The following is a 55,940-nucleotide window of genomic DNA, read 5'->3' as shown; positions in this document are numbered from 1 at the left end:
CGACGCCGTCCGCGTCGTGGTCGAACTCGACGAACGGGCCGTCGGCGACGAGGCCGGTGGCCCGCTGGGCACCGCGACACCACAGCAGACGAACACACCGTAATGAACTGGGAGAAGTGGTGACACACGTGTTGAGCAGGGAGCATCGCTGTGCCCTGCTGGCCGAGGCCGAGAGGGCCGAACTGATCGAACTGGCCGACGCCTGCATCGCCGACGGCGCGCGGGTGCGGGTCCTGGTGGCGCCCGAGGTCGGCTGCGTGACCGCGCAGGTCCGTGAGCCGGTCCTGGCGCAGCGGTTCCTGCTGGGTGACGTCCTGGCCTGCCGGGCGGAGGTGGAACTGGCCGGTCACCGCGGCTGGGCCATGCGCCTCGGGGACGACCGCGTGGCCGTGCTGGCCGCCGCGGTGCTCGACGCCGAGGTGCAGTCCGGCCGGCCCCGGGCCGCCGACGTCGACCTGCTGTGCGAGCAGGTCGCGCGCCGCCGGGACCTGCGGGAGAGCCAGGAGTGGGCGGAACTCGCCCCGACCGTCGTCGAGTTCGAGGAGCTGACGTGACCGCCGTCGAGACCATGCCGACACCCGCCCCGGGCGCCTTCGGGACCGCGGAGCTGGTGACCGCGGCCAAGCTGCCTCCCGCCCAGGCACAGGGCGTCTTCCGGGCCGTGCTCGACGCCCTGGCGCGGCCGGGCACGGTGATCCGGTTCCCGGTGGACGTACCGGACGAGGTGCCGCCCGCGCTGCTGCCGGTCCTCGCGCTCGCCGACCTCGGGACCGGCATCTGTGTGCTGGAGGAGGACGGTGCCCCGTGCTGGTCGGACGTGGTGAGCGTGGCCACCGACGCCCCGGCGGTGCCGCTGGAGAAGGCCCGGCTCGCCGGGGCCGTACGGCCCGTCGTGCCGCAGGAGATCCTCCGGCTGGCGCGGGGCACGGCCGACGCGCCGGAGGACGGCGCCGTGCTGTGTCTGCCGGTGACCGCGCTGGAGGGCGGGCCGGTCAAGTGGCGGCTGTCCGGGCCCGGTGTGCCGGGCGAACGCGACGTCGCCCCGCAGGGCGTGCCGGACGGGTTCGTCGAGGCACGCGCCGCGGCCGTCGGCGGCTTCCCCACGGGAGCCGATCTGCTGCTGGCCGCGCCCGACGGCCGGGTCATGGGCCTGCCGCGCAGCACCACCGTCACCGTCCTGGCCGAAGCCGGAGCCGGAGCCGGAGCCGCCACCGAAGCCGAGGCCGCTGCCGACGCCATGACCACTGCCGTGTCCGAGGAGGAGAACTGATGGGGTACTCGGGAGCACGCGGAGGACTCGAGGCGATTCTCGCCGCCGAGGACCTGGTCCGCCGCAAGCGCGACCACGCGCCGGCGCCGTGGGCGTCGACCGAGCAGATCACCACCCGTTTCCGGCTGGCCGTCGACCGGGTGATGGGCGAGGCCGGCCTCTACGACGAGCCGACCGCGGCCGCCGCCTTCCGGCAGGCCGAGGGCGACACCCTGGAGGCCTCGCACCTGCTGCGCGCCCAGCGCTCCACCCTGCAGCGGCTGGCGGTCAGCGAACCCGTCGACCCGGGCGAGATGACCGTGCTGCGCCGCATCGTCCCGGCGTTCCGCGAGCCCGACGGACCGCAACTCCTCGGCCGCACCTCGGACTACACCGGCCGCCTGCTGGAGCGGCCCGCGGGTCCGCCGGAGCCGGTGCCCACGGCACCGGACACCGCGGGCGGCACCGAGCGCGCGGAGCGCACCGAGGAGCAGCGCAGCCCCCGGCGGTTCCTCGACCTGCTCCGGAAGATGGAACTGGTCGCCGAGGGGCGGACGGGCGACGACCCGGAGCCGCACGACATCACCCGCAAGCCGGCCCGGCCGCCCGCCGACCGGTCCGCGGTCCTGGCCGCCATGGCCCGCGCCGAGTCCGGTGCGCTGGTGGCCCTGTGGTACCGCTCGGTCCTCGGGCCGGACGGCGACGTGCACGAGATCACCCTCGGCGAGCTGCGCCACGGCAGGCTGCCGCTGCGCGTCCGCCACCCGCACACCGGAAACCCGGTCGCCGTGGGCGAGTTCCGGGTCACCGAGGCCGAGGCCATCGAGGACCTGGACGGCGCGGACGAGGACCGTGCGCGCTTCGACGTCGGCTACGGCCTGTGCTTCGGGCACAACGAGCGCAAGGCCATCGCCATGGCCAACCTGGACATCGCCAACCGCCGGTTCGGCCGCAGCGGTCCGCTGGAGCAGCTGCTGCTGCTCACCGTCGACGGCCTCGACTCGGGCGGCTTCCTGGAGCACCTGAAGCTCCCTCACTACGTCACCTTCCGCTCGATGGTCGAGCGCAAGCAAGCCATGCGGGCCGCCGCCGAGGCGGGAGAGGACCTGCCGGCCCGGGCCGCCGAGCCCGCAGGAAAGGACTGCCGATGAGCACGACGTACGACACCCCGCAGACCCCGCAGACCCCGCAGACCCCGCAGACCCCGCAGACCCCGCGGACGTCGGACACCTCGCGCGTCGGCGCGCTCGTCGCCGCGGCGGACGCGGGCAGCCCGCCCGCCGGGATCCTCGACGAGGACGCGAAGCGGGAGGTCCGCCGGGCCGCGCTCGCCGCGGTCTGTGTGCCCGGCTACCAAGTCCCCTTCGGCTCCCGGGAGATGCCGGTGGCGCGCGGCTGGGGCTCGGGCGGACTGCAGGTCACCCTCGGGGTGATCGGCGCCGACGACACGGTGAAGGTGATCGACCAGGGCGACGACGCCGGCGTCAACGCCACCAATCTGCGCCGGATGATCGCGCGGACCACCGGGTGCGGCGAGTCCGCCGACACCCGGGAGGCCACGGTCGTACAGACCCGCCACCGCATCCCCGAGGAGGACCTGGGCGCCCAGCACGTGCTGGTCTACCAGGTGCCCGTGCCCGAACCGCTGCGCGGTGTGCAGAAGTCGGTGGCCGAGTGCGCGCGGATGCACGCCGAGGGCGACTACTCCGCGATGTGGGTCAGCCTCTACGAGGACATCGTCCGCAACGGCATGATCACCGCGAGCACCGGCTACCCGGTGCTGGTCGGCGGCCGCTACGTGATGGCGACCAGCCCCATCCCGCGCTGGGACGTGCCCAGGCTCCACCAGGCCGAGCACCTCAACCTCTTCGGCGCCGGCCGCGAGAAGCGGATCTACGCGGTGCCCCCGCACACCGAGGTACGGCCCCTCACCTTCGACGACGTGCCCTTCGAGGTCGAGCATGAACCGGGCGGGCGCTGCAAGTTCTGCGGCAGCGACGACGTCTACCTCGTCAACGCCGGAACCGAGGGCGCCTTCGCCTGCAGCGACACCGAATGGTGCGCGCGGGTCCGGGCCGGGGACGCCGACACCGCCGCCCACCGGGAACGCGCGCCGCTGGCCCTGCTGCCCGATCCGGCATCCCGCGCGGGGCGCCGCAGGGCGCCCGTGGCCCGTACCGACGCGGCGGACGACGTACCCGCGCCCGCCCGCAGGATCCCGGCCGGAACCCCCGACTGGGCCCTGCGCGTCGACGGCATCGGCAAGGTGCACGGCGCGGGCGGCGCATCGGCCGTACCCGGCACGGGTCCCGAGCACGGCACCGCGGTCAGCCCGTCCACCGGCGCCGTGGTGGCCGCCTGGGACGTCTCCTTCGACGTGGCGCCGGGCGAGGCCCTGGGACTCATCGGCGAGTCGGGCTCCGGCAAGTCCACCGTGCTGCGCTGTGTCATCGGCGACGAGCCGGCCACGGCCGGACGGGTCCACCTCGCCACGGTGGACGGCGGCGCGTCCGAAGTGCTCGCGCTGCCCGCGGCCGTACGGCGCCGGCTGCGCATCGACTCGATGGCCGTGGTCTACCAGGACCCGGCCGCCGGACTCGACCTGCGCGTCTCCGCCGGCGGCAACATCGCCGAACGGCTGACCGCGGCGGGCTGGCGCGGCTACCACGCCATCCGGCGCCGCGCGGCGGAGCTGCTGGACCGGGTCGAGGTGCCCCTGTCCCGCATGGACGACCCCGTACACACCTTCTCCGGCGGCATGAAGCAGCGGGTGCAGATCGCCAAGGCTCTGGCCACCGAGCCGCCCGTGCTGCTGCTCGACGAGCCCACCACCGGTCTCGACGCCTCCGTCGCGGCCGGCGTGCTCGACCTGCTGCGCAGCCTGCTCGCCGAGCGGGACGTCGCCGCCGTGGTCGTCAGCCACGACTTCTCCGTGATCGAGGCACTGACCGACCGCACGCTGGTCATGCAGACGGGCCGGGTCGTCGAACAGGGCCTGACCGACCAGCTCTTCCACGATCCCCACCACCCCTACACCCAGCGGCTCGTCGCCGCCGCCCGGAGGTGAGCCCGGTGAACACCACACACACCGATTCCGCAGAGGACCCCGTACTCACGGTCCGTGCCCTGTACAAGTCCTTCACCCTGCACAGCATCGACGGCCGGACCGTGCCCTCGCTGCACGGCGTCGACCTCGACGTGAAGACCGGCGAGCACGTCGCCCTCGCGGGCCCCAGTGGCGCCGGCAAGTCCTCGCTGCTGCGCTGCGTGTACCGCACCTACCTGCCGGACTCCGGTTCCGTACGGCTGCGCACGGCGGCCGGCCCGGTCGAACTGACCACGCTGCCCGACCGGCAGATGGCCCGGCTGCGCGGCCGGGAGTTCGGCTACGTCTCGCAGTTCCTGGCCGCCCCGCCGCGCACCGGCCCGCTGGAGGTGGTCGCCGCGACCGCCCGGCGGCGCGGGCTCGACCGGGCCCAGGCACGGGAGGCCGCGGCGGCCGCGCTGCACCGGCTGAACCTCGACGAGACCCTCTGGGACGTCGACTGCGGCGTCCTCTCCGGCGGTGAGCGCCAGCGGGTGAATCTCGCCGCGGGGACCGTGCAGCCGCCCCGGCTGCTGCTCCTCGACGAGCCGGTCTCCGCGCTGGACCCGGCCAACCGGGAGGCCGCGCTGGAGCTGATCGACTCATTGGCGGGGCAGGGCGTCGCCGTCCTCGCCGTCTTCCACGACATGGACGCCATACGGCAGTTGGCGTCCCGGGTGGTGTTCGTCAGTGACGGCCGGATCGCCCGGCAGGGCGCACCGGCGGAGATGCTGGAGGCGGCGGCATGAGCACGGGACTGGTGAGCAGGGGACCGGCCGGGGCGCCGGCCCAGGGCTGGACGCTGGGCGGGCCGCCCGCGGACTACGTGCTCGGGCACGTCCGGGCGGTGCTCCCGGACCGCGTACTGGACGACGCGCTGGTCGCGGTCCGGGACGGCAGGATCGCGGCGGTCGAACCGCACCCGGCCGGTGTGGAGGCCGATGTCGACGGTCAGGGCATGCTGTGCCTGCCCGGCCTCGTGGACGTGCACAGCGACGGCCTGGAGAAGGAGCAGCTGCCCCGCCCCGGGGCCGAACTGCCTCTGGAGTTCGCCCTGTTGTCCTTCGAGGGCAAGCTGCGCGCGGCCGGGGTCACGACGGCGTTCCACGGCGCGGCCTTCGAGGAGAGCGGCGGGCGCGGGATGCGCCGGACCCTGGAGAACGCACGGCGGATCTGCGCGGCCGTGGAGAGCCGGGGCGACGACGGTCTGGTGGACCACCGGATCCTGCACCGGCTGGACGTCCGCTGCCCGGAGGGCCTGGCCGGCCTGCGGCAGCGGCTGGAGGAGACCGGGGATGCCGCCCGGGGGCCGGTCCTCGTCTCTCACGAGGACCACACCCCGGGCCAGGGCCAGTACACGGACCGCGCCTACTACGAGCGGTATCTCGTCGGCACCCGCGGGGTCACCGAGGACGAGGCCCGCGCCTACGTCGACCGGCTGATCGTGGACCGGGACGGCCGGCTCGACGTCCGCGAGGAGGCCCTGGGCTGGCTCGGCGAGCAGGCACGCGCGGGCCGGATCCGGCTGCTCGGCCACGACCCCAGCTCGCCGCGCGAGATCGAGGAGCTGTGCGAACGCGGTGGCGCGGTCGCGGAGTTCCCCACGACGGTGGCGGCCGCGAAGTCCGCGCGCGAGCACGGCATGCCGGTGGTGATGGGCGCGCCGAACGTCCTGCGCGGCCACTCGCACAACGGCAACGCCTCCGGCCGCGAGCTGGTCGCCCGCGGTCTGGTCACCGCGCTGGCCTCCGACTATCTGCCGTCGGGGCTGCTCGGGGCGGCGCTGCTGCTCGCCGAGGAGGGGTCGGCGTCGCTGCCCGAGGCGGTCGGCCTGGTCACCGGCGGCGCCGCGGACGTCGCGGGACTGAAGGACCGCGGCCGTCTCGATGCGGGCCTGCGGGCCGACCTGGTGCTGGCCGAGCCCGGCCGCCCCTGGCCCGTCGTCGCGGCTGTGCTGCGCTCGGCCCCGGGGGGTGCGGCGGCATGAGCGGCCAGACACCCATGAGCGGCCGGATCCCGTGGCCGGTGCCCGAACCGCAGCTGCCGTCCGGCGTCCATCCGGCGCTGGCCGCCGCGACGCGGGCCGCCGTCGACGCCTTCCGGGCCGCGCGCGAGACGTACGACCGGGCCCAGCTGGCCGAGAAGGTCCGGACGGGTGCGGACGGTACGCCGACGATGCGGCTGGACATCCTCGTGGACACCGCGATCGCCGAGGTCGTGAACGCCCACCGGATCAATCTGCTCAGCGAGGAGCTGGGCCACATCGACAACGGCTCCGCCGTCACCCTCGTCACCGACCCGGTGGACGGCACCGCGAACGCCGCCTCCGGTGTCCCGCTGTCCGCCTTCGCGGGCGTCATCGCGGTGGACGGCGTGCCGACGGAGGCGCTGACCTGCTGGCTGGAGACCGGGCGCTGCTGGCACACGGTGGCGGGACAGCCGTCGCCGTACCGCACGAGCGGCCGTACGGAGCTGGACGGCGCGGCGGTCAGTCTGCTTCGGCCGCAGCAGCACATCGCCGACGCGTGGTGGCGGGTGGCGACGCGGGCCTCCAGGATCCGCATCCTGTCGACGAGCTGCCTGGAGGCGGTGCTGGTGGCCGAGGGGTCGACGGACGCGTTCGCCGACGCCGGTTCCGACACGCACCGGATCGTGGACCTGGCGGCCGCGATGGTCACCGTGCCCGCGGCGGGCGGCGCGGTGATCGATGTGCACGGCCGCCCGCTGGAGATCGACCCCGACCTCACCCGCCGCTGGTCGGGCGTGGTCGCGGCGACCCCGCGGCTCGCGGAGGAGCTGGCGGAGACCATCCGCGGAACGGAGGACCGATGACCATCCGTGTTCCTCGTGATCCGCTCACCCCGCTCACGAGCCGGGAACTGACCGCGCTCGTCGACGGCCTCGCGGGCCTGCCGTACGGAGGGGAGGCCGTCGACCAGCGCACCCACGCGCTGCAGACGGCGTGGCTGGCGATGGACGCGGGCGCGGACGACGAGCTGGTGGTCGCCGCGGCGCTGCACGACATCGGCCGTGCCCGGCCGGTCCGTGCCGAGCACCCGGGCCTGCCGCACGAGCTGGCGGGCGCCGCGTTCGCCCGGCGCCGGCTCGGTGAACGGGCGGCGTGGGTCATCGCCCGGCACGTACCGGCCAAGCGCTATCTGGTCGCCACCGACCCGGGGTACCACGCCCTGCTCAGCCCGGTGTCGGTCGCGTCGCTGAAGGTCCAGGGCGGCCCGATGGACGAGCGGGAGGCGGCGGAGTTCGCGGCGCATCCGCTGGCGCGGGACGCGGTGGCGCTGCGCCGCTGGGACGACGCGGCGAAGGACCCCGACGGTCCGGTGCTGCCGATGCCGGCCCTGCTGGCGGCGCACGCCCGCCATATCGCGGCCTGAAGTCCGTTTGTGTCCGGACGGGGCCCGGGGCTGTTTACTTTCCTGAAATCCGGGCGTAGCCTCCGACTGAAACCACACGTTCGGGCATCAGTCGGAGGCGAACGGACATGTACGCACCGGAGCGGCAGCAGGAGATCCTCCGGATCGCCCGGGACGGCGGCCGGGTCGACGTGCTGTCGCTGGCCGAGGAGTTCCAGGTCACCGCGGAGACGATCCGCCGCGACCTGAAGGCCCTCGACCGCGCCGGCCTCGTCCGCCGGGTGCACGGCGGCGCCATTCCCGCCGGCCGCCTCGACTTCGAGCCGGACCTCGCCGAACGGGAGTCCACCGCCGCCGACGAGAAGGACCGCATCGCCAAGGCGGCCCTCGCCGAACTGCCCACCGAGGGCACACTGATCCTCGACGCCGGTACGACGGTGGCGCGGCTGGCCGCGGCCGTCCCGCTGGAGGCCTCCCTCACCGTCGTCACGCACAGCCTGCCGATCGCGGCCCGTCTCGCCGACCACCCGGGTATCCAGCTCCACCTGGTCGGGGGGCGCGTACGGCACCGCACGCGCGCCGCCGTCGACGCCTGGGCGCTGCGCGCGTACGGCGAGATCCGCGCCGACGTCCTGTTCGTCGCCGCCAACGGCTTCTCCGCCGAGCACGGTCTGACCACCCCCGATCTCGCCGAGGCCGCGGTCAAGCGTGCGGCCGTCGCCGCCGCCCGCCGGGTCGTCCTCCTCGCCGACTCCGCCAAGCACGGCCAGGAGCACTTCGCCCGCTTCGGCGGTCTGGGCGACGTGGACCTGCTGATCACCGACAGCGGGCTGAGCCCGGAAGACACCGCCGTCATCGAGCGCGGCGGCACGGAAGTAGTGCGCGCATGATCCTCACCGTCACCCCCAACCCGTCCCTCGACCGCACCTACGAGGTCCACGCCCTGAAGCGCGGCGAGGTCATCCGCGCCGACACCGAACGCATGGACCCCGGTGGCAAGGGTGTGAACGTCTCGCGCGCCGTGGCGGCCGCCGGACGGCGCACGGTCGCCGTCCTGCCCCTGGGTGGTGCGCCGGGGGCGCTCGTCGCCGAGCTGCTCGACGCGCAGGGCATCGAGGTCGCCCCGGTCCCGGTCGCCGGCCCCACCCGCTCGAACATTGCGCTCGCGGAAGCGGACGGGGTGCTCACGAAGATCAACGCCCCGGGTCCGGAGCTGTCCCCGGCCGAACAGGAACTGCTCCTGGACACCGTCCGCGAACAGTCCCGGGACGCCGACTGGATCGCGTGCTGCGGGAGTCTGCCCCGGGGGCTCGCGCCCTCGTGGTACGCCGACGTCGTCACCCGGGCGCACGCCGGCGGCGCGCGCATCGCTCTGGACACCTCGGGGCGTGCGCTCCTGGAAGCGCTGCGTGCGCGGCCCGACGTGGTGAAGCCGAACGCCGAGGAACTCGCGGAAGCCGTCGGGCGCCCGCTGGCGACCGTGGGGGACGCGGTGAAGGCGGCCGAGGAACTGCGCGAGATGGGCGCCCGCACCGTGCTCGCGAGCCTGGGCGCCGACGGGCAACTGCTCGTGGACGACGCCGGCGCCTGGTTCGGCAGTGCGCCCGCGGACGCCGTACGCAGCAACGTGGGCGCCGGCGACTCCTCCCTCGCCGGCTTCCTGATCGCCGGCGGCAGCGGCCCGGAAGCCCTGGCCTCCGCCGTCGCCCACGGCGCCGCCGCCGTCCAGCTCCCCGGCAGCGTGATGCCGGCCCCCGCCGACCTGGACCCGGCCGCCGTGACGGTCACGGCCGACATCCCGGTCGACCGCGAACTGAGGGAGCCGGTGTCATGAACGTCCGCAGCACCCCCGTCCCCACCCCCGCCCGTCCCGTTTCCCGGGCGATACGCGTGCAGAGGAGCCCGCGATGAGCGACATGATCACCGCGGACCTGGTCGACCTCGACCTGTCCGCCGACACCAAGGAGGCGGCGGCGCGCGCCCTCGCCGAGCGCATGGTGGCCCAGGGCCGGGTGATCGACCTGGAGGGCTTTCTCGCCGACGTGGCCGCCCGTGAGGCGCAGATGCCGACCGGCCTCGACGGCGGCATCGGTATCCCGCACTGCCGCAGCGCCCACGTCACCGAGCCGACGCTCGCCTTCGGCCGCAGCGCCGCCGGCATCGACTTCGGCGCCGCGGACGGCCCCGCCGACCTGATCTTCCTGATCGCGGCACCGGCCGGAGCCGACGACGCCCATCTGACGATCCTCTCCGCCCTGGCCCGGCAGCTGATGAACACCGAGTTCACGGATGCGCTGCGGTCGGTGGGCGACGCGGGGACGGCGGCGGCGCTGATCCGCGGGGACGAGGCGCCGGCGGGCGCCGAGGGCGCGGCCGAGAGCGCCGGAGCGCAGGGCGCCGCGAGCGCCCCCGAGAACACCGCTGCGGCGCCGGGGGCGGCCTCCGCCGGCGCCGCGGCGGGCAGCACGGCGCAGGGCGCCACGTCCGGTGCGGGCGGGCGCCCGTTCCGTGTCGTCGCCGTCACCTCCTGCCCGACCGGCATCGCCCACACCTACATGGCGGCCGAGTCGCTGGAGAGCGCGGGCCGCGAGGCGGGCGTCGAGGTCGTCGTCGAGACCCAGGGCTCGGCCGGCTTCACCCGCCTCGACCCGGCGGTGATCGCGGCGGCGGACGGTGTGATCTTCGCGCACGACGTCCCCGTGCGCGACAAGGACCGCTTCGCCGGCAAGCCGACCGTCGACGTCGGTGTGAAGGCGGGCATCAACCGCCCCGCCGAACTGATCGCCGAGGTGTGCGGCAGGGCCGAGCGCGGCGAGGCCACCGCGTCCGCCGCTCCGGGGACGCCGGTCGAGCGGGCAGGCGACTCCACCGAGGGCTACGGCACCAAGCTCCGCAAGTGGCTGATGTCCGGCGTGAGCTACATGGTCCCGTTCGTCGCGGCAGGCGGTCTGCTGATCGCCCTCGGCTTCGCGATCGGCGGCTACAAGATCAACAAGGCGCCGTCGGTGATGGATCACTTCGTGTGGACCCAGACCGACAGCTGGGGCGCGCTCTTCTTCCAGATCGGCGTCGTGTCCTTCGGCTTCCTGGTCCCGGTCCTGGCCGGCTACATCGCCTACGGCATGGCGGACCGCCCCGGTCTCGTCCCCGGCTTCGTCGGCGGCTCCATAGCCCTCACCATCAACGCCGGCTTCCTCGGCGGCCTGGCGGCCGGTCTGATCGCCGGCGGCGTGGTGATGGCGATCCAGAAGGTCGACATCCCGGGGGCGTTGCGCGGCATCATGCCGGTGGTCGTGATCCCGCTGATCTCCTCGGCGATCGTCGGATTCCTGATGTTCGTCGTGATCGGCAAGCCCATCGCCTCCGCCCAGCGGGGCATGACCGACTGGCTGAACGGCCTCACCGGCACCAACGCCGTCCTGCTCGGCGCCCTGCTCGGCCTGATGATGTGCTTCGACCTGGGCGGCCCGGTCAACAAGGTGGCCTACACCTTCGCCACGGCCGGCATCGCGGTCGCCGACCCGAGCGACTCCGCGATGAAGATCATGGCAGCGGTGATGGCGGCCGGCATGGTCCCGCCGCTGGCCATGGCCCTGGCCACGACGGTCCGCGGCAGGCTCTTCACCCGGACCGAGCGCGAGAACGGCAAGGCCGCCTGGGTGCTGGGCGCCTCCTTCATCTCCGAGGGCGCGATCCCGTTCGCCGCGGCGGACCCGCTGCGCGTCATCCCGTCCGCCATGGTGGGCGGCGCGATCACCGGCGCCCTCTCGATGGGCTTCGGCGCCACCCTGCGCGCCCCGCACGGCGGCATCTTCGTGGTCCCGCTGATCGGCAACCCGTTCCTCTACCTGATCGCCGTCGCGGCCGGCGTGTGCGCCACCGCGGCCCTGGTCATCGTCCTCAAGGGCATGCGCAAGCAGACCCCGGAGACCACGGCCACCGACCCCGCGAGCGCGGCCACCGGGGCGAAGGAGACCAAGCACCCGGTCGCCGCCTGAGGGCGCCGCCGGCTCTTGTCCCTTTGGTGTGCTGTGAGTTGTTCACGCCACCTGCGAGATACGTCACGGTCCGGGGCCAAAGTCCCGGACCGTGCTGTCTACTGGAGCGTATGCCTGAGCACGTCTCGACCCTTCAGCTGATCGGCTTGGCCGTCCTCACCGTGGCAGGCGTCGCTTGGGCCGTCGTCGTGATGCGCCTCCTGCGCCGCGCCCGTGTCGAGGCCGTCGCCGAATATCGCTCCGCCGCCGCCCTGCCGGCCCTCCCGCACCAGCCCCAGGTCGGCCCCCGCCAGGAGTCCGTCGAACTGACCCCGGCGGAACAGGACGCGTTCGCGGGCCTGGTACGACGACTCGAAGACCACTGACGGGCGAAGACGCCGAGGCCGCGGCCGTAGCGAGTGACGACGAAGCGGCTGGGGTGCCCCCACGCCCTTGAGGCTGTGGGGAAGGGCGTGCCGGATCCCGCGTTCCGGCATGGCCCGCCGGACGCCCCCCTAGGCCTGCCGTGCCGCGCGCCGCTCCATGGCGTCCCGGGCCGCGTCCTGCGTCGCGTAGACCTCGCACATGTGCCGGCCGTCGGGCGTCGCCGTGTGCTCGACCTCCCAGAGTGAGACCTCCTGGCCGTCCGGCAGCAGGAACGCGTGCTCGTACAGCGCGAAGCTCAGCCCCGCCCGGCCGGCCCGCCCGGGCCGTCCGAACGCCTGGGTGATCTGATGCGCGGACGCCGTCGCCAGCAGCGCCGCCGTCTCCGCGCCCGGACGGTCGGGATTCTCCGCACGGCGCAGCAGCCGGCGCGCGTGGTCCGCCGAGGCGTCGGGGGCGTACACGTGCGGGGGCTCGGGGATCGCCGACAGCTGCGTCAGTACCGGAAGCTCGAAGTCCGGCGCGTCCGGCGGCAGCGCGAGCCGGGCCGTGGCCGTGTGCAGCTCCTCCTCGTCGACGTACACCTCGTGCTGTGCGTCACCACCCGGCGCGGTGTTGTGGACGAGCTCCCACAGGGTCACCGCCGAGCCGTCGGCGAGCAGCCAGGTGTGCCGGTACGTCTCGCGGTGCAGCCCCGCGCTGTGGTGGGCGGAGTGCAGGGAGCTGTCGTGCGCCAGCGCGCAGTCGAGCCGCCGGATCACCTCGTCCGGCAGCTCGAAGGAGTTCAGGGCACGGCCGAGGAGTCGCGCGAGATGCTCCTCCGGAGACTCGGGCGACTCGGCTGGTTCGTACGCTGCCGTCTCGTACGGAACGCTCAAGGCTTCTCCTGGCGTTGCTGCATGTCACCTTGTGGGTGCATACCGTAGCCCCTCGGTCGGACATCATGTCCAGGAACCGAGAAAACCTGTGCCGGGAAAACGCAAAGGCCGCGCGAAACGTTCCCGCACGGCCTTACGTCCCGTCAAAACCAGCCGGTCAGGCGGCACTTCCCGAGGTCCAGGCGCTCCACGACATGTTCCAGCCGTTGAGTCCGTTGTCCGGGGCCACCGTGGTGTCCGGGGAGTTCTTCACGATCACGACGTCCCCGACGAGCGAATTGTCGTAGAACCACTTGGCCGTCGTGTCGCCCTGCGCGCCCTGCACGTCCGCCAGGCCGACGCAGCCGTGGCTGGTGCCCTGCCGCCCGAAGGGCGGGTTGCCCTTGTTGTACCAGTAGTTGCCGTGGAGGAACGTGCCCGACGACGTCAGCCGCATCGCGTGCGGCACGTCCGGGATGTCGTACTCCCCGCCGAAGCCGACCGTCGAGCCGTTCATGCGGGTCTGCACGAACTTCTCGGAGATCACCATCTGTCCGTTGTACGTGGTGTGCTCCGCGCTGCCCGCCGAGATCGGCACCGACTTGAGCGTCCTGCCGTCCCGCACCACCGTCATGGTCTGCGTGCCGGCGTCGACGGTGGAGACCTGCGAGCGTCCGACGGTGAAGGTCACCGTCTTCTTCTGTACGCCGTAGGCGCCGCTCGCGCCCTTCACTCCGTCCAGGTCGATCTTCATCGTGACCTTGGAGCCGGCCTTCCAGTACTCCTGCGGCCGGAAGTCCAGCCGCCGGTCCCCGAACCAGTGCCCGACCACCTGCTGCCCGCTGCTGGAGTCGACCGTGATGTGCGACTGCACGGCCTTCTTGTCGGAGATGGACTTGTCGAAGGTGAACGACACCGGCATGCCCACACCGACCGTCGAACCGTTGTCCGGCGTATAGGTGCCGATGAAGCTGTTCGCCGACGAGACGGTGGTGAAGATGGAGTTGGCCGCCGCCGTACGCCCGCTCGCGTCCTTCGCGGTCGCGCCTATCTCGTACTTCGTCCCGCGCTCCAGCTGCTGCTTCGGCTTCCAGCTGCTGCCGTCCGCCGACACCGCCCCCGGCACCGCCTGCCCCGACCCCGCCACGGACATCTTCACGTCCGTCAGCTTGCCGCCGCTGACCTTCACACCGGTCGCGTTGATGGACGCGTCGGTCGAACCGTTCTTGGCCGAGATCACGATGTTCGCCGTCGACGTCTTGGGGGAGTCCTTGCCGCCCTTGCCGTTGTCCGTGGCGTTGGCGCTGCCGCCGCAACCGGTCAGGGTGAGGGCGCCGACCATCAGGGCGGCACAGGCCCCCAGTACGCGCCGCGCAGTAATGTCCGGCGTTGTCACGGGCTGCTCCATGTTCGTGTGATGTGCGTGATCCGTTCCAGTGCGTGCTGAAAGAGGGCCCCGGCCCCCGGGGAGGTTCCCTCCGTCGCCCGTGAACGCCATCACGTGACAGAACCGCGACAATCCGAGCCCCCGGGCCCGCAGCCCGGCCCGCGTACGCCCTTGTCTTCCGGCGCCGCGCGCACACCGGCGGACGGGCGCCGCCACTGCCCGCGCGCCGGGTCGCGAGCCCTCGCGCCTACCGCTTCCCGTACAACTCCGCGTACGACGGCCACACTCCGCCCGGCCCCTCGACCGACTCGGCGGCGTGCACGGCGCGGACGATCGCCCGCGTCACGAGGTCGGCGCCGGCCGCGAGGAGGTCGTTGAGCGCCAGTGGATGTCCGCTGCCGAGCGGGCGCGTGCCCGTCGCCAGCGCGAACACCGTGTCGCCGTCGTGCAGCAGGTGCACCGGCCGCACGGCGCGTGCGATGCCGTCGTGCGCCGTTCCGGCCATCTTCTGCGCCTGTGCCTTGGTGAGGTCCGCGTCGGTCGCGACCACCGCGAGCGTCGTGTTCAGCGGCGGGGGCGAGTTCTTCGAAGCGGCCGCTTCGAGGCGCCGGCGCGCGGCCTCGTGCACAGGGACCTCCGGGTACTCCACGCGCCCCTGGAACAACTCCCCGTACAGAGCGCCCGTTCCGGGATCCACCACCGACCCGGCGGCATTCACGACCACCAGCGCGGCCACGGTGATTCCCGAGTCGAGGAGCGCGCTCGCGGTCCCCACCCCGCCCTTGACACCCCCCGCCACGGTGCCCGTACCAGCTCCCACACATCCCTCCGGCACCCGTGTGCCCGGTGCGCTCGCCGCGGCCGCCTCGACCGCGGCGCGCCCTGTCTCCGCGCCCGGGCGGGCGCGGAAGTTCCCGCCGCGCCCCAGGTCGAATACGCACGCGGCGGGGACCACCGGCACGACGTGGGCGGGATCCGTCCCGACCGGCACCCCGCGTCCCCGCTCCTCGAGCCAGGCCATGACGCCGGAGGCCGCGTCGAGCCCGTACGCGCTGCCCCCGGTCAGCACGACGGCGTCGACCTTCTGCACCACATTGCGCGGGTCGAGGGCGTCGGTCTCCTTGGTACCGGGGCCTCCTCCGCGCACGTCGACGGCGGCGACCGCGCCGCCCTCGGGCGCCAGCACGACCGTGGTGCCGGTGAGCCAGCCGTCCTCGCTGCGGGTCGCGTGTCCCACCCGCAGCCCGGCCACATCCGTCAGTGCGTCGACTGTCATGGGGCCAGTCTGGCCCAGCCCCAGGGGGCGGCCACAGAGGTCAGGCGGCGGGTGCCGTCGCGCCCGCGCGCCGTCCTCGGGCGGCCCTGCGCGCGGTGAGGGTCGTCCCGGCCACCACCGCGGCCGCCGACACGAGCCCCGCGGCGAACACCGCCCACGCACCCAGGAAGGTGCAGCAGATGACCAGCAGTGCCGTGACCGGGAGCACCAGCTGCTGGGTGATGCCGATCTTGAAGTGCCGTGAATGCAGCGCCCACACGGTCAGCAGGTACAGGGCCGTCGGCAGGGTCACTGCCGCCGAGGCGGACAGCGTCGAGATGTGCGCCTTGCCGACCGCCTGCTCCACCGCCACCTCCAGGCCCGCGCCGATCGCCGCGGCCGAGGAGAAGATCAGGTAATGGCCGTACCCCCAGAGGAATGCCTGTGTGTTGGAGCGCAGGTGACCGTGGATCGGCACCACGAAGTAGATCCACCACGCGGAGAAGACGATCAGCAGGCCCCCCGCCGCGATCGGCAGCAGCTCACCCAGCGCGCTGTGCTCGTCCACCGCCGACTTCACGGCGACCGTGGCCGCGGCGATCGACTCGCCGAGCACGATGATCGTGAACAGGCCGTACCGCTCGGCGATGTGGTGCGGATGCCAGGACGTCTGGCGGTCCTTCTCGGCGTACACGGGCACGCACAGCTCCGCGATCACCATCACCAGGAACACCCAGATCCGGGCCGGCTCGGGCAGCAGGACCAGCCCCAGCCAGCCGACCAGGCACAACAACACCCCGCCCGCGTATCTGAGCGCCGTGGTCCGCTCCGCGCCCCCGGTCGACCCGGCCGCTCTCAGCCACTGTGCGGCCATCGCCAGTCGCATGATCAGGTAGCCGAGCCAGACCACCAGGTAGTCGTGGTGCTCGAAGGCCGGGGGGACGCCCGCCGCGAGCACCAGCACGCCGGCGATCTGGACCAGGGTGACGACCCGGTAGAGCGCGTCGTCGTTGTCGTACGCCGAGGCGAACCAGGTGAAGTTCATCCAGGCCCACCAGATGGAGAAGAACACCAACGCGTAGTTCAGGATCCCGTCGCCCACATGCCCCTCGACCCCGGAGTGCACGAGCTGCGCGCCCGCCTGCGCGATGGCCACGACGAAACACAGATCGAAGAAGAGCTCTAGCGGGGAGGACACCCGGTGTGCCTCGTCGCGCCCGCGCGCGGTGAGCCGCCGCAGGGGCCCCTGGGACTTCGGTGCGCCCGGTGAGCCGGGCGACGGAGCGGAACTCGACGTCATGCCTCCCAGGACAGCAGAAAACCGGGACAAAATCTTGTGTACCGATTCACAAGCGGGCGAAGTGCCCAACCCTGGGAGAAACCTCCAGGTCAGAGGAGTCCTCAACCACTTCGGTCGACGGGGGCCGGGACCTTCGGGCCCCGGTCCCGGCGCGCGAAGCGAGGGGCGAAGCTCCGGAGCCCGGGGACGCGGGGACCGGCTTCCGGGACGGGCCCGTACTCTTGAGCCATGAGCACCACCCCCGAATCCGAGCCGCGCGACCCGAAGGCCGCCCTCGTCTTCGACGACCCGCTGAGCCGGCAGTCCTCGGACGACACCGACCGCGGGTGGGGCGAGCGCACGGACGGCGAGAGCGCCGCCGACCTGAAGCGCTTCCTCGACGAGAAGCCGCCCCACCACCTCTGAGCCGCCCGCGGGCGGCGCTGACGCTCGGCCCGCCGGCGTCGCTAACGCTCGTCGTGCCCCGACCCGCGCTGTGCGACCAGCGCGTCGCGGATCTCCTTGAGCACCTCCAGCTCGGTCACCTCGATGACCTCGTGCGTGCCCTCGCGCGCCTTCTTGCGGGCCTCCTGCCGCGCCAGGTACTTCGCCATCGGCAGCACCATCAGGAAGTACACGACGGTCGCGGTGATCAGGAAGGTCAGTGCGGCACCGAGGACGGAGCCCCACATCAGCTGAATGCCGTGAGTCCCCTTGCACGAGGAGCTCAGGCACGAGCTGTAGGTGTCCAGGTTCTGCGTGCCGATCGCACCCACCAGCGGGTTGATGATCCCCTTCACCACCGAGTTGACGATGCTCGTGAAGGCGGCGCCGATGACCACCGCGACTGCCAGATCGACGACGTTCCCCCGCATCAGGAAGGCCTTGAAGCCCTGCCAGACGCTCGGATCCTTCTTCGCGCTCACCTCGGGGACTCTCCTTGTACGCACAGGGTGTGGAACCGAACGCTCCGCAACCTACGGCACGGTGCGGCCATTGTGTCCAATTCCGTAGCTCGATCGAACGACTTGACGGCACGCCGCCGAGAAAGCGGCCGAGGCGGCTCAGCACACCGTCACCGCCAGCCGTGCCGTGGCGCTCGCGCCGACGAGCCGCGCGGCCGTGGTACGTGGCACGGAGAGCACGACCAGCGCCCCGCTCTCGGCCGCACCCTCCACGGGCTCCGGCACCTTCGTCACCCGCACGCCGCGCGCGAGCACCCGGGCACCGCCCCCGGCCGACGGGTCCTCGGCGGCGATCACGTCGACCCGGTCGCCGGGCCGTAACAGCCGGACGGTGGCGGCGTCGGAGATCCGCACCGGCGCTGTCACCACGTCCACCGTTCCGTGCCGTCGTACCGGTTCCGTGACCGGGTGTCCGCGGGTCCGGTCGGCACCGTGCGGTTCCGTCGTGGTCCGCGGTCCCGCCGCCACGAGCGCGGCCGCCGTCATGGCGAGGCCGGCCGCGAGGGCCCGCCGTCGATGCCGTACGAGCCGCTGCAACCGGTACCGGCCGCCGCGCACCCGCACCGGAGCGAAGCGCGGGACCTCGCAGGTCGCCGGGGCATCCGTACCCAGCGGGCGCGGGAGGAGGAGAGGGGGAGGGAAGGACGAGGGGGCGGGCGGGCGAGAGGGCACGGATGGCGTGGGGGACGACGAGGTCAAGGGCATGGGGATCACCGCCTGCGACGAGAGACGTTCGGCTTGCGATGCCACGATGACGCCTCGCGCCGAAACCCGCCGGAGCCGGTGGATCACGGGCAGGTTGTGGACAACTCGCCCACCCGAACGATGAATTCCGCTCGGTCCGCCGCCGGGTTCCCCACCGGGCGGCCTCGGTACGAGCGCCGCCCCGCCCCTGGTGCTACGGCAGCTCGAAGCCCGGATCCATCCCGCCGAGCGCGTTCCTGCACAGGCAGTCCCGCGCCCCGGTCTCCGGCAGCGCCGCCACCGCGTCGAAGAGCACACCCCGCAGCCTGTCCACGTTGGCCGCGAACACCCGCAGCACCTCTTCGTGCGAGACGCCCTCACCGGTCTCGGCGCCGGCGTCCAGGTCGGTGACCAGGGTCAGCGACGTGTAGCACAGCTCCAGTTCACGGGCGAGCGCCGCCTCGGGGTGGCCGGTCATGCCCACCACCGACCAGCCCTGCGCCTGATGCCACAGCGATTCGGCGCGGGTCGAGAAGCGCGGCCCCTCGACCACGACCAGGGTGCCGCCGTCCACCGGTTCCCAGTCGCGTCCGCGCGCCGCCTTCAATGCGGCGGCACGCCCGGTGGGGCAGTACGGGTCGGCCACGGACACGTGCACCACGGTGGGCACGGTGCCGTCGGGCAGCGGCAGCCCGTCGAAGTACGTCTGCACCCTGGACTTCGTACGGTCCACCATCTGGTCCGGCACGAGCAGGGTGCCCGGGCCGTACTCGGGACGCAGCCCGCCCACCGCGCACGGTCCGAGGACCTGCCGGACGCCGACCGAGCGCAGGGCCCAGAGGTTGGCGCGGTAGTTGATGCGGTGCGGCGGCAGATGGTGGCCGCGGCCGTGCCGGGGCAGGAAGGCGACCCGCCGGCCGGCGATCTCGCCGAGGAAGAGGGAGTCGCTGGGCAGCCCGTAGGGGGTGTCCACCAGGACCTCGGTCACGTCGTCGAGGAACGAGTAGAAGCCCGAGCCGCCGATTACGCCGATCTCTGCGTTCGCCATGACGAGCACACTAGCTGGCCGCGAAAACGCGCAGGAGCGGGAGTCGGGGTACACCTGAGGCCCTGCAGTCGCACGACGACAGGGCCTCGGGGGAGGAAGATCTCAGGCCGCGGAGCTGCTGGCGGAGCCCGACGAGGACGACGACGAAGACGACGACGAGGACGTCGACGACTTCGAGTCGGACGACGACTTTGCGTCGGAGGACGACGAGGTGGACGTCGAGGAGCCGGCCGCCTTCGACGCCGGGCTGCTGCTCGACGTGGAGCCGCGGGAGTCGTTGCGGTAGAAGCCGGAGCCCTTGAAGACGATGCCGACCGCGGAGAACACCTTCTTCAGGCGGCCACTGCAGTCGGGGCACTCGGTGAGGGCGTCATCGGTGAACTTCTGCACCGCCTCGAGGCCCTCGCCGCACTCGGTGCACTGGTACTGGTAGGTCGGCACTGTCTTCCTCCTGGCACTCTCACTCGATGAGTGCTAACGACGTTCCATAGTGACGTATTCCCGGGGATCAGTCCACCGTCACCGGCACGCGGTGACCGACGCCACGTGCGACGGTACGGTTCCGGGGCCGGACGACGAGCAGCGAACGCAGGGCAACCAGGGTGGCCAGCGCGATCAGGGTGCCGGCCATCGGCACGAGGAATCCCGCGCCGTCCCACAGGCGGTCCTCCAGCTGTCCGGCGACCGTGACGGCGGCGGCCTGACCGAGCGCGACCGCGCCGGTCAGCCAGGTGAAAGCCTCGGTGCGGGCTGAGGCCGGCACCAGGCCCTCGACCAGGGTGTAGCCGGTGATCAGGGCCGGCGCGATGCACATGCCGACCAGCAGGCCGAGACCCGCCAGCAGCAGCACCGAGTGTGCCGTCCACAGCGCGGACGCGACCAGCGCGAGCGCCGTGTAGCCGACGACGAGACGCCGCTGCGGGGCGACCTTCCAGGCGATGGCGCCGCAGACGATGCCGGAGAGCATGTTGCCCGCGGCGAAGGTGCCGTACAGGACGCCGTTCAGGCCGGGCTCGCCGATCGACTCGCTGAACGCCGCAAGCGACACCTGCATGCCGCCGAAGACCGACCCGATGCCCAGGAAGGTCACGACCAGCACCCGCACGCCGGGGACGCGCAGTGCCGAGGCGCGCTCCACGCGCGCGTGCCCGCTCTCGCCGGTCACCGGAGGCTGCGTGCTCTTCTGCGCGGCGAAGAGCAGACCGCCGACGAGCGTCAGCGCCGCCTCGGTCATCAGGCCGGCGGCGGGGTTCACGGCGGTGCACAGGGCGGTCGCCAGCAGAGGGCCGAAGACGAAGGTCAGCTCGTCGGTGACGGACTCGAACGCCGCCGCGGTGGTCATCAGGGGCGAGCCTTCGAGCTTCACGCCCCAGCGTGCGCGCACCATGGGGCCGACCTGCGGCACCGAGGCGCCGGTCGGCACGGCCGCCACGAACAGCGCCCACAGGGGGGCGTGCGCCAGCGCGAGCGCCGTCAGGGTCAGGCTCGACAGCGTGTGCACGAGGACACCGGGGATCAGGACGGCGCGCTGCCCGTAGCGGTCGGCGAGGCGGCCGCTGTACGGCGCGAACAGTGCCATGGAGACGCCGGTGGCGGCCGCGACGGCGCCGGCGGCGCCGTACGAGCCGGTGGTGTGCTGCACGAGCAGCACGATGGAGATGGTGAGCATCGCGAACGGCTGGCGCGCCGCGAAACCGGGGAGCAGGAACGTCCAGGCGCCGCGGGTGCGCAGCAGCTGTCCGTATCCCGGGCGGGACGGCGCCGGCGAGTTCTTCGCCGGTTCGGTGGTGACCGTGGATGCCACGGCCCGTGCCTTTCTACCGCCTGGTAGCGCGCCCGTGCGGGGGCACCGAGAGCTGTCCTCTTGCGCGGAACTGCGGTAGATACCGGTGCCACGGTGGTGGGCGCTCCGGCCGCCATACGGTCGCGCCAGCTCTGCGTCAGGCAGAGTTGGTTCGATCAGGGTGCCTTTATGTTACAGGGGTCAAGGGCTTGTGAGCCTGTGAAAATGAGCACCATGGCGCATGTTCACCTGGGATTGGTTACAGTGTGAAATGGATGAAATAAACCCTTAACGCGCGCCCTCGCAGCTCATGCCCGCATCGAGCGCCTCACGTGCTCCATGCCGCGCGTACTCGGCGCCCGCGCCCGCACTCGGCGCCCCGTACTCGGCGCCCCGCGCTCGTGCTCAGCGCCCCGCGCCCGCCCCGTTCGTGCCCAGCCAGCCGGCCAGCTTGCCGCCGTGGGCGACCGCGCGCAGACGTCGTTCCGCCGCGTCGCGTACCGGGTCGGTGGCGACCACGAGGAGTTCGTCCCCGTGCCGCAGGACCGTCGAGGGCAGAGGGACAAACGATTTTTCCTCGCGGACGACCAGAGTGACGGCGGCCCCGGGCGGCAGCCGCAGCTCGCTGACCTCGACGCCGTGCATCCGGGAGCTCTCGGGGATCGAGATGGACAGCAGGTGCCCGCGCAGCCGCTCCAGGGGCGCCGACTCGATGCCGAGGTCGGACGCCTCGCCCTGCTCGCCCAGGCGCAGCAGGCGCCCCAGCCAGGGCAGGGTCGGCCCCTGGACGAGGGTGTAGACGACGACCAGCACGAAGACGATGTTGAAGATGCGGTGGCTGGCGTCGACACCGTTCACCATGGGGATCGTCGCCAGGATGATGGGCACCGCGCCGCGCAGCCCGGCCCAGGACATCAGGGTCTGCTCCTGCCACGGCACCCGGAACGGCGTCAGGCTGAGCACCACGCTCACCGGGCGCGCCACCATGGTCAGCACGAGCCCGATGACCAGGGCGGGCCAGATGTCGTCACCCAGCTCGTGCGGGGTGACCAGCAGGCCGAGCAGGACGAACATGCCGATCTGGGCGATCCAGCCGAGCCCCTCGGCGAAGCCCCGGGTGGCGGGCCAGTGGGGCAGCTTGGCGTTGCCGAGCACCATCGACGCGAGGTAGACCGCCAGGAAGCCGCTGCCGTGCGCCAGTGCGCCGGCCGCGTAGGCCGTGACCGCGATCGCCATCACGGCGATCGGGTAGAGACCGGAGGCGGGCAGTGCCACGTGCCTGAGCCCCCAGGAGCCGAGCCAGCCCACGGCGAGGCCGATGGCCATGCCGATTCCCAGTTCCAGCGCTATCTCGCCCACCAGCACGTACCAGTGCTCGAACGGTCCCGCCTGGGAGAAGGCCACGACCAGGATGACCACAGGGGCGTCGTTGAACCCGGATTCCGCCTCCAGCGTGCCCGTCACGCGCGAGGGGAGGGGGATTCTGCGCAGCACGGAGAAGACCGCCGCCGCGTCCGTCGAGGACACCACCGCCCCGATGATGAGCGCCTGCCGCCACTCCAGCCCGATCAGGTAGTGGGCGCCCGTCGCCGTGACCCCGACGCTGATCCCGACCCCGACCAGCGCCAGCGTGGAGGCGGCCGGCAGGGCCGGTTCGATCTCCTTCCACTTCGTGCCGAGACCACCCTCGGCCAGGATCACGACCAGGGCCGCGTACCCGATCAGCTGGGTCAGCTCGGCGTTGTTGAAGTGGATGTTCCCGATGCCGTCCTGGCCCATGAGGACGCCGATCCCCAGGTAGACGAGCAGGCTGGGGAGCCCGCTGCGCGAGGAGATCCGCACCGCCGCGACGGCGACGAGGAGGACCAGGGAGCAGACGAGCAGGAGCTGGTTGAGGTGGTGAACAGTCAGCGGCGGTTCCCTTCCTTGGCTCGCGCGCGGGGCGCGTGAGCTCACGTACACAAGACCCGAGGCTGCGGCGCACCGCACCCAAGTACTTCGTTACCTTACCTAACTCTTGACGCTTTCTTGACGCTCGCCGAGGCAAGATCGAACGCCCGTGCGCGCTGGTTCCCTACTCCGCGTCAAGCGGCGCGGGGCCCTGCGCCTATGGTTGCTCCAGCGCTCATTCAAAGTCACAGCCCGACCTGCCGCTCGCGTTAGGACAGCAAGGACAGCGATGCCCCCCAACACCACCGCCACAACGGGTGAGACCGCCACCACAGGTGCCACGCCCGTCAAGTCCGGCAGGAAGAAGGGGCGCAAAGCCCGACTGATCGTGCTGGTGCTGGTCCTGGCCCTCATCGGCGGCGTCGCCTACGGGGCGTACTGGTCGATCAGTACGGTCCGTGCCTCCTTCCCGCAGACCAAGGGTTCGATCACGCTCGACGGCCTGTCCGGGCCCGTCGACGTCAAGCGGGACGGCTACGGCATCCCGCAGATCTATGCCTCGTCCGACGAGGACCTGTTCATGGCGCAGGGCTACGTCCAGGCGCAGGACCGGTTCTACGAGATGGACGTGCGCCGGCACATGACCTCCGGGCGCCTGTCGGAGATGTTCGGCAAGGGCCAGGTCAAGAACGACGAGTTCCTGCGCACCCTCGGCTGGGACCGGATCGCGAAGCAGGAGTACGACACCAAACTGTCGGCCTCCACGAAGAAGTACCTCCAGGCGTACGCCAAGGGAGTCAACGCCTACCTTCAGGGCAAGGACGGCGAGGACATCTCCCTCGAGTACGCGGCCCTGGGCTTCACGAACGACTACACGCCGCAGAAGTGGACGCCGGTCGACTCCGTCTCCTGGCTGAAGGCGATGGCCTGGGATCTGCGCGGCAACATGCAGGACGAGATCGACCGCGCCTTGATGGCCAGCCGTCTCGGTCCGCAGCAGATCGAGGACCTGTACCCCGAGTACCCCTACAGCCGGCACAAGCCGATAGTCCAGGAGGGCCAGTACAACGACCTGGCCAAGAGCTTCCAGCAGGGCACCGGCACAGGCGGCTCTCAGGGCGCGAACGGCACGACCGGCTCCTCCACCGGCTCCTCCGCCTCGACCACGACCGGTTCGGCGCTCACAAGCCAGCTGGCGGGTCTCTACAAGGTCCTGGACGACGTGCCTACCGCCGTCGGAGTGAACGGCCAGGGCATCGGCTCCAACTCCTGGGTCGTCTCCGGGGAGTACACCATCACCGGCAAGCCGCTGCTCGCCAACGACCCGCACCTGTCGCCGTCGCTGCCGTCCGTCTGGTACCAGATGGGCCTGCACTGCCGCAGCGTCTCGAGCAAGTGCCAGTACGACGTCACCGGCTACACCTTCGCCGGCATGCCCGGTGTGATCATCGGCCACAACGCGAACATCGCCTGGGGCATGACCAACTCCGGTGTCGACGTCACCGACCTGTACCTGGAGAAGCTGAGCGGCAACGGCTACCTGTACGACGGCAAGGTCCGGCCCTTCAAGACCCGCGAGGAGACGATCAAGGTCGCCGGCGGCCAGTCCAAGCCGATCGTCGTACGCCAGACCGCCGACGGGATGCCGCTGCTGTCCGACCGTGACGACGAACTCGTCGAGGTGGGCAAGAAGGCCGCAGTCAACACGGCCGCGCCCGACCGCGGCGACGGCTACGGCATCGCCCTGAGGTGGACGGCGCTCGACCCGGGCACCTCCATGGACGCCGTGTTCGCCATCGACAAGGCGGCCGACTGGAGCGACTTCCGCTCCGCGGCGGCCCTGTTCGAGGTGCCCTCACAGAACCTGATCTACGCCGACACCCAGAACCACATCGGCTACACCCTGCCCGGCAGGATCCCCACCCGCTCCTCGGTGGACGACGGCTCCATCCCGGCACCGGGCTGGGACTCGAAGTACCGCTGGACCGGCTTCGTCAAGCAGGACGAGCTGCCCTACGAGTACAACCCCGAGCGCGGCTACATCGTCACCGCCAACCAGGCCGTGGTCGACCAGGACAAGTACCCGTACACACTCACCACCGACTGGGGCTACGGCACCCGCAGCCAGCGCATCACCGACCTGATCGAGGCCAAGATCAAGGACGGCGGCAAGATCTCCACCGACGACATGCGCCAGATGCAGCTGGACAACAGCAGCGAGATCGCCAAGCTCCTGGTGCCCAAGCTGCTGAAGATCAACCTCGACGACAAGAACGTCCGGGAGGCGCAGAAGCTGCTGGAGGGCTGGGACTACACCCAGGACGCCGACTCCGCGGCCGCCGCCTACTTCAACGCCGTGTGGCGCAACATCCTCAAGCTCGCCTTCGGCAACAAGCTCCCCAAGGAGCTGCGCGTCAAGGGCCAGTGCCTGTGGGTCGACAAGATCGACGGCACCGGTCCGGTGGACGACGACACCAAGGTGCGCGAGTGCGGCCGACGCGACGCCGACCAGGCGCAGCCGGACGGCGGCGACCGCTGGTTCGAGGTCGTGCGCAAGCTGATGGACAAGCCGGACAGCGACTGGTGGAAGACCCCCGCGTCGGGCACCCGTCCCAAGGCGGAGAACCGGGACCAGCTGTTCGCCCGCGCCATGATCGACGCCCGCTGGGAGCTGACCGCGAAGCTCGGCAAGGACATCGACACCTGGAGCTGGGGCCGGCTGCACCGCCTGTTCCTGAAGAACCAGACGCTCGGCACCGAGGGCCCCAAGTTCCTGCAGTACGTCCTCAACCGCGGCCCCTGGAAGCTCAGCGGCGGCGAGGCCACCGTCAACGCGACCGGCTGGAACGCCGCCGGCGGCTACGGCGTCGTGTGGGTGCCGTCCATGCGGATGGTGGTCAACCTCGCCGACCTCGACAAGTCCAAGTGGATCAACCTGACCGGAGCCTCCGGGCACGCCTACAGCGCTCACTACACCGACCAGACGAGCAAGTGGGCCGACGGCGAGTTGCTGCCCTGGTCGTTCTCGGACAAGTCGGTCGACAAGAGCACGAGCGACACACTCGTCCTCAAGCCGTGAGCCGCTGACTCACGCCGAAGACGGGCCTCCACGCGCGCGCGTGGAGGCCCGTCTCGTACGAGACCGGGGACCGGTTCGCCAGGTGCCCGCGAATGCGTCAGGTGCCCGGGAAGCGGCGCACGCCCGACGGCGTCACCACCGCGTGCACCGGCCGGTCATGCGCCTCCGCCGGGACGCGTGCGACGACCTCCGTGTCGTACAGGAGCACCACGAGCGCGGGACATGCGCCCGCGCGCTCCAGGCGGGCGAGCACGCGGTCGTACGAGCCTCCGCCGCGGCCCAGCCGCATCCCGCGCGCGTCCACCGCGAGCCCGGGCAGCAGGACGACGTCCGCCGCGGTCACGGCCGCCGGGCCGAGGTGCTCGCCGGAAGGCTCGAACAGGGCCATCTTTCCGCCGTGTTGGATCCGCGCGAGGGAGTCCGGACCGGCATACTCGCCCCAGTCCAGGTCGTTGTCGGGCAGCAGTGCAGGGAGCAGGACGCGCACGCCCCGCGCGCGCAGCGCGTCCAGCAGCGCGAGCGTGTCGGGCTCGCTCCCGACGGAGACGTACGCCGCCACCGTGCGCGCACGCGCCAGTTCGGGCAGCTCAAGGGCGCGGGCGGCCAGAGCGCCGCCCGCCTCCTGTACGACATCCTCCGTCAACCTGTTCCTCACCGTGAGGAACTCCCGTCGCAACATTCGCTTGTCAGGCTCGGCCATGCGTCCGTCGTGTTCCACTGGTCGCTCTTGCACCCTTCTTAATGTGCTCATATGAGGGCCAATTAACCGGAGCCACGGATTCCATACAAAGGCACCGGATAAGGTTGCGGGCATGACTCAGTTGCACCCCAGGATCAGCAAGGCTGTCATTCCCGCAGCAGGCCTCGGTACCCGGTTCCTGCCGGCCACCAAAGCCACTCCCAAGGAGATGCTGCCGGTCGTTGACAAGCCGGCGATCCAGTACGTGGTCGAGGAGGCCGTGTCGGCGGGGCTCGACGATGTCCTCATGATCACCGGACGCAACAAGCGTCCCCTGGAGGACCACTTCGACCGCAACTACGAGCTGGAATCGGCGCTGCAGAAGAAGGGCGACGCCCAGCGGCTCGCGAAGGTGCAGGAGTCCAGCGACCTGGCCACCATGCACTACGTGCGCCAGGGCGACCCCAAGGGCCTCGGCCACGCCGTCCTGTGCGCGGCCCCGCACGTCGGCCACGAACCCTTCGCCGTCCTTCTCGGTGACGACCTCATCGACCCCCGTGACCCGCTGCTCCAGCGCATGATCGAGGTCCAGGAGCAGCACGGCGGCAGCGTGATCGCGCTCATGGAGGTCGCGCCCGAGCAGATCCACCTCTACGGCTGCGCGGCCGTGGAGACCACGACCGACGGCGACGTGGTCAGGGTGACCGGCCTGGTCGAGAAGCCGGACCCGGTGGACGCCCCGTCCAACTACGCGATCATCGGCCGCTACGTCCTCGACCCGCACATCTTCGACATACTGCGCAAGACCGAGCCCGGCCGTGGTGGCGAGATCCAGCTCACCGACGCCCTTCAGCAGCTCGCCCAGGACGAGAAGGTCGGCGGCCCGGTGCACGGCGTCGTCTTCCAGGGCCGCCGCTATGACACCGGCGACCGTGGCGACTACCTGCGTGCCATTGTCAGACTCGCGTGCGAACGTGAAGACCTGGGCCCGGACTTCCGGACCTGGCTTCGCAGTTACGTAGCCGAGGAGATGCAGCAACGTTGAGCAGCGCCGCGACCCGCCCCACCGGCCCGGACCACCTCTGGTCGGTGGACGAGCACCTGGAGGACATCCTCACCACCGTCCGTCCCCTCGAACCCATCGAGCTGCAGCTGCTCGACGCCCAGGGCTGTGTCCTGGTCGACGACATCACGGTGCCGGTTTCCCTGCCACCGTTCGACAACAGCTCCATGGACGGGTACGCGGTGCGGGTCGCGGACATCGCCGGCGCCGGCGAGGAGTTCCCGGCCGTCCTCGATGTCGTCGGGGACGTGGCGGCGGGCTCGGCCGACCTGGTCCGGGTCGGCCCCGGCCAGGCAGCCCGCATCATGACCGGCGCCCCGCTGCCGCCCGGCGCCGAGGCGGTCGTACCCGTCGAGTGGACCGACGGCGGGCTCGGCGAGGGGCCGGTGAGCGGGATGCGGGCGCGCAGCCTGGCCCCCGAGGGCGCCGCGGGGCACGTACGCGTGCACCGCCCCGCCGAGGCACGCGCGCACGTGCGCGCCAGGGGCAGCGATGTGAAGGCCGGCGACCTCGCCCTGGAGGCCGGGACGGTCCTCGGCCCGTCGCAGATCGCGCTGCTCGCCGCGATCGGCCGGGGCACGGTGCGGGTGCGCCCGCGCCCGCGCGTGGTCGTCCTGTCCACGGGCAGCGAACTCGTCCAGCCCGGCGAGGAACTGGGCCACGGCCAGATCTACGACTCCAACAGCTTCGCCCTCACCGCGGCCGCCCGGGACGCGGGCGCCATCGCCTACCGGGTCGGCGCCGTCGCCGACGACGCGGACACCCTCCGGTCCACCATCGAGGACCAGCTCATCCGGGCCGACCTGCTGGTGACCACGGGCGGGGTGAGCGTCGGGGCGTACGACGTGGTCAAGGAGGCGCTGTCGTACGTCGGCGACGAGGACGAGGCGGGCAGCGGCATCGACTTCCGCAAGCTCGCGATGCAGCCCGGCAAGCCCCAGGGCTTCGGCTCCATCGGGCGTGATCACACCCCGCTGCTGGCCCTGCCCGGCAACCCCGTGTCGTCGTACGTCTCCTTCGAGCTGTTCGTCCGCCCCGCGATCCGCACCCTGATGGGCCTCGAGGACGTCCACCGGCCCCGCATCCGGGCCTCCCTGAAATCGGACAAGGCACTCGGCTCGCCCAAGGGGCGCCGGCAGTTCCTGCGCGGAAGCTACGCCGACGGCGAGGTGACCCCCGTGGGCGGCTCCGGCTCCCACCTGATCGCCGCGTTGGCGCACGCCGACGCGCTGATCGTCGTTCCCGAGGACACGGAGTCCGTGGAGCCCGGCACGGAGGTGGAGGTCGTGCTGCTCGGCTGACCGAGGGCCGGTGGAGATCCGCAGGGGTCCTGGCCCGGTGCGCGGTCCGACTTGGCGGTACCGTGTCGCGCACAACAGGCCCGTGCACCGCACTGTGACGGGCCCGGACCGGGAGCGCCGCAGAGCATGAGTACGCAGGACCGACTGACGCACCTCGACGACGCGGGCGCGGCTCGCATGGTCGACGTATCCGGGAAGGACGTGACCGCGCGCACCGCCCGTGCGAGCGGCCGGGTCCTCGTGTCGCCGCGGGTGGTCGAGCTGCTGCGCGGTGAGGGGGTCCCCAAGGGGGACGCCCTGGCCACGGCACGCATCGCGGGCATCATGGGCGCCAAGCGCACCCCGGACCTGATCCCGCTGTGTCACCCCCTGTCGGTGTCCGGTGTGAAACTGGATCTGTCGGTCGCGGACGACGCCGTGGAGATCCGGGCCACCGTGAAGACGACGGACCGCACGGGCGTCGAGATGGAGGCTCTCACCGCGGTGACGGTCGCCGCGCTCACCGTGATCGACATGGTCAAGGCGGTCGACAAGGGAGCGGTCATCACGGACGTACGGGTGGAGGAGAAGACAGGCGGCAAGTCGGGCGACTGGAGCCGGGCATGAGCGGCGGGCCGTTCCTCGGCGGCGCCCTGACGGCGCCGTACAGCGCGCTGGTCGTCACCGCCTCCAACCGGGCGGCCGCGGGTGTCTACGAGGACAAGGGCGGCCCCCTCGTCGCCGCGGGCCTGAAAGGGTTCGGGTTCGCCGTGGACGGGCCTCGGGTGGTGCCGGACGGGGATCCCGTGGAGGCGGCGCTGAGGGCGGCCGTAGAGGCCGGATACGACGTCGTGGTCACCACCGGGGGCACCGGTATCTCGCCCACCGACCGGACGCCGGAGGCGACCCGCAGGGTGATCGACCACGAGGTGCCGGGCATTGCGGAGGCGATCCGGGCGTTCGGACGGGAGAAGGTGCCGACGGCCGCGCTCTCGCGGGGCCTGGCCGGAGTGGCGGGAGGGACGTTGATCGTCAATCTGCCCGGGTCCAGCGGCGGGGTGAAGGACGGGCTGGCCGTCCTGGAGCCGCTGCTGATGCACGCCGTCGATCAGATCCGCGGCGGCGACCACCCCCGGCCGTCCGGAGAGTCCTCGCCGGCCGGCGAGGAGCACAGACGCAGTGGGGGTGCGAGCTGAACAGCCCTTCCTGGCCCGTCGTGCTGGCGGACGGAGATGTCGTCCTCCGGCCGATAAAGCTGCGCGACCAGGGGGCCTGGCGTGAGGTGAACCGGCGCAACCGGGACTGGCTGCGCCCTTGGGAGGCGACCATTCCGCCGCCCACGCCGAGCGGGCCGATCGCGCACCGGCCGACCTACCGGCAGATGGTCCGGCACCTGCGCTCCGAGGCCAACGCGGGCCGGATGCTGCCGTTCGTCATCGAGTACCAGGGGCGGCTCGTCGGGCAGTTGACGGTCGCCGGGATCACCTGGGGGTCGATGTGCTCGGGGCACGTCGGCTACTGGGTGGACGAGGCGGTGGCCGGGCACGGGGTGATGCCGACGGCCGTCGCGCTCGTGGTGGACCACTGTTTCCGCACCGTCGGGCTGCACCGCATCGAGGTCTGTATTCGCCCCGAGAACCGGCCCAGCCGCCGGGTCGTGGAGAAACTCGGATTCCGCGAGGAGGGGCTGCGGCCGCGTTATCTGCACATCGACGGAGCCTGGCGCGACCATCTCGTCTTCGCGCTCACGGCGGAAGAAGTGCCCGAGGGGTTGCTCGGGCGGTGGCAGCGGGCACGCTCCGAGCGGGCGGCGCAGGCCCAGCGCGCATCCGATGCCGAGGGCGATTCCCGGGCGCCAGGTGCGTCGAGCGCCCCGGACGTGCCGCGAAGGCCGGAGAACACCCCGTGGAATCCGGCCTGAGACCAGAAATGGAATGCATGTTCGAAATTGATCGGTCGACGACTGCCTCGGGACATTCAATTTGCGACTTCGACGGTCCGCTGATCGCATCGATCGCAAAAAAAGCTGGAAATATCAGCCAGATCGTGCGACACACCGGCCCAATTGGCGGATGGCCTCAGGCAAACCCCTCTACCGTGTAAGGCGTGAGCAGCAGCGGCCTCATCTACGCAGTCATCGTCGGGGCCTGGGCCGCCTACTTGGTGCCGATGTGGCTCCGTAGGCAGGACGAGCTGAACGAAGCCCGTCCGACGGAACGCTTCAGCACCGCCATCCGGCTGCTGTCCGGACGGGCGGGGATGGAGCGTCGGTACGCCAAGGACCTGCGGGCGCGCTCCGCCCAAGAGGGGGAGCCGGGCACGGCCGATCCGGATGCCGTCACCGACTCGGTGGACGTCCGGGCCTTCGCCATGCCTCCGACCCGTCGTCAGGTACACGCGGACGCCGAGCCGGAGGTGTCCGGGCGGGCGGAGCTGGCCCGCGACAAGCCCGTCATCCCGGCGCCCAAGTCCCCTCCCGCGCACCACCCGGCCGGTGGTCCCGCGCACCACCCGGCCGGTGGTCCCGCGCGTCCCTCCGCCTCCGCCTCCGCGCGTCCCTCCGCCTCCGCCTCCGCGCGTCCCTCCGCCTCCGCCTCCGCACCCGCGCAGAATCGAGTGCCGGCCGCGCGGCGCGCACCCTCGGCCCAGGCGGCCGCAGCGCGCGCCCAACGCTCGAAGGCGCTCGCGCGCCGTCGGCGCACCACCGTGATGCTTTTCCTCGCCTTCACGCTCGGCGCGATCGTCGCCGCCGTCGGAGGCCTCGCCTTCCTGTGGGCGCCCGGGGTGCCCGCGGTACTGCTCAGCGGGTACATCGCCTATCTGCGCTCCCAGGAGCGCGGTCGCTTCGCCTACCAGATGGACCGTCGGCGTGCCGAGGTCGCGGCCCAGCGTCTGCGCGAGCGACAGCCGCGCCGGCGCGCACCCCTCGACGCGGGCTCCGGCGCCGACGAGTCGGAGGGGGGACCAGAGGCCGATACCGGCACCGGCGTCTCCGCCCTCGCCGCGGACCGTCGCGCGCTCGTCGAGCAGACCGACCACGCCGAGTGGGTCGACCAGCAGCGTGAGCGGCAGCGCAGGCCCGGGCACGGGGACAGCTGGGACCCGGTACCGGTGCCGCTGCCGACGTACGTGACCGCGCCGGTCGCGCCGCGGGCCACCTCCGACGTGGACCTCGGGGCGCCCGACACCTGGAGTTCGGCACGGTCCAGCTCGGTCGTGCCGGAACAAGAGGCGAGCCATGCATCGGAGACCGGGGCGGACGAGTCCGGGCTCGCGTCCGAGGACAGGTCGGCGGACGACCGCAGTGACGCGCGCCGCGCCGCCTCCGCCCGCCGGGCGCGCGAGCGTGGACGCACGCCTCTCTTCGACCAGTACGAGGACGGCGACCGCCCGCGCGCGGCCAACGAGTGAGCCGACGGGTGAGGGCGGTCACGCCCCTGGGAGCCCGCCCCTGACCAGTCAGGGAACGGATTTCCAAGCACCCCGACGGGGATGCTAGAGTTTCACTCGTTGCAAGGGCCTGTGGCGCAGTCCGGTAGCGCACCTCGTTCGCATCGAGGGGGCCAGGGGTTCAAATCCCCTCAGGTCCACGCATCATGAAGCCCCGGTCGGCAGTAGCCGACCGGGGCTTCATCGCGTCTACAGCTGCTTCGCGTAGCAGCGGCTGTCCTCGTAGTGGCGGTAGTAGCCGAACTTGACGCAGGGCCCGTACCCGCTCGAGGCGTACAGGGCGATGGCCTCCGGCTGCTTGGTGCCGGTCTCCAGGACCATGCGGACGCGGCCGGCCGCCCGGGCGTCCTCCTCCAGGGCGGTGAGCATGCGGCGGGCGAGGCCGCGGCCACGCATCTCCGCGACGACGAACATGCGCTTGAGTTCGGCGTCGCCGTTCTCGTTGCCCTCCTCGTTGCGGTCCTGGCTGCGCCAGCCGCCGGTCGCCACCGGGCGGTCGCGCTCGTCGTAGGCGATCAGGTAGACGCCCCGGGGCGGGTCGAAGTCGGCGGCGTCGAGGGTCGTGGCATCGCCGCCGTCGCCGTAGCGCAGGTGGTATTCGGCCTGGACCTCGTCGTTGAGCTTGAGGGCGTCGGGGTGATCGAAACGGACACGACGTATATTCATGCTGGATATCGTACTTCTATGCAGGGGATGGGAAACGGCAACTCGACCAGTGTGCCGGTATCGTGCCCTGGTGCTGACTGTGACCTCGGTGAACGTGAACGGGCTGCGGGCCGCCGCCAAGAAGGGCTTCGTGGAGTGGCTCGCCCAGACCTCCGCGGATGTCGTCTGCCTGCAGGAGGTGCGCGCGGAGCCGCACCAGCTGCCCGAGGAGGTACGGCAGCCCGACGGCTGGCACGTCGTGCACGCCCCGGCCGCCGCCAAGGGCCGGGCGGGCGTCTCCCTCTACACGCGGCGTGAGCCGGACCGTGTCCGGGTCGGCTTCGGGTCGGCCGAGTTCGACGGCAGCGGACGCTACGCCGAGGCGGATCTGCCCGGTGTCACCGTCGCCTCGCTCTATCTGCCCTCCGGTGAGGTCGGCACCGAGCGGCAGGACGAGAAGGTCCGCTTCATGGACGAGTTCCTCGTCCACCTGAAGGAGCTGCGCGCGCGGGCGGCCGCCGACGGGCGCCAGGTCGTCGTCTGCGGCGACTGGAACATCGCCCACCGCCAGACCGACCTCAAGAACTGGCGGGGCAACACCAAGAACTCGGGCTTCCTGCCCGAGGAGCGGGAGTGGCTCGGCCGGGTGTTCGCCGCGGAGGACGGCGGCTACGTCGATGTCGTGCGTGCCCTGCACCCGGACGTCGAGGGGCCGTACACCTGGTGGTCGTACCGCGGGCGGGCCTTCGACAACGACTCGGGGTGGCGCATCGACTATCAGGTGGCCACGCCGGGGCTCGCGGCCAAGGCGGTCAAGGGGTTCGTCGAGCGCGCGGCCACGCACGCCGAGCGGTGGTCCGACCATGCGCCGGTGACCGCCGTCTACGACCTGTAGGGCTGCGGGGGCGCCGCTCAGTCCCGCTTGTTCAGTCGCCGGTCCAGCGCCAGGGACAGTTCCGCCTCCACCACGCTCCGGGCGAGCGGGCGCAGCCGGTGGAGGTCCTCCTCGGGCGCATGGCGCAGGATCAGCTCGCGGAAGAGTTCGGCGAGGGCGTCGGCGTGTTCGCGGACGCGTTTGCCGGCCGCCAGTACCTCGGCGAGCGGTATGCCCTCGCGGACCAGGGCTGAGGAGACGTCCAGCAGACGGCGGCTGATGTGGACGATCTCGTCGCCGTCGGTGCCGAGGTAGCCCAGGTCCATGGCGGCGGCGAGGTTCTCGGTCGTGACCTCGCCCTCGAAACGGGCGGCGAGTTCCTCGGGAGTGAGGTGGACCGGCTCCTCCTCGGTGGGGCTGCCGACGCCGAGGAGGTCGGCGACGTCGCGGCCCTGGTCCAGGGCCTCCGCGAGTTCCGCGATGCCATTGAGGGTGTGGCCGCGTTCCAGCAGGGCCGAGATCGTGCGCAGGCGGGCCAGATGATGCTCGTCGTACCAGGCGATACGGCCCTCGCGGCGGGGTGGCCGGATCAGCTTGCGCTCGCGGTAGAAGCGCAGCGTGCGCACGGTGATGCCGGCCAGGTCGGCCAGCTCCTCCATGCGGTATTCGCGCGGTGCGCCGGGCCGGCTGCCGCCCTGCTCGTCGTTGCGTTCGCCGTCGTCTGCCACGTCCGCAGCCTATGTTGTACCGCCGGTAACTTTCCTTTCCCCGCCCCCTACCGCTCGGTACGGAGCTGCTCTACAGTCCCATTGCGCCAGTGTTCACTGGCAGAGTCCAAGGCGATGCGTGGAGGCTTCGGGATGGCCGAGCACGAGCATGTACGAGTGGCGGTGATCGGGTCCGGGTTCGGCGGGCTGGGGGCCGCCGTGCGGCTGCGCCGCGAGGGGATCACCGACTTCGCCGTCCTGGAACGGGCCGACAGCGTCGGTGGCACCTGGCGGGACAACAGCTACCCCGGGTGCGCCTGTGACGTCCCCTCCCACCTGTATTCCTTCTCCTTCGCGCCGAACCCCGACTGGCCGCGCACCTTCTCCGGGCAGCGGCACATCCGCGCCTACCTGGAACACGTCACGGACGTCTTCGGGCTGCGCCCGCACATCCGCTTCGGTACCGAGGTGAAGCTGATGACCTGGGACGCCGAGCAGCTGCGCTGGGAGATCGAGACGACCCGGGGGACACTGACCGCCGACGTCGTCGTCTCCGCCACCGGACCGCTGTCCGACCCGAAGATCCCGGAGATCCCGGGGCTCGAGTCCTTCCCGGGCAAGGTGTTCCACTCGGCCCGCTGGGACCACGACTACGACCTGCGCGGCAAGCGCGTCGCCATGGTCGGCACCGGCGCCTCCGCCATCCAGATCGTGCCCGCCATCCAGCGCCGGGTCGGCCGGCTCACCCTCTTCCAGCGCACCCCGCCCTGGGTGATGCCCCGCGTGGACCGCGCCATCAGCGGAGCCGAGCGCGGGCTGCACCGGGCGCTGCCCTTCACCACCCGGCTGCGGCGCGGGCTGCTGTGGGGCATCCGGGAGCTGCAGGTGCAGGCGTTCACCAAGCGTCCCGACGAACTCGGCCTGATCGAACGGCTCGCCAAGCGCAACATGGCTCGTGCCGTCAAGGACCCGGCGCTGCGTGCCAGGCTCACCCCCGACTACCGCATCGGCTGCAAGCGGATCCTGCTGTCCAGCGAGTACTACCCGGCGCTCGCCCAGCCGAATGTGGACGTGGTCGCGAGCGGGCTCACCGAGATCCGCGGGTCGACCGTGGTCGCCGCCGACGGCAGCGAGGCCGAGGTCGACGCGATCATCTTCGGAACCGGCTTCCATGTCACGGACATGCCCATCGCCGAGCGGGTGGTCGGACCGGAGGGTGTCACGCTCGCGGAGTCGTGGAAGAACGGCATGCAGGCGCTGCGCGGCGCCTCGGCCGCCGGGTTCCCGAACTGGATGACGATCATCGGGCCCAACACCGGCCTCGGGAACACCTCCATGATCCTCATGATCGAGTCCCAGCTGAACTACATGGCCGACTACCTGCGTCAGCTCGACGTCCTCGGCGGCCGGACCGCCCTCGATGCCCGGCCCGCGGCCGTCGACGCCTGGAACCACACGGTCCAGGAGCGCATGAAGCGGACCGTGTGGAGCACCGGCGGCTGCACCAGCTGGTACCTCGACGCGAGCGGCCGCAACACCACCATCTGGCCCGGCACGACCACGGAGTTCCGGCGCGCGACCCGGCGGGTGGACCTCGCCGAGTACGAGGTCATCCGCAGGTCCGGCGGGAAAGGGGCGGACGCCGGCGGGAAAGAGAAGGCGCCCGCCCGCACGACCAGGCGCCCGGCGCGCGCCACCTCCGCGTCCGCCGACGGCGCGTCGCAGCAGAGCGAGGCCGCCGCATGAGCCGTATCGCCGCCGTGGCCTCCGGCCCGTACGCGCCGCCCGCCCCCGCCCGCACCCTCACCGTCGTCTCCGCCGACGGCGCGCGGCTGTACGTCGAGGTGCACGGGCCCGAGAACGCGCCCCCCGTCGTCCTCTCCCACGGCTGGACCTGCTCGACCGCGTTCTGGGCGGCGCAGATCAGGGAGTTGGCGACCGACCACCGAGTGATCGCGTACGACCAGAGGGGACACGGCCGCAGTCCCGCGAACCCCGCGTGCACCACCCAGGCACTGGCCGACGACCTCGAGGCCGTACTCGCGCAGACGCTCGGGCACGAGGAGAAAGCCCTGGTCGTCGGCCATTCCATGGGCGGGATGACGGTCATGGCAGCCGCCGCGCGACCCCGCTTCCGCGCACATGCCGCCGCCGTCCTGCTGTGCAGCACGGGCAGCTCCCGGCTGGTCGCGGAGTCGCACGTGGTGCCCATGCGCGCCGGGCGCGTGCGCACCTGGATCACCGGACGCATCCTCGCGTCGCGGGCTCCCCTCGGACCCGTCACCACGCTCGCGAAGCGCATCCTCAAGTACGGCACCATGGGCGCCGGTTCCGCGCCGCACATGGTGGAGGCGTGTGCGCGGATCGTGCACGCCTGCCCACGCGCCGTGCGCCACACCTGGGCCGAGGTGCTCGCCGCGCTCGACCTCGACCACGGCGTACGGGAGTTGCGCACGCCGACCGAGGTGGTGCACGGCGCGTCCGACCGGCTCACACCCCCCGTGCACGCCCGCGCGCTGGCCGCGGCCCTGCCCCACTGCATCGGCCTCACCGAACTTCACGGCGTCGGCCACATGACCCCGATCGAGGCCCCGGAGCCGGTGACCGGCAGGATCAGGGAACTCGTCACCACGTACGTCACGGGGAACACCCCCGAGTCCCACCGTTCCACCCCCGTGCAGCAGATCAAGGAGGGCGCATGAGCAAGGTCAGCCTCGAAGGGCAGGTCGCCGTCGTCACCGGAGCGGCGCGCGGCGTCGGCGAGTTGCTCGCGCGCAAACTCTCCGCACGCGGCGCCAAGGTGGCGCTGGTCGGGCTGGAGGAGGAGGCGCTCAAGGAGGTCTCCGAGCGGCTGCACAGCGAGAGCGCGCACTGGTACGCCGACGTCACCGACCACGAGGCGATGAGCCGGGTGGCGCAGGAGGTCAAGGACCGCTTCGGCAAGGTCGACATCGTCGTCGCCAACGCCGGTGTGGCGAGCGGCGGTCCGTTCGCCGACTCCGATCCGCAGGCCTGGCGGCGCGTGATAGAGGTGAACCTGATCGGTTCGGCGGTGACGGCCCGGGCGTTCCTGCCGGTGCTCACCGAGAGCCGCGGCTATCTGCTGCAGATCGCCTCGCTCGCCGCGATGACCCCGGCGCCGATGATGACGGCGTACTGCGCCTCCAAGTCGGGTGTGGAGGCGTACGCGCACAGTCTGCGTGCCGAGGTCGGCCACCAGGGCGTGCGCGTCGGCGTCGCGTACCTGTCCTGGACCGACACCGACATGGTGCGCGGCGCCGACCAGGACGACGTCATGCGGGAGTTGAGGCAGCGGCTGCCGTGGCCGTCGAACAAGACGTACCCGCTGGGCCCGGCGGTGGACCGGATCGTCGCCGGGATCGAGCGGCGCTCGGCGCATGTCTACGGGCAGTGGTGGCTGCGGGGCATGCAGGGCGTGCGCGGCTATCTGCCGGCACTCATCGGCACGGTCGGCCAGCGGGAGATGCGGCGGTTCGCGCCCCGCTTGCACGGCATGAGCTCCGGACTCGTCGGCGCAGGTGGGGCGGCCGACGAAGAGGCCCGTGCTACGCACCGTAACTGATCGAAGTGCGTTCCGTGTTCCCCCGTGTGAATCTGGTCGAGGCCCCACCGAGGGGCCGCCCCCCCACTCACTACGGGAGTGAACCCACATGGGTATGAAGGACAAGCCCAGCCAGTGGCAGGACAAGGCCAACGAGAAGATCGGCCAGGCCAAGGACAAGCCCGGTCAGCGCGGCCAGCAGCAGCGCGGCCAGGAGCAGCGCGGCCAGGAGCAGCGCGGCCAGCAGCAGCGCGGCCAGCAGCAGCAGCGTGGCCAGCAGACCGGTCGCCGTGACATCCAGGACACGGAGCAGGAGATGAAGGACCGCCTCGACCAGGACTACGACGCCTAGTCGCCGCGCTCGACTTCACCTCCGAGGCGGGGTGCCCGGTACTTCCCGGGCACCCCGCTTCGTGTGCGTCAGGGTCTCTCCCGCGGCGGCAGCTTCGGCCTGGAGCGGTCCGGTACGTCGCTGTGGTCCGGGGGCACCGCAGCGGGTTCGGTGTCCAGGAGTTCCACGGCCAGCTGCACCGCGTCGTCGAGCTGGGCGTGCCGGCCCTCGGCCCAGTCCAGGGGGGTGCGCTGGATCTCCAGGTCGGGGGCGACACCGTGGTTCTCCACGGACCAGCCGTAGGCGTCGAACCAGGCGGCGTTCATCGGGACCGTGATCACCGTGCCGTCGCCGAGGCGGTGCCGGCCGGTCATGCCGACGACTCCGCCCCAGGTGCGCTGTCCGACGACCGGCCCGAGCTTCAGGAGTTTGAAGGCCGCGGTGATCATGTCGCCGTCGGAGGAGGTCGCCTCGTCCGCCAGGGCCACCACCGGGCCCCGGGGCGCGTTCGAGGTGTACGACACCGGTTGCGCGTTGCGGGTCAGGTCCCAGCCCAGGATCGTGCGGGAGAGCGTCTCGATGACGAGTTCGCTGATGTGCCCGCCGGCGTTGCCGCGCACGTCCACGATCAGCGCGGGCCGGGACACCTCCATGCGCAGGTCCCGGTTGAACTGGGCCCAGCCGGAGCCGCCCATGTCGGGGATGTGCAGATAACCGCACTTGCCGCCGCTCAACTCCCGGACGACGGCCCGGCGTTTGGCGACCCAGTCCTGGTAGCGCAGCGGCCGTTCGTCGACGAGCGGGACGACGGCGACCCGCCGGGCCCGCCCGGTCTCGCCCTCGGGCGGGGTGAAGGTCAGTTCCACGGTCGTACCGCCCGAGCCGGCCAGCAGCGGATACGGTCCGGCCACCGGGTCGACCGGACGGCCGTCCACGTGGGTCAGCACGGCGCCCTCGCGGATGCCGGTGCCGGCCAGCGGTGAGCGTGCCTTGGAGTCGGAGGAGTCGCCGGGCAGGATGCGCTTGACCGTCCAGCCGCCGTCCCGGTGGACGAAGTTGGCGCCGAGCAGGCCCTGCCGGCGCTGGTAGTGGGGCGGGCCCTCGTTGCGGCGGGCGGCGGTGACGTAGGCGTGCGAGGTGCCCAGTTCGCCCAGGACCTCGCGCAGCAGGTCCGCGAACTCGTCGGGGGAGGCGACCTGGTCGACCAGCGGACGGTACTGGTCGAGCACCGCGTTCCAGTCGATGCCGCACATGCCCGGATCCCAGAAGTAGGCGCGGATGAGACGGCCGGCCTCCTCGTACGACTGCCGCCACTCGGCGTCCGGGTCGACCTCGTGCAGGATGCGGCGCAGGTCGATCCACACGGTCGTGTCGCCGTCGCCGGGCTCGGTCGACGGCACCGCCCGCAGATCGCCCTCGTCGACCACCACCAGCCGGGTTCCGTCCCCGCTCACCGCGAACCAGTCGAGGTGGTCCACCAGTTCGGACTTCTTCGCCTTGGTGATGTTGAAGTACTCCAGCGTCGGCCGTCCGCTGGTGTCGGCCGGGTTGACGAAGGTCTCGCCGAGCGCGCCGGAGATGGGCCAGCGCAGCCAGACCAGACCGCCGCCCGCCACCGGGTACAGCGCCGAGTACTTGGAGGCGATGACCGGGAACGGCGTCACCCGGTTCTCCAGGCCCTCCACTTCCACGGTCACCGCGGAGCCCTCGCCGGTCTCCTCGTCCTCGACGGGGTCGAGCCCGCCCGCCGCCGGCCGGCCCTCGGGGTTCACGGCGAACGGGGACGGGGTCGCGGAGGACAGCGGCACCAGGTACGGGCGGCAGCCCAGCGGGAAGGAGAGGTCGCCGGTGTGGACGTCGTACACCGGGTCGAAGCCGCGCCAGGACAGGAAGGCGAGGTAGCGGCCGTCCCGGGTGAAGACGGGGTTCTCGTCCTCGAAACGGCCGTTGGTGACGTCCACGATGAGCCGGTCCTTGATGCGGGCCAGCTTGATCTGCCGCAGCGAGCGGCCGATGCCCGGCTGGGACCAGGTGAGCCAGGAGCCGTCGGGGGAGAAGGCGAGGTCGCGTACGGGCCCGTTGATGGAGCGGATCAGCTCGGTGACCTGGCTGTTCGCGTCGGCGGTTGCCCCACCGCCGGAGCCGTCCGCGCCGTCCGCGCCGTCGGACCCGGAAGGCAGGTCGGCCGGGGCCGTCATGTCCGTCGCATCGATCAACAGCAACCGCCCGTCGTGCGACGCGATCGCCAGTCGCTCACCCTGCGGATCGGACACCATCTCCAGGACCCGCCCCAGCTTCCCGGAGGCCAGCCGGCGCGGTGCGCGGTCGCCGGAGGCACGGGGCAGCTGGGCGATCTCGACGGCATCGTCGCCCTCGGCGTCCGTCACGTACGCCACCTGCCCGGTCGAGCCGAGCATCTCCGGCAGCCGGACCCGGACACCGGGCGGGTCCGTGATCGTGCGTGCCGGGCCGTCCCGGTGGGTGAGCCAGTACAGGCTGCCGCGGACGACGACGGCGCCGGCCCGCCCGGTCTCGTCCACGGAGATGCCGTCCACGTTCTGGGCGGCCGGCACCAGGTAGCTGCGGCGTCCCGCGCGCGGGCCGCTCAGCCGGACGTCGAGCCTGCGCGGTACGGAGTGCGCGGCCAGGTCGTCCACCAGCCACAGGTCGCCCCCGCACTGGTAGACCACCCGGGTGCCGTCGCCGGAGGCGTTGCGGGCGTAGAAGGCGTCGTGGTCGGTGTGGCGGCGCAGGTCGGAGCCGTCGTGGGCGCAGGAGTAGAGGTTGCCGACGCCTTCGTGGTCGGAGAGGAAGGCGATCCGGCCGCCGACGAACATGGGGGAGGCCAGGTGGCCGCCGATCCCCTCCAGCAGCCGCTGCCCGTGCAGCCACAGCCGGCCCATGGCGCCGCCCCGGTACCGCTTCCAGGAGGCCGGTTCGTGCGGCGGGGTGCCGGTGAGCAGCAGGGTCTTGCGTTCGCCCTCGATGTCGGCGACCTGGATGTCGGAGGCCGGGCCCCAGGGCAGCTTGCGGCCGGGGTCGCCGTCCGTGGACACCTTGTAGGCCCAGGTGTAGTACGAGAAGGGCTCGCCGTGGGAGGCGACGGCGAGGATGTCGTTCCTGCCCACGCCGTTGGCGGGCGCCCAGCCGCACACCTGGGTGTCGGGGCTGCCCCAGTACGTCAGCTGCCGCGCGGGTCCGCCGTCGACGCCCACCAGATGGATCTCGGGCATGAGACTGCGCCAGGTCGTGTACGCGATATGCCGGCCGTCGGGCGAGAAGCGGGGGTGGCCGGCCTTGGTGCGGTCCACGGTGAGCCGCCAGGCGCGGCCCGGGGAACCGAGGGGGGCCAGCCACAGGTCGTCCTCGGCCACGAAGCACAGCAGGTCGCCGTTGAGGTGGGGGAAGCGCAGATAGCTCACCTCCCCATGCTTTTCCCAGGGAGGGGGCCCAGCAACTTATGGAAAACCGACAGGCGTGACCCAGCACACGTACGAAACTGTTTCGTTTCGCTTGACGCTGCGGTACATTCATCACGTACGAAACCGTGTCGTTCGGAGCGGACAGCCGCATCGGGAAGGTGAGAGACATGACTGAGGCGTCCAAGGGCGCGGCGTCAGCCGCTCCAGTGGAGCCGGTGCTCGCACCGGGGCGTCGCAGTCGGATCACACCCGAACGCGAGGCCGAGTTGTACGAGGCCGTGCTCGACCTGCTCCGGGAAGTCGGCTACGACGCCCTCACCATGGACGCCGTGGCCGCCCGCACCCGGTCCAGCAAGGCCACGCTCTACCGCCAGTGGGGCGGCAAGGCCGAGCTGGTGGCGAAGGCGGTGCGGCACAACAAGCCCGGCGGCCTCGGCCTCGGGGAGATCGACACCGGATCGCTCAAGGGCGATCTGCACGCTCTCACGCTGCGTTCGGACGACTGCCAGATGGAGCAGAACTCCGCGCTGATGCGGGGGCTGGCCATGGTGATCCACGGCAACCCGGACCTCCTGCGGGCGTTCCGGGACCATCTCATCGAGCCGGAGATGGCGGAGTTCCGCCGCGTGCTGCAACGGGCGATCGACCGGGGTGAGGTCCGTGCGGACAACCCGGCGCTCGACTACGTGATGCACATGATGATCGGTGGGTTCGCCGCCCGCACGATGATCGACGAGCAGCCGCCGACACAGGCCTTCCTCCTTTCGTACATCGACGCCGTCGTCCTCCCCGCCCTCGGCGTCAGCACCTCTTGATCATCCCCTGATCACTCTCCCCAGCAAGCCCACCACCTGACGTCACCGCTCACGTCGTCGGGCTGATCGCCCCTGCCCTGATGAACCCACGACCTGACCGGGAGTACGCCCTCGTGGCCACGATGCTCTACAAACTCGGCCGGCTCGCCTTCCGGCGACGGCATTTCGTCGCCCTCATATGGGTCGCGCTGCTCACCCTCGCCGGGGTGGGCGCCGCCTCCGCGCCGGCCGCCGGCAACTCATCGTTCTCCATTCCGGGCACCGAGGCCCAGAAGGCCTTCGACCTGCTCGAACAGCGCTTCCCCGGGATGAGCGCCGACGGCGCGACCGCGCGGGTCGTCTTCAAGGCGCCGGGCGGCGAGAAGATGACGGACGCGGACAACAAGGCGACCGTCAAGAAGACGGTCAAGGAGCTGCAGAGCGGCTCCGAGGTCGTCTCCGTCGCCGACCCCTACACCGGGCACGCCGTCAGCAAGGACGGCACGATCGCCTACGCCTCGGTGAAGTACAAGGTCTCCGGCATGGAGCTGGAGGACTCCTCCCGCGACGCGCTGAAGGAGGCCGCGCAGGACGCACGGGACGCCGGGCTCACGGTCGAGGTCGGCGGTGACGCCCTGCAGGCGACGCCCGAGACCGGCTCCAGCGAGGTCATCGGCCTCGCGGTCGCCGCCGTCGTCCTCGTCATCACCTTCGGCTCGCTGCTCGCCGCCGGATTCCCGCTGCTGACCGCGATCATCGGCGTCGGCATCGGTGTCTCCACGATCACCGCGCTCGCGAGCGCCCTGGACCTGGGCACGACCACCTCCACCCTGGCGTCGATGATCGGTCTCGCCGTCGGCATCGACTACGCCCTCTTCATCGTCTCCCGCTACCGCTCCGAACTGGCCGAGGGCCGCGAGCGCGAGGAGGCGGCCGGACGGGCCGTCGGCACGGCGGGCTCGGCGGTGGTCTTCGCGGGCCTGACCGTGGTCATCGCCCTGGTCGGCCTGTCCGTGGTCAACATCCCGATGCTGACCAAGATGGGCGTCGCCGCCGCGGGTACGGTCGCCATCGCGGTCCTCATCGCCCTCACCCTGATCCCGGCGCTGCTCGGCTACGCGGGCCGCAGGATCAAGCCCGCGGGCGAGAAGAGCAAGCTGCTCGGTGGCGGCAGGGCCAAGAGCGCCCACAAGCAGGGCCGCCCGAACATGGGCACCCGCTGGGCGAGCTTCGTCGTACGGCGCCCGGTCGCCGTCCTGCTGCTCGGTGTGATCGGTCTCGGCGCGGCGGCGGTCCCGGCCGCCTCCCTCGAACTGGGACTGCCGGACGACGGCTCCCAGCCCGTCTCCACCACCCAGCGCCGCGCCTACGACCTTCTCTCCGAAGGCTTCGGACCGGGCTTCAACGGCCCCCTGATGGTCGTGGTCGACGCCAAGGACAGCGACAACCCGAAGGCGGCCTTCACCAAGGTCGGCGACGAGATCAAGGGCCTGAAGGACGTCGTCACGGTCACCCCGGCCGTGCCCAACAAGGCCGGCGACACGGCGACGATCACCGTCGTCCCCGACTCCAAGCCGTCCTCGGTGACCACCGAGGACCTGGTGCACGCCATCCGTGACAAGGGCACCGACATCACCTCCGCGACGGATGCGGAGGTGCTGGTCACCGGCTCGACGGCGGTGAACATCGACGTCTCGCAGAAGCTGAACGACGCCCTGCTGCCGTACCTCGCCCTCGTCGTCGGCCTGGCCTTCCTCCTGCTGATCGTGGTCTTCCGCTCGATCCTCGTCCCGCTGAAGGCGGCCCTCGGCTTCCTGCTCAGCGTGATGGCGGCCCTCGGTGCCGTGGTCGCGGTCTTCCAGTGGGGCTGGCTGTCGGGTCTGATGAACGTCGAGCAGACCGGCCCGGTCATGTCGATGATGCCGATCTTCATGGTCGGTGTGGTCTTCGGACTCGCCATGGACTACGAGGTGTTCCTCGTGACCCGCATGCGGGAGGCGTACGTCCACGGGGAGAAGCCCACCCAGGCCGTCGTGACCGGCTTCAAGTACGGCGCACGCGTCGTCACCGCCGCCGCGATCATCATGACCGCCGTCTTCTCCGGCTTCATGGGCTCCAGCGAGGCGATGGTCAAGATGATCGGCTTCGGCCTCGCCATCGCCGTCTTCTTCGACGCGTTCATCGTGCGCATGGCCATCGTTCCGGCGGTGCTCGCCCTGCTCGGCAAGAAGGCCTGGTGGCTGCCGAAGTGGCTGGACCGCGCCCTGCCCAACGTCGACGTCGAGGGCGAGGGCCTGCGCACGGCCGAGGAGCGCAAGGACGCCGACCCCGACGGGGAGCGGGAGCTGGTCGTCGTCTGACGTACCGCTCGTGAAAGACCGCCGGTGAGGGATCCGTGGGGACGGGGCACCCTCACCGGCTTCTTTCGTGCCTGAGTACGTGGGGGGTACGCGTTGAGTATCCGCGCCCATCCGCACCGGCGGCCCCCGCCGCAGGATCGTCCTTGTGAACCCCGAGACATATGCGACCCTGTACGGCCCCGGGCGTCCGGCGCAGCGGAACACCCGTGGCGAGACCGCGGTGGGCCTGGCGGCCGCCGTGCTCTGGATCCTCACCCTCGCCTCGCTCGGCTGGCTGACGTTCCTGGTCGGCATGGTGGCCGTGTGGGGCCTGGCGGACGGCATGTCCTGGGCGGAGGTCCGGGCGTTCGTGCTGCCGTACGCCCTCACCGTCGCCGGCGCCGCGGCCGCCCTGACCGCGCTGGCCTTCGCCCCCGGCGTCCGCCGCCTCACCCCGCTCACCCGCCTGCTCCTGACGGGTGCCCTCGCCTTCCCCGTGCCGGCCGGCCTCGCGGTGTGGACGTGGGTTCAGGCCGGTTGAATCTCGGCCCACACCGTCTTGCGCGGGCGTGGGCCGTACGCGACGCCCCAGCGGTCGGCCAGTGCCGCCACGAGCAGGAGGCCGCGGCCCGACTCGCCGTCGGGAGCGGGCGGTTCGAGCCGGGGGAGACGGTCACCGCGGGTGTCGGTGACCTCGATACGGAGGGTGCCGGCGACGACGTAGAGGGTGAGGCGGAAGTCCCGCCCGGGGACGCGGCCGTGGGTGGCCGCGTTGGCCGCGAGTTCGGCGACGATCTGGGATGCCCGGTCCAACGGTAGTCCCCAGACCCGGAGTTGTTCGGTGGCGAGGAGGCGGGCGAGGCGTGCGCCCTGCGGGGTGGGGGCCAGGCGCACGGTGAAGTCGGGGACGACGGCGGTTTCTTGATTCACATCACTCAGCGTGGCCGGTTCTGCTTACGTGGATGGGTGATGACGCCTGTGCGTAGCGTGACTGTCCCGGCCTTGTCCCGGGCTGTCCCGACTGTCTCGCGGGTCGTACGGGCACCGGTGCACGGTGGAGGTGTGTGAGCGTGAACGAGGGTGTGGACGAGGCCGGTTGGGATGTCGAGCCCGGGGACGAGATCGAGCCGCTCGTCCAGGCGGTGGGGCATCTGCTCAAGGTCTGCCGGGAGGCGGCCGGCATGCGGGCGGCCGACCTGGGCGAGGTCATGGGGTACGGCGAGGACATGATCCGGAAGATCGAGCGGGGGCAGCGCATTCCCCGGCCGGAGTTCCTGGACAGGGCGGACGGGATCCTGAAGGCGCAGGGGCATCTCAGGGCGTTCATGAAGGACATGGAGAAGGCCCGGTATCCGAAGAAGGTGCGGGAACTGGCGGAGTTGGAAGGGCGTGCGGTTGAGCTGTTGATGTACGGCAACCACAACCTGCACGGGTTGTTGCAGACCGAGGAGTACATGCGGGCGCTGCTTGCGACATGGCGTCCGGCCTACTCGGCCGACGAGCTTGAGCGGATGGTTGCGGGGCGCATGGCTCGAAAGCTCATCTTCGGCCGGACCCCTGCACCCGAACTCAGCTTTGTCCAGGAAGAGGTAACGCTGCGCCGCCCGATCGGGGACACAATGGTGTTGCGCCGACAGCTCGAACACCTGTTGGAAGTAGCTCGGTTGCCGTTCGTGGAGCTTCAGGTGATGCCGACATCTCGCGCGAACCACCCCGGGACGGGTGGCCGAATCCAGGTGCTGAAATTCAACGATGGCACCGGAGCGGGGCGCACGGATGGCGACTTCGGAGGCCGCCCGATCTCCAATCCGAGGCAGCTCCGGCTTCTTGACCTGCGGTATGGCATTATCCGGGCTCAGGCGCTCACGCCAGGGGAGTCTCTGGCCTTCATCGAGCAAGCGCTGGGAGAACTATGAGCACCTCGGAACTCCGCTGGTTCAAGAGCAGCTACAGCGACAGCAGCAACGGCAACGACTGCGTCGAAGTAGCCACCACCCCCGTCACCATCCACATACGCGACACCAAGACCCCCGACACCGCGCAGCTCAAGGTCGCCCCCTCCGCCTGGGCCGACTTCCTCACGTACGCCGTGAAGTGACAAGCCGCAGGTGAAGGGGCGGACGAAAACCCCGTGAGCGCGCCTCGGGCCATGCCGTAGCGTGCCGACCATGACGACGACAGCCGCCACTGCTGCCGAAGAGTCCGGAGCGCACCCCAGGTTCGCCGAAGCACTTCGCGAACTCGGGCTGGAGGAGGTCCTCGCCCGCACCCGGGGGTTCCCCGAGGCAACCCGTACCGCCGCCGAGGCCGCCGCCGCGATCGGCTGCGAGTTGAGCCAGATCTGCAAGTCGCTGATCTTCGCGGCGGACGGGGTACCGGTGCTGGTGCTGATGGACGGGGCCTCGCGCGTGGACGTGGAGAAGGTGCGGGAGGCACTGGGGGCCGGGAAGGTCACCCGGGCCGACGCCGGCGTGGTGCGTGAGACCACGGGGTACGCCATCGGCGGCGTACCGCCCTTCGGGCACCGCACCCGTACCCGTGTCCTCGCCGACCGCTCGCTGCTCGCACACGACGTGGTGTGGGCGGCCGCCGGGACACCGCACACCGTCTTCCCGATCGAGCCCGATGCACTGGTCACCCACGCCGGCGCCACACTGGTGGACGTGCGCGAGCAGACCGCGTGACGCCGCTGGTCACCGTGGCGGTCCTGCTCGCCGCGGTCACACACGCCAGTTGGAACGCCATCGCGCACCGGATCACCGACAAGCTCGTCGGATTCACGCTGATCTCCGGCGGCGGGCTGCTCATCGGGCTGGCGCTGGCGCCGTTCGTGGCGTTTCCGGCGGCTGCGGCCTGGCCGTACCTCTTCGCCTCCGCCGCCGTGCACATCATCTACTACGCGCTGCTCATGACCTCGTTCCGGCTGGGCGACTTCGGACAGGCCTACCCGATCGCGCGCGGGAGCGCGCCGCTGGTGGTGACCGTGCTGGCGGCGGTGTTCGCGCACGAGGTGCCCGGGGCGTGGGCGGCGGCCGGCATCGCCGTGTCGTGCGTCGGGCTCACCGGCGTCAGCCTGTGGGGGCTGCGCGGCCACCGGCCCAACTGGGCAGCGATCTGCGCCGCCCTGGCGACCGGGCTGACGATCGCCGCGTACACGGTGGTCGACGGCCTGGGCGTGCGTGCCGCCCACTCACCACTCGGGTACATCGCCTGGCTGCTCGCCTTCCAGGGAGCCGTCATCCCGGCCTACATGTACGCGCGCGTGCGGGGCGACACGGTCCGGCTGCTGCGGCCGTACGCCGCCCTCGGCCTGCTCGGCGCCGTCCTGTCCGTCGCCGCGTACGCCCTCGTCCTGTGGGCCCAGACCCGCGCCGCGCTCGCACCCATCGCGGCCCTGCGCGAGTCCTCGATCATCGTCGGCGCGGCCATCGGCGCCCTGTTCTTCAAGGAGCGCTTCGGCGCGCCCCGGATCGCGGCGGCGGGCCTGCTGGTCGTGGGGATCGGACTGATGCTGCACGCGGGGTAGCGGCCCGGTTCGCGCCGCGGCCCAAATGCGGCGGTCCTGACGAGTCATCCGTACGAAGATGATCGGGAGCACGAGGGCAGGAACCGTACGACAGGGAGCCGTCAATGACCGACAAGCCGACCGTCAGCGTCCTGGGCACCGGCATCATGGGCGCCGCCATGGCCCGCAACCTGGCCCGCGCCGGGCTCCGGGTCCGCGCCTGGAACCGTACCCGTGAGAAGGCCGAGCCGCTGACCGCGGACGGGATCCGGGTCACCGGCACGCCCGCCGATGCCGTGGCGGACGCCGATGTCGTGCTGACCATGCTGTACGACGGCGACACCGTCCTGGACGTGATGCGCGAGGCCGCCCCGGCGCTGCGCCCGGGCACCGTGTGGGCGCAGTGCACCACCGCCGGGATCGAACTGGTCACCGACCTGGCCGGCCTCGCCCGCGAGCACGGGCTGGTGTTCTACGACGCCCCCGTCCTCGGTACCCGCCAGCCCGCCGAGGCCGGTCAGTTGACCGTGCTGGCCGCCGGGCCCGAGGAGGGCCGGGAGACGGTCACGCCCGTCTTCGACGCGGTCGGCGCCAAGACCGTGTGGACCGGTGAGGACGGGGCCTCGGGCAGTGCCAGCCGGCTGAAGCTGGTCGCCAACAGCTGGGTCCTCGCGGCCACCGCGGCGGCCGGGGAGGTACTGGCGCTCTCCCAGGCCCTGGGCGTGGACCCGCAGGACTTCTTCGACCTGATCGAGGGCGGGCCGCTCGACATGGGGTACCTGCGGGCCAAGTCGGCACTGGTGCTGGACCGGCAGCTGACCCCGGCGTCGTTCGCCGTGGCCACCGCCGAGAAGGACGCCCGGCTCATCGTCCGGGCGGGCGAGTGCAGCGGGGTCAGGCTCGACGTCGCGGCCGCGACGGCCGAACGCATGGCCCGCGCCGCCGCGCAGGGGCACGCCGACGAGGACATGGTCGCCGCCTACTTCGCCAGCTTCGACGAGAAGCCGGCCCCCTGAGGCGGCCGAACGGGACGACCAGGATCCACGCGATCCGTCCGTCACGTGACGTTCCGCATGACGTTCCGCGCCCGCGGGAGCACCCTGGAATCAGGGTTTCTCCGGAGGTGGTCGACATGATGGAAACCGTTGTGGGATGGCACGTCGAGCTGGAATTCCGGGAAGACGACCAGCACACGCGCGCAGCGGCCCTGGTCCGTCTGCCCGACGGCACCGAGGTACGGGCCCACGGCAGCGCGAGCCGTCACAGCATCGACGCGAACCAGCCCAGGGTCGGCGAGGAGATAGCGGGCGCCCGTGCCCTCAACGAGCTGGCCATGCAGTTGCTGACCAAGGCCCATGGGGAGATCGACGCGGAGTCCGGGCGGATCTCGCACCCGATCAACGTGTGACGCCAAGGGCGCGTGCGATGCGGCGCGCGCCCTACGCCGGCACCGTGCGCAGCGCCCGTACGAGCGCCTGTGCCCTCGGGTCCGCCGTCACGCTCTTCCTGAAGCCGTTGGTGACGTAGCCGAAGGCGATGCCCGTCTCCGGGTCGGCGAACGCGAGGGCGCCGCCCCGGCCCGGGTGGCCGAAGGAGCCGGGGGAGAGCAGCGGGGACGCGCTGCCGTGCAGCATGTGACCGAGGCCGAACCGGGTTCCCACCACGAGCACCCGGTCCGGCCCGGCCGACTGCTCGGAGCGGGCCAGCTCCATGGTCCGCGGGGTGAACAGCCGGGTGCCGCCGTCCACCTCACCGATGAGCGAGGCATAGAAGCGGGCAAGACCGTCGGCGGTGGCGATGCCGTTGGAGGCGGGCAGGGTGGCCGCGCGGTAGGCGGGCGCGTTCTCGTCCGGGAGCGGGGTGATCGCGGCGAAGGCACGCCGGGTGAGGGAATCGGGGTCGGCATAGGCCTCGGCCACCGCCCGCTTGGGGCGGGTCTTCAGCGTGCCGGCCGTCCCGGGTGCCTCCAAGGGGCCGACGCGGCCCACCCGCGCCTGCTCCGCCGCGGGCAGCCCGAGCCACAGATCGGCGCCGACGGGCGCGGCTATCTCCTCGGCGATCCACTCGCCCATCGGCCGCCCGGTGATCCGCCGGACCAGCTCGCCGGTGAGCCAGCTGTAGGTCTGCGCGTGGTAGCCATGGTCCGTGCCCGGCTCCCACACCGGCGCCTGTGCGGCGACGGCCGCGGCGCCGAGGTCGGGGTCGGCCGCCTCCACGGGGGTCAGCGGGCGGTCCAGCACGGGCACACCGGCGCGGTGCGCGAGCAGGTGCCGGACGAGCGTGTGCTCCTTGCCGGCCGCCTTGTACTCGGGCCAGTACGCGCCGACCGGGGCGTCCAGGTCCAGCTCGCCGCGCTGGTGCAGCAGCAGGAGTACGGCGGCGGCGACACCCTTGGTCGCGGAGCGCACGATCTGTGCCGTGCCGGGCTCCCAGGGGGCCGTACCGTCCACGTCCCTGGTGCCGCCCCACAGGTCGACCACCTTGTGCCCGTCCCGGTACACGGTGACGGACGCGCCCCGCTCCCCGAGCAGCGCGAAGTTCGCGGCGAACGCCTCCCCGACCGGCTCGAAGCCCTCGGCCACCGTGCCGTTCACGTCCACATTCACGCCCGGGTCCCTTCACTCGCTTACGACGACGAGTGAAACACGGTGTAGTGGCCTTGGATTCCTCGGTGGGGCAGTGATTTCGGCTACGGTCTGGCGTCCTGCGGCCCGTCCTCGTACTCGGCCGGGACCCCGTCCCGCGGCTCGCGCGCCGACCGGACGAGCTGCTCCACCCCGTCCGGATTCCGTTCGTAGCGATAGACGCACCGTCCGTCGAGGGTGCGCAGCTCCAACTCCTCGTGCCGGACCCGGTACTCGAACCTGTCGCCCTCCTCCGTCCAGTACCCGTGCGTCTCGGTGGTCAGCTCGGCCCAGGTGTACGCGCGGAAGGACCAGAACCTCCGGAGCACGACGCCCCTGCGGAAGCGGTAGAGCGCGCCCCGGTACCAGCCGACACGGACGCCCAGAGCGAGCACCGACAACCCCGCCGGCGTGTACAGGGCGGAGGTGACGGTGCGCTCGTCCCAGTACCCCATGCACAGGCGTATGAGCACGGCGGGCGGCAGGATCACCCAGAACGGACTGATGAGCATCAGGAAGAGCAGCACCGGCTGCGGGGCGGTGCGTTCGCACTCCACGTACGCGCCCAGCCTTCGCTCCCGCGCGCGTGCGGTCACCCTGCGCGGCATGAACCAGTGCACGGCACCCCCCGCCCCGCCCGCACGGGCGACACCGGCGTTGTACCCGGGAGGCGGCGCTTCCACCCCGTCGTCCCGATGCGTCACGCCCCCATGGCCACCGACTTCGGGTCGAAGCCGAACGGCAGTTCCAGGCGGTGCGCGCGCATCAGGGTGTCGTCGGAGAGCAGCGCGCCGGTCGGGCCGTCCGCCGCGATCACGCCGTCGCTGAGGACGAGCGAGCGCGGGCACAGCTCCAGGGCGTACGGCAGGTCGTGCGTGACCATGAGGACCGTCACGTCCAGGGAGCGCAGGATGTCGGCGAGTTCGCGCCGGGAGGCCGGATCCAGGTTGGAGGACGGCTCGTCCAGGACGAGGATCTCCGGTTCCATCGCGAGCACGGTCGCGACCGCGACCCGGCGGCGCTGACCGAAGGAGAGATGGTGCGGCGGCCGGTCGGCGAAGTCCTGCATGCCGACCCGCTCCAGGGCCGTGCGCACCCGCTCCTCGAGGGCGGCCCCCCTGATCCCGGCGGCGGCCGGTCCGAACGCCACGTCCTCGCGCACGCTCGGCATGAACAACTGGTCGTCCGGGTCCTGGAAGACGATGCCGACCTTCTGCCGGATCTCGGCCATGTGCTGCTTGCCGACCGGCAGCCCGGCCACGGTCACCGTGCCGGTGCCGCCGCCCAGAATGCCGTTCAGGTGCAGGACGAGGGTCGTCTTGCCGGCGCCGTTCGGGCCGAGCAGCGCGACCCGCTCGCCGCGCGCGACGGAGAAGTCCACGCCGAACAGGGCCTGGTGGCCGTCGGGGTAGGCGAAGGCGAGGCCGGAGACCTCCAGCGAAGCAGTACTCACAGGACCCATCCCAGCAGACAGACGACGAGGGCGGCGCAGGGGAGCGCGAGGGCGTACGACCACTGCGCCCGGGACGCGGTCACCTCGTCGATGACCGGCATCGAACCGGCGTACCCCCGGCTCACCATGGCCAGGTGCACGCGCTCCCCGCGCTCGTAGGAGCGGATGAACAGCGCGCCGGCGGACTTGGCGAGCACGCCCCAGTGCCGTACGCCCCGCGCCTCGAAACCGCGCGACTCGCGGGCGATCCGCATCCGGCGCATCTCGTCCGTGATGACGTCGCCGTAGCGGATCATGAACGAGGCGATCTGCACGAGCAGCGGCGGCAGCTTCAGCCGCTGCAGCCCGAGCAGCAGTTCGCGCAGCTCGGTGGTGGCGGCCAGCAGCACGGAGGCGGCGACGCCCAGGGTGCCCTTGGCGAGCACGTTCCAGGCGCCCCACAGCCCGCCGACGCTCAGCGACAGGCCGAGCACATGCACCCGCTCGCCCTCCGCCACGAACGGCATGAGGACCGCGAATGCGACGAACGGCACCTCGATCAGCAGCCGCTTGAGCAGGAAACCGGCGGGCACACGCGCGCGGTACGCGACATACGCGAGCAGGACGGCGTACACCGCGAACGCCCACATCGCCTCGCGCGGGGTAGACACCACGACCACGACGAAGGCGAAGACCGCCGCCAGCTTGGTGTGCGGCGGCAGGGCGTGCACGGGGGAGTGCCCGTGCCGGTAGAGGCGGTGCGCGTGTCCCGCTCCCATGTCATAGGCCCGTGTTCACGGGCGAGACGTCCGCGCCGCGGCGCCTGCGCACCGCCCAGAACACGGCGCTGCCCGCGACGACCGTGGCGCCGACGCCGATCACGCCCGCGAGGCCGCCGGACAGCCGGGCGTCGGAGACGTCCTTGACGCCGTAGTCGGCGAGCGGCGAGTCGGCCGCCGCGTGCTCCTCCGCCTTCTTGTCGATGCCCTTGTCGTGCGCGACCTTCTCCAGGCCGTCGGGGTTGGCCGAGGCGTAGAAGCTCACGAACCCGGCGAGCACCAGCGAGGTGACAAGCCCGGTGATCCACACCGTGCGCCGGGAGGTGCGCGCGGCCACCGGTGCGGGGGCGGCGGCGGGCGCGTCCACCAGGGCGCCGTCCACCCGCAGCTGCAGGCGCTGCTGGAGGCCACGTGCGCCGTGCACCAGGTCCGGGCGCACGGCGATGACGGCGCTCACCGTGAGCGCGGTGATCACGGCCTCGCCGATGCCGATCAGCACATGGACGCCGATCATCGCGGTCGCCACCTTGCCGATGGCCACGTCCGTGGTGCCGCCGATCTCGTACATGAGCGTGAAGGCGACGGCGGCGGCCGGCACGGAGAGCAGCGCGGCGACGAAGGAGGCGACGGTGACCGAGCGCCGCTTGCGGGGCAGGACGGCGAGCAGCCCGCGGAAGACGGCGTACGCCACGATCGTGGTGACGAGCGCCATGTCGGTGATGTTCACGCCGAGCGCGCTCAGCCCGCCGTCCGCGAACAGCACACCCTGCATGAGCAGCACGACCGACACGCACAGCACGCCTGTGTAGGGGCCGACGAGGATGGCGGCCAGCGCACCGCCCAGAAGATGGCCGCTTGTTCCGGCCGCAACGGGGAAGTTGAGCATCTGTACGGCGAAAATGAATGCCGCCACCAGACCGGCCAGCGGTGCCGTGCGCTCGTCGAGTTCGCGGCGGGCGCCGCGCAGGCTGACCGCGAGGGCGCCTGCGGCGATCACTCCGGTGACCGCGGAGGTGGGGGCGTCGATGAATCCGTCAGGTACGTGCACCGTACGATTTTAGAGGCTTGTTGCGAACGTTTTGCAAGAGAGACGGAGTCTCGGATCTCGCCGGGGCACGAACCGGGAAATGTGCGACATTGGATGGAAGCGGATGCATGACTTTCGCATATGTTACTGAGCGTGAGAGGGCGATCCGATGTCTGTAGTCGAGCAGTACGCGCGCGCTCACATCGTCACGGACGAGGAGGATCCGGGAGCCGTACCCGTAGTGCTGCGGTACGACCCCGACAGCGATCCGCGCTCGGTCCGGGTCGGCCTTCCCGGACCGCATGAGTGGACCTTCTCGCGCGCGCTGCTCGAACGGGGACTGCGGGCGCCGGTCGAGAGCGGAGACGTACGGGTGTGGCCGTGCGGGCGCGTGCAGGCCGTCGTCGAGTTCCACACCGACAACGGTGTCTCCGTGGTGCAGTTCGAGTCGAAGGCGCTGATCAGATTTCTGCGCCGCACGTACACCGCCGAGCCCGTGCACAACTGACGCTGCCGGCGGGCTCAGCTCCCCGTCTTCAGCAGCGTCGCGACGATCGGCCCCGCCGTGTCGCCGCCGTGGCCGCCCGCCTGGACCACGCCCGCCGCGGCGAGGTCGCCCTTGTACGCGGTGAACCAGCCGTTGGGCTTCTTCTGCCCGTCGACCTCCGCCGAGCCGGTCTTCGCGCCGTAGTCCGGACCGAGGCCCGCCATCGCCTTGGCCGCCGTGCCGTACGCCGCCGTGTACTGCATGACGTCCTTCAGCTCGGCCTGCGTCTTCGACGCCATCGTGCGCGAGGCCTTCGCCAGCGTCCGGTCGTCCACCGAGGGGGACACCAGGTACGGCTGGTGGAAGACGCCCGTCCGTACCGTCGCCGCCACCGACACCATGTTCAGCGGGTTCATGCGCACCCCGCCCTGACCGATCAGCGAGGCGCCCATCTGTGCGCCGCTCTGCACCGGGACGGAGCCGTCGAACGAGGGGACACCGACGGCCCAGTTGTTCAGCCCGAGGCCGTAGACCTGCTGGGCCTCCTCGGTCAGGTCGCTGTCGGACAGCTTCGGCGCGAAATTGATGAACGCGTTGTTGCAGGAGGCCCCGAAGCTCTGCTTGAACGTGCCCTGCTTGATCTCCGA

57 protein-coding genes and 1 tRNA gene (2 of these 58 only partly in view) are annotated in these 55,940 nt (G+C 71.6%); 37 read left to right on the top strand and 21 right to left on the bottom strand.

The features are described 5' to 3' along the window. The 13 genes from ACIRU3_RS32700 to ACIRU3_RS32640 form a co-directional block, all read left to right on the top strand. On the top strand, positions 1–103 hold the end of the coding sequence (locus ACIRU3_RS32700; RefSeq protein ID WP_404064011.1) for a GntR family transcriptional regulator. The gene continues 674 nt to the left of window position 1, outside the view; the window shows 103 of its 777 coding nt (coding positions 675–777); its start codon lies off the left edge, out of view; its stop codon occupies positions 101–103. A gap of 16 nt (positions 104–119) precedes the next feature. Further along, a complete protein-coding gene (locus ACIRU3_RS32695) occupies positions 120–554 on the top strand; it encodes a phosphonate C-P lyase system protein PhnG (protein ID WP_404064009.1) in 435 nt (144 codons plus the stop codon). Then, positions 551–1,270, top strand: coding sequence for a phosphonate C-P lyase system protein PhnH (gene phnH / locus ACIRU3_RS32690; protein WP_404064006.1), 720 nt, complete (start codon positions 551–553; stop codon positions 1,268–1,270). The genes ACIRU3_RS32695 and phnH overlap by 4 nt, the downstream gene beginning before the upstream one ends. Then, positions 1,270–2,400, top strand: coding sequence for a carbon-phosphorus lyase complex subunit PhnI (locus tag ACIRU3_RS32685; protein WP_404064003.1), 1,131 nt, complete (start codon positions 1,270–1,272; stop codon positions 2,398–2,400). Before phnH ends, ACIRU3_RS32685 begins: the two co-directional genes overlap by 1 nt. Then, positions 2,397–4,316: an alpha-D-ribose 1-methylphosphonate 5-phosphate C-P-lyase PhnJ gene (locus ACIRU3_RS32680; protein WP_404064000.1), complete on the top strand. Its 1,920-nt coding sequence runs from the start codon at positions 2,397–2,399 to the stop codon at positions 4,314–4,316. Before ACIRU3_RS32685 ends, ACIRU3_RS32680 begins: the two co-directional genes overlap by 4 nt. Positions 4,317–4,321: 5 nt before the next feature. Continuing rightward, positions 4,322–5,083: an ATP-binding cassette domain-containing protein gene (locus ACIRU3_RS32675; protein WP_404063997.1), complete on the top strand. Its 762-nt coding sequence runs from the start codon at positions 4,322–4,324 to the stop codon at positions 5,081–5,083. Beyond that, positions 5,080–6,321 carry an alpha-D-ribose 1-methylphosphonate 5-triphosphate diphosphatase gene (locus ACIRU3_RS32670; protein ID WP_404063994.1) on the top strand — a complete coding sequence of 414 codons (1,242 nt, stop codon included), beginning with the start codon at positions 5,080–5,082 and terminating at the stop codon, positions 6,319–6,321. Before ACIRU3_RS32675 ends, ACIRU3_RS32670 begins: the two co-directional genes overlap by 4 nt. Continuing rightward, a complete protein-coding gene (locus tag ACIRU3_RS32665) occupies positions 6,318–7,166 on the top strand; it encodes an inositol monophosphatase family protein (RefSeq protein WP_404063991.1) in 849 nt (282 codons plus the stop codon). The genes ACIRU3_RS32670 and ACIRU3_RS32665 overlap by 4 nt, the downstream gene beginning before the upstream one ends. Continuing rightward, positions 7,163–7,726, top strand: a complete 564-nt coding sequence (locus ACIRU3_RS32660) for an HD domain-containing protein (RefSeq protein WP_404063988.1) — start codon at positions 7,163–7,165, stop codon at positions 7,724–7,726. Before ACIRU3_RS32665 ends, ACIRU3_RS32660 begins: the two co-directional genes overlap by 4 nt. 107 nt (positions 7,727–7,833) lie before the next feature. Further along, the gene (locus ACIRU3_RS32655) at positions 7,834–8,595 is read left to right on the top strand and encodes a DeoR/GlpR family DNA-binding transcription regulator (protein ID WP_404063986.1); all 762 of its coding nucleotides are present in this window, start codon (positions 7,834–7,836) and stop codon (positions 8,593–8,595) included. Then, positions 8,592–9,539 (top strand): 1-phosphofructokinase, encoded by a 948-nt coding sequence (pfkB, locus tag ACIRU3_RS32650; RefSeq protein WP_404063984.1) that lies wholly within the window; start codon positions 8,592–8,594, stop codon positions 9,537–9,539. The genes ACIRU3_RS32655 and pfkB overlap by 4 nt, the downstream gene beginning before the upstream one ends. Positions 9,540–9,612: 73 nt before the next feature. Then, complete coding sequence (locus tag ACIRU3_RS32645) at positions 9,613–11,703, top strand: fructose-specific PTS transporter subunit EIIC (protein ID WP_404063982.1); 2,091 nt, start codon at positions 9,613–9,615, stop codon at positions 11,701–11,703. A 110-nt stretch (positions 11,704–11,813) separates the two neighbouring features. Further along, on the top strand, positions 11,814–12,068 hold the full coding sequence (locus tag ACIRU3_RS32640; RefSeq protein WP_404063980.1) for a hypothetical protein: 255 nt from the start codon (positions 11,814–11,816) through the stop codon (positions 12,066–12,068). A gap of 129 nt (positions 12,069–12,197) precedes the next feature. Here the strand turns inward: ACIRU3_RS32640 and ACIRU3_RS32635 are convergent, their stop codons facing one another. From ACIRU3_RS32635 to ACIRU3_RS32620, 4 genes are all read right to left on the bottom strand, one after another. After that, entirely contained in the window at positions 12,198–12,944 is a 747-nt protein-coding gene (locus tag ACIRU3_RS32635) for a DUF6227 family protein (RefSeq protein ID WP_404063977.1), read from the bottom strand. A gap of 157 nt (positions 12,945–13,101) precedes the next feature. After that, on the bottom strand, positions 13,102–14,319 hold the full coding sequence (locus ACIRU3_RS32630; RefSeq protein WP_404063974.1) for an Ig-like domain-containing protein: 1,218 nt from the start codon (positions 14,317–14,319) through the stop codon (positions 13,102–13,104). Positions 14,320–14,557: 238 nt separating this feature from the next. After that, complete coding sequence (locus ACIRU3_RS32625) at positions 14,558–15,586, bottom strand: P1 family peptidase (RefSeq protein ID WP_404063971.1); 1,029 nt, start codon at positions 15,584–15,586, stop codon at positions 14,558–14,560. A gap of 40 nt (positions 15,587–15,626) precedes the next feature. Then, positions 15,627–16,865, bottom strand: a complete 1,239-nt coding sequence (locus ACIRU3_RS32620; RefSeq protein ID WP_404063969.1) for a low temperature requirement protein A — start codon at positions 16,863–16,865, stop codon at positions 15,627–15,629. Between the two features lie 228 nt (positions 16,866–17,093). On the opposite strand from ACIRU3_RS32620, the gene ACIRU3_RS32615 reads away from it, so the two are divergent. Further along, positions 17,094–17,270 carry a hypothetical protein gene (locus ACIRU3_RS32615; protein ID WP_404063966.1) on the top strand — a complete coding sequence of 59 codons (177 nt, stop codon included), beginning with the start codon at positions 17,094–17,096 and terminating at the stop codon, positions 17,268–17,270. A 41-nt stretch (positions 17,271–17,311) separates the two neighbouring features. Here the strand turns inward: ACIRU3_RS32615 and mscL are convergent, their stop codons facing one another. The 6 genes from mscL to ACIRU3_RS32585 all read right to left on the bottom strand — a co-directional run bounded on the left by mscL (position 17,312) and on the right by ACIRU3_RS32585 (position 23,286). After that, positions 17,312–17,770, bottom strand: coding sequence for a large conductance mechanosensitive channel protein MscL (mscL, locus tag ACIRU3_RS32610; RefSeq protein ID WP_404063963.1), 459 nt, complete (start codon positions 17,768–17,770; stop codon positions 17,312–17,314). 138 nt (positions 17,771–17,908) lie between these two features. Beyond that, positions 17,909–18,514 (bottom strand): hypothetical protein, encoded by a 606-nt coding sequence (locus ACIRU3_RS32605; protein WP_404063960.1) that lies wholly within the window; start codon positions 18,512–18,514, stop codon positions 17,909–17,911. 193 nt (positions 18,515–18,707) lie between these two features. Beyond that, positions 18,708–19,541 (bottom strand): S-methyl-5'-thioadenosine phosphorylase, encoded by an 834-nt coding sequence (locus tag ACIRU3_RS32600; RefSeq protein WP_404063957.1) that lies wholly within the window; start codon positions 19,539–19,541, stop codon positions 18,708–18,710. A 102-nt stretch (positions 19,542–19,643) separates the two neighbouring features. Beyond that, entirely contained in the window at positions 19,644–19,982 is a 339-nt protein-coding gene (locus ACIRU3_RS32595; protein WP_404063954.1) for an FmdB family zinc ribbon protein, read from the bottom strand. Positions 19,983–20,049: 67 nt separating this feature from the next. Beyond that, positions 20,050–21,345, bottom strand: a complete 1,296-nt coding sequence (locus tag ACIRU3_RS32590) for an MFS transporter (protein ID WP_404063952.1) — start codon at positions 21,343–21,345, stop codon at positions 20,050–20,052. A gap of 384 nt (positions 21,346–21,729) precedes the next feature. Next, positions 21,730–23,286, bottom strand: a complete 1,557-nt coding sequence (locus ACIRU3_RS32585) for a potassium/proton antiporter (protein ID WP_404063949.1) — start codon at positions 23,284–23,286, stop codon at positions 21,730–21,732. 217 nt (positions 23,287–23,503) lie between these two features. Here ACIRU3_RS32585 and ACIRU3_RS32580 point away from each other — a divergent pair, with 217 nt between their 5' ends. Then, a complete protein-coding gene (locus tag ACIRU3_RS32580; protein WP_404063946.1) occupies positions 23,504–26,293 on the top strand; it encodes a penicillin acylase family protein in 2,790 nt (929 codons plus the stop codon). A gap of 97 nt (positions 26,294–26,390) precedes the next feature. Here ACIRU3_RS32580 and ACIRU3_RS32575 read toward each other — a convergent pair whose 3' ends face one another. Continuing rightward, a complete protein-coding gene (locus ACIRU3_RS32575) occupies positions 26,391–26,972 on the bottom strand; it encodes a 5-formyltetrahydrofolate cyclo-ligase (protein ID WP_404064104.1) in 582 nt (193 codons plus the stop codon). A 133-nt stretch (positions 26,973–27,105) separates the two neighbouring features. Between ACIRU3_RS32575 and galU the strand changes: the two genes are divergently transcribed. From galU to ACIRU3_RS32540, 7 genes are all read left to right on the top strand, one after another. Further along, positions 27,106–28,017 carry a UTP--glucose-1-phosphate uridylyltransferase GalU gene (gene galU, locus ACIRU3_RS32570; RefSeq protein ID WP_404063943.1) on the top strand — a complete coding sequence of 304 codons (912 nt, stop codon included), beginning with the start codon at positions 27,106–27,108 and terminating at the stop codon, positions 28,015–28,017. After that, positions 28,014–29,336: a gephyrin-like molybdotransferase Glp gene (gene glp, locus ACIRU3_RS32565; protein WP_404063940.1), complete on the top strand. Its 1,323-nt coding sequence runs from the start codon at positions 28,014–28,016 to the stop codon at positions 29,334–29,336. Before galU ends, glp begins: the two co-directional genes overlap by 4 nt. Before the next feature lie 126 nt (positions 29,337–29,462). Continuing rightward, positions 29,463–29,942, top strand: coding sequence for a cyclic pyranopterin monophosphate synthase MoaC (gene moaC, locus ACIRU3_RS32560; RefSeq protein WP_404063937.1), 480 nt, complete (start codon positions 29,463–29,465; stop codon positions 29,940–29,942). Continuing rightward, positions 29,939–30,511, top strand: a complete 573-nt coding sequence (locus tag ACIRU3_RS32555) for a molybdenum cofactor biosynthesis protein B (protein WP_404063935.1) — start codon at positions 29,939–29,941, stop codon at positions 30,509–30,511. The genes moaC and ACIRU3_RS32555 overlap by 4 nt, the downstream gene beginning before the upstream one ends. A 20-nt stretch (positions 30,512–30,531) precedes the next feature. Continuing rightward, positions 30,532–31,236: a GNAT family N-acetyltransferase gene (locus ACIRU3_RS32550; protein ID WP_404063932.1), complete on the top strand. Its 705-nt coding sequence runs from the start codon at positions 30,532–30,534 to the stop codon at positions 31,234–31,236. A 185-nt stretch (positions 31,237–31,421) separates the two neighbouring features. After that, entirely contained in the window at positions 31,422–32,726 is a 1,305-nt protein-coding gene (gene glpR / locus ACIRU3_RS32545) for a gephyrin-like molybdotransferase receptor GlpR (protein ID WP_404063929.1), read from the top strand. Between the two features lie 105 nt (positions 32,727–32,831). Beyond that, positions 32,832–32,905: transfer RNA gene (locus ACIRU3_RS32540), tRNA-Ala, on the top strand. A gap of 49 nt (positions 32,906–32,954) precedes the next feature. Here ACIRU3_RS32540 and ACIRU3_RS32535 read toward each other — a convergent pair. Then, on the bottom strand, positions 32,955–33,431 hold the full coding sequence (locus ACIRU3_RS32535) for a GNAT family N-acetyltransferase (RefSeq protein WP_404063926.1): 477 nt from the start codon (positions 33,429–33,431) through the stop codon (positions 32,955–32,957). Positions 33,432–33,501: 70 nt separating this feature from the next. Here ACIRU3_RS32535 and ACIRU3_RS32530 point away from each other — a divergent pair, with 70 nt between their 5' ends. Beyond that, positions 33,502–34,305 (top strand): exodeoxyribonuclease III, encoded by an 804-nt coding sequence (locus ACIRU3_RS32530; RefSeq protein ID WP_404063923.1) that lies wholly within the window; start codon positions 33,502–33,504, stop codon positions 34,303–34,305. 17 nt (positions 34,306–34,322) lie between these two features. On the opposite strand, the gene ACIRU3_RS32525 is transcribed toward ACIRU3_RS32530, so the two are convergent. Next, the gene (locus ACIRU3_RS32525; protein ID WP_404064101.1) at positions 34,323–34,943 is read right to left on the bottom strand and encodes a MerR family transcriptional regulator; all 621 of its coding nucleotides are present in this window, start codon (positions 34,941–34,943) and stop codon (positions 34,323–34,325) included. Between the two features lie 201 nt (positions 34,944–35,144). On the opposite strand from ACIRU3_RS32525, the gene ACIRU3_RS32520 reads away from it, so the two are divergent. The 4 genes from ACIRU3_RS32520 to ACIRU3_RS32505 all read left to right on the top strand — a co-directional run bounded on the left by ACIRU3_RS32520 (position 35,145) and on the right by ACIRU3_RS32505 (position 38,905). Further along, a complete protein-coding gene (locus ACIRU3_RS32520) occupies positions 35,145–36,737 on the top strand; it encodes a flavin-containing monooxygenase (RefSeq protein ID WP_404063920.1) in 1,593 nt (530 codons plus the stop codon). Further along, the gene (locus ACIRU3_RS32515) at positions 36,734–37,693 is read left to right on the top strand and encodes an alpha/beta fold hydrolase (RefSeq protein WP_404063917.1); all 960 of its coding nucleotides are present in this window, start codon (positions 36,734–36,736) and stop codon (positions 37,691–37,693) included. The genes ACIRU3_RS32520 and ACIRU3_RS32515 overlap by 4 nt, the downstream gene beginning before the upstream one ends. Then, positions 37,690–38,574, top strand: a complete 885-nt coding sequence (locus ACIRU3_RS32510) for an SDR family oxidoreductase (RefSeq protein WP_404063914.1) — start codon at positions 37,690–37,692, stop codon at positions 38,572–38,574. Before ACIRU3_RS32515 ends, ACIRU3_RS32510 begins: the two co-directional genes overlap by 4 nt. A gap of 88 nt (positions 38,575–38,662) precedes the next feature. Continuing rightward, positions 38,663–38,905, top strand: a complete 243-nt coding sequence (locus ACIRU3_RS32505; protein ID WP_404063911.1) for a hypothetical protein — start codon at positions 38,663–38,665, stop codon at positions 38,903–38,905. A gap of 68 nt (positions 38,906–38,973) precedes the next feature. Here the strand turns inward: ACIRU3_RS32505 and ACIRU3_RS32500 are convergent, their stop codons facing one another. Further along, on the bottom strand, positions 38,974–42,306 hold the full coding sequence (locus tag ACIRU3_RS32500; RefSeq protein ID WP_404063908.1) for a S41 family peptidase: 3,333 nt from the start codon (positions 42,304–42,306) through the stop codon (positions 38,974–38,976). Between the two features lie 167 nt (positions 42,307–42,473). Between ACIRU3_RS32500 and ACIRU3_RS32495 the strand changes: the two genes are divergently transcribed. The 3 genes from ACIRU3_RS32495 (at position 42,474) to ACIRU3_RS32485 (ending at position 45,980) form a co-directional block, all read left to right on the top strand. Further along, entirely contained in the window at positions 42,474–43,121 is a 648-nt protein-coding gene (locus ACIRU3_RS32495) for a TetR/AcrR family transcriptional regulator (protein ID WP_404063905.1), read from the top strand. Positions 43,122–43,234: 113 nt separating this feature from the next. Continuing rightward, positions 43,235–45,460: an MMPL family transporter gene (locus ACIRU3_RS32490; RefSeq protein ID WP_404064098.1), complete on the top strand. Its 2,226-nt coding sequence runs from the start codon at positions 43,235–43,237 to the stop codon at positions 45,458–45,460. A gap of 145 nt (positions 45,461–45,605) precedes the next feature. Beyond that, positions 45,606–45,980, top strand: a complete 375-nt coding sequence (locus ACIRU3_RS32485) for a hypothetical protein (protein WP_404063902.1) — start codon at positions 45,606–45,608, stop codon at positions 45,978–45,980. On the opposite strand, the gene ACIRU3_RS32480 is transcribed toward ACIRU3_RS32485, so the two are convergent. After that, on the bottom strand, positions 45,968–46,369 hold the full coding sequence (locus tag ACIRU3_RS32480; protein WP_404063899.1) for an ATP-binding protein: 402 nt from the start codon (positions 46,367–46,369) through the stop codon (positions 45,968–45,970). The genes ACIRU3_RS32485 and ACIRU3_RS32480 overlap by 13 nt on opposite strands. 134 nt (positions 46,370–46,503) lie before the next feature. Between ACIRU3_RS32480 and ACIRU3_RS32475 the strand changes: the two genes are divergently transcribed. The 6 genes from ACIRU3_RS32475 (at position 46,504) to ACIRU3_RS32450 (ending at position 50,352) form a co-directional block, all read left to right on the top strand. Next, positions 46,504–47,355 (top strand): helix-turn-helix domain-containing protein, encoded by an 852-nt coding sequence (locus ACIRU3_RS32475; protein WP_404063896.1) that lies wholly within the window; start codon positions 46,504–46,506, stop codon positions 47,353–47,355. Continuing rightward, positions 47,352–47,537, top strand: coding sequence for a DUF397 domain-containing protein (locus ACIRU3_RS32470; RefSeq protein ID WP_404063893.1), 186 nt, complete (start codon positions 47,352–47,354; stop codon positions 47,535–47,537). Before ACIRU3_RS32475 ends, ACIRU3_RS32470 begins: the two co-directional genes overlap by 4 nt. A 70-nt stretch (positions 47,538–47,607) precedes the next feature. After that, positions 47,608–48,123, top strand: coding sequence for a YbaK/EbsC family protein (locus ACIRU3_RS32465; protein ID WP_404063890.1), 516 nt, complete (start codon positions 47,608–47,610; stop codon positions 48,121–48,123). Next, positions 48,120–48,965: an EamA family transporter gene (locus tag ACIRU3_RS32460; RefSeq protein WP_404063887.1), complete on the top strand. Its 846-nt coding sequence runs from the start codon at positions 48,120–48,122 to the stop codon at positions 48,963–48,965. The genes ACIRU3_RS32465 and ACIRU3_RS32460 overlap by 4 nt, the downstream gene beginning before the upstream one ends. 104 nt (positions 48,966–49,069) lie before the next feature. Beyond that, a complete protein-coding gene (locus tag ACIRU3_RS32455; protein WP_404063884.1) occupies positions 49,070–49,960 on the top strand; it encodes an NAD(P)-dependent oxidoreductase in 891 nt (296 codons plus the stop codon). Positions 49,961–50,076: 116 nt separating this feature from the next. Next, on the top strand, positions 50,077–50,352 hold the full coding sequence (locus tag ACIRU3_RS32450; RefSeq protein WP_404063882.1) for a DUF1876 domain-containing protein: 276 nt from the start codon (positions 50,077–50,079) through the stop codon (positions 50,350–50,352). 31 nt (positions 50,353–50,383) lie between these two features. Here the strand turns inward: ACIRU3_RS32450 and ACIRU3_RS32445 are convergent, their stop codons facing one another. The 5 genes from ACIRU3_RS32445 to ACIRU3_RS32425 form a co-directional block, all read right to left on the bottom strand. Further along, complete coding sequence (locus tag ACIRU3_RS32445) at positions 50,384–51,544, bottom strand: serine hydrolase domain-containing protein (protein WP_404064095.1); 1,161 nt, start codon at positions 51,542–51,544, stop codon at positions 50,384–50,386. 89 nt (positions 51,545–51,633) lie between these two features. After that, a complete protein-coding gene (locus tag ACIRU3_RS32440) occupies positions 51,634–52,272 on the bottom strand; it encodes a hypothetical protein (RefSeq protein ID WP_404063879.1) in 639 nt (212 codons plus the stop codon). After that, positions 52,269–53,030, bottom strand: a complete 762-nt coding sequence (locus ACIRU3_RS32435; protein WP_404063876.1) for an energy-coupling factor ABC transporter ATP-binding protein — start codon at positions 53,028–53,030, stop codon at positions 52,269–52,271. The genes ACIRU3_RS32440 and ACIRU3_RS32435 overlap by 4 nt, the downstream gene beginning before the upstream one ends. Continuing rightward, positions 53,018–53,779, bottom strand: coding sequence for a cobalt ECF transporter T component CbiQ (cbiQ, locus tag ACIRU3_RS32430; protein ID WP_404063873.1), 762 nt, complete (start codon positions 53,777–53,779; stop codon positions 53,018–53,020). Before cbiQ ends, ACIRU3_RS32435 begins: the two co-directional genes overlap by 13 nt. A gap of 1 nt (position 53,780) precedes the next feature. Further along, the gene (locus ACIRU3_RS32425; protein ID WP_404063869.1) at positions 53,781–54,827 is read right to left on the bottom strand and encodes an energy-coupling factor ABC transporter permease; all 1,047 of its coding nucleotides are present in this window, start codon (positions 54,825–54,827) and stop codon (positions 53,781–53,783) included. Between the two features lie 148 nt (positions 54,828–54,975). On the opposite strand from ACIRU3_RS32425, the gene ACIRU3_RS32420 reads away from it, so the two are divergent. Then, on the top strand, positions 54,976–55,314 hold the full coding sequence (locus tag ACIRU3_RS32420) for an SsgA family sporulation/cell division regulator (RefSeq protein ID WP_404063866.1): 339 nt from the start codon (positions 54,976–54,978) through the stop codon (positions 55,312–55,314). 14 nt (positions 55,315–55,328) lie between these two features. Here the strand turns inward: ACIRU3_RS32420 and ACIRU3_RS32415 are convergent, their stop codons facing one another. Next, positions 55,329–55,940, bottom strand: the end of a protein-coding gene (locus ACIRU3_RS32415; protein ID WP_404063864.1) for a penicillin-binding transpeptidase domain-containing protein. Its footprint extends 1,056 nt past the window's final position; 612 of the gene's 1,668 nt are visible here — the last part of the coding sequence; its start codon lies off the right edge, out of view; it ends in the stop codon at positions 55,329–55,331.

Source organism: Streptomyces sp. NPDC101151, assembly GCF_044768335.1.
Taxonomy (GTDB): Bacteria; Actinomycetota; Actinomycetes; order Streptomycetales; family Streptomycetaceae; genus Streptomyces.
This window is presented reverse-complemented; position numbering and strand designations above follow the sequence as displayed.

Coding starts and splice junctions, on each gene's coding strand:
- ACIRU3_RS32520 (WP_404063920.1), top strand. CDS start 35,145: ATGGCCGAGCACGAGCATGTACGAGTGGCGGTGATCGGGTCCGGGTTC.
- ACIRU3_RS32670 (WP_404063994.1), top strand. CDS start 5,080: ATGAGCACGGGACTGGTGAGCAGGGGACCGGCCGGGGCGCCGGCCCAG.
- ACIRU3_RS32645 (WP_404063982.1), top strand. CDS start 9,613: ATGAGCGACATGATCACCGCGGACCTGGTCGACCTCGACCTGTCCGCC.
- ACIRU3_RS32580 (WP_404063946.1), top strand. CDS start 23,504: ATGCCCCCCAACACCACCGCCACAACGGGTGAGACCGCCACCACAGGT.
- ACIRU3_RS32605 (WP_404063960.1), bottom strand. CDS start 18,514: ATGCCCTTGACCTCGTCGTCCCCCACGCCATCCGTGCCCTCTCGCCCG.
- galU (WP_404063943.1), top strand. CDS start 27,106: ATGACTCAGTTGCACCCCAGGATCAGCAAGGCTGTCATTCCCGCAGCA.
- ACIRU3_RS32575 (WP_404064104.1), bottom strand. CDS start 26,972: ATGTTGCGACGGGAGTTCCTCACGGTGAGGAACAGGTTGACGGAGGAT.
- pfkB (WP_404063984.1), top strand. CDS start 8,592: ATGATCCTCACCGTCACCCCCAACCCGTCCCTCGACCGCACCTACGAG.
- ACIRU3_RS32420 (WP_404063866.1), top strand. CDS start 54,976: ATGTCTGTAGTCGAGCAGTACGCGCGCGCTCACATCGTCACGGACGAG.
- ACIRU3_RS32655 (WP_404063986.1), top strand. CDS start 7,834: ATGTACGCACCGGAGCGGCAGCAGGAGATCCTCCGGATCGCCCGGGAC.
- ACIRU3_RS32600 (WP_404063957.1), bottom strand. CDS start 19,541: ATGGCGAACGCAGAGATCGGCGTAATCGGCGGCTCGGGCTTCTACTCG.
- ACIRU3_RS32620 (WP_404063969.1), bottom strand. CDS start 16,865: ATGACGTCGAGTTCCGCTCCGTCGCCCGGCTCACCGGGCGCACCGAAG.
- ACIRU3_RS32625 (WP_404063971.1), bottom strand. CDS start 15,586: ATGACAGTCGACGCACTGACGGATGTGGCCGGGCTGCGGGTGGGACAC.
- ACIRU3_RS32505 (WP_404063911.1), top strand. CDS start 38,663: ATGGGTATGAAGGACAAGCCCAGCCAGTGGCAGGACAAGGCCAACGAG.
- ACIRU3_RS32470 (WP_404063893.1), top strand. CDS start 47,352: ATGAGCACCTCGGAACTCCGCTGGTTCAAGAGCAGCTACAGCGACAGC.
- moaC (WP_404063937.1), top strand. CDS start 29,463: ATGAGTACGCAGGACCGACTGACGCACCTCGACGACGCGGGCGCGGCT.
- ACIRU3_RS32450 (WP_404063882.1), top strand. CDS start 50,077: ATGATGGAAACCGTTGTGGGATGGCACGTCGAGCTGGAATTCCGGGAA.
- ACIRU3_RS32510 (WP_404063914.1), top strand. CDS start 37,690: ATGAGCAAGGTCAGCCTCGAAGGGCAGGTCGCCGTCGTCACCGGAGCG.
- ACIRU3_RS32640 (WP_404063980.1), top strand. CDS start 11,814: ATGCCTGAGCACGTCTCGACCCTTCAGCTGATCGGCTTGGCCGTCCTC.
- ACIRU3_RS32660 (WP_404063988.1), top strand. CDS start 7,163: ATGACCATCCGTGTTCCTCGTGATCCGCTCACCCCGCTCACGAGCCGG.
- ACIRU3_RS32555 (WP_404063935.1), top strand. CDS start 29,939: ATGAGCGGCGGGCCGTTCCTCGGCGGCGCCCTGACGGCGCCGTACAGC.
- cbiQ (WP_404063873.1), bottom strand. CDS start 53,779: ATGGGAGCGGGACACGCGCACCGCCTCTACCGGCACGGGCACTCCCCC.
- ACIRU3_RS32685 (WP_404064003.1), top strand. CDS start 1,270: ATGGGGTACTCGGGAGCACGCGGAGGACTCGAGGCGATTCTCGCCGCC.
- ACIRU3_RS32495 (WP_404063905.1), top strand. CDS start 42,474: ATGACTGAGGCGTCCAAGGGCGCGGCGTCAGCCGCTCCAGTGGAGCCG.
- ACIRU3_RS32455 (WP_404063884.1), top strand. CDS start 49,070: ATGACCGACAAGCCGACCGTCAGCGTCCTGGGCACCGGCATCATGGGC.
- ACIRU3_RS32515 (WP_404063917.1), top strand. CDS start 36,734: ATGAGCCGTATCGCCGCCGTGGCCTCCGGCCCGTACGCGCCGCCCGCC.
- ACIRU3_RS32535 (WP_404063926.1), bottom strand. CDS start 33,431: ATGAATATACGTCGTGTCCGTTTCGATCACCCCGACGCCCTCAAGCTC.
- ACIRU3_RS32615 (WP_404063966.1), top strand. CDS start 17,094: ATGAGCACCACCCCCGAATCCGAGCCGCGCGACCCGAAGGCCGCCCTC.
- ACIRU3_RS32680 (WP_404064000.1), top strand. CDS start 2,397: ATGAGCACGACGTACGACACCCCGCAGACCCCGCAGACCCCGCAGACC.
- ACIRU3_RS32435 (WP_404063876.1), bottom strand. CDS start 53,030: ATGGGTCCTGTGAGTACTGCTTCGCTGGAGGTCTCCGGCCTCGCCTTC.
- ACIRU3_RS32525 (WP_404064101.1), bottom strand. CDS start 34,943: ATGGAGGAGCTGGCCGACCTGGCCGGCATCACCGTGCGCACGCTGCGC.
- ACIRU3_RS32665 (WP_404063991.1), top strand. CDS start 6,318: ATGAGCGGCCAGACACCCATGAGCGGCCGGATCCCGTGGCCGGTGCCC.
- ACIRU3_RS32465 (WP_404063890.1), top strand. CDS start 47,608: ATGACGACGACAGCCGCCACTGCTGCCGAAGAGTCCGGAGCGCACCCC.